The sequence below is a fragment of the Kitasatospora sp. NPDC058063 genome (assembly GCF_042885395.1).
Lineage (GTDB): Bacteria > Actinomycetota > Actinomycetes > Streptomycetales > Streptomycetaceae > Kitasatospora > Kitasatospora lactacystinica.
Map to the genome: position 1 here is coordinate 57,472 of NZ_JBHVSD010000032.1, position 42,538 is coordinate 100,009.

Genomic DNA, 42,538 nt, shown 5'->3' on the forward strand with positions numbered 1-42,538 from the left:
TGTCGGTGGACACGTGGTGGGCGCCGATCTGCCGGGCCCGGCGGTTGACCTGACGGGCCAACTCGCCCTTGGACCAGCCGCTGCGGGCGAACCACGTGGTCAGCTTCTCATTCGGTTGCTTCTCTGCCATGGGTAACGTCCCCATCCCGCCCGGCCCCTACCGGGGCCCCCGATCGTGACCGCCCGACGGTTGCGGGCTCTTGCCAGACGTGCCGTGCCTGAGGTGCTGCCGTGCCGCGGCTGCGCCGTTCCGCAGCGCCCTCGCACTGGTGTGCCATCGTTGCGGACGATCCGTCAGATCCCCAACTCCCGCTCCTCGACGGCCCGGGACAGACTCCTCGACGACATCCGCGTGCTGAACGTAATGCCCCGCGAGGGGCCCGCGGGAGCGGCCCTGGCGAAACGCCACCTTTCGCCACCCCCAGGAGTGAACCGAAGCCCGGGGGCACACGCTTCACTTAGGGAGTCCCGACGGCTCGGCATATGCGGGCCGCCAAGTCCCCCGGCGCATCCCGGAGGACCCGGCGGACCTCGCAACCCGCCGCAGCCACAGGCGAGTTCACCGTCCACTCGGGACGGCGACAGCCCCACGCACCCGACGATCCGGCATCGGCGCCGCCCCCACAAGGCGGCGCCCGAGGCGCACCGGCGGAACAGGCGCACACCATGCGCTGCGCGCCGCCACTGCACTACGCACCACAGAGCTGACAATCGACACACAGTCACCGTCCCGTAACCATCGGCAACGACAACCTGTTGGGGGAGGCATGGACAACCTGTTCGGCGAACTTCGACTGGGGCACCTGCGGCTGGCACCGCTGGGCGCGCGCCGCCGCACCAAGGTCACCGCGTCCCAGGCCGCCGCGGAGTACACCGGCCGCTGGGGCTGGGCGGTCGCCACCGGCGACCCGGTCACCGGCGCCCCGGTCACCGGCGCCACCGCCCCGACCCGCTGTCCCTGCGGCTCCCCCCGCTGCGCCGCGCCCGGCCCGCACCCCGTGGCCGGCCGCGGCGGCCGGGCCCGCGGCGCCCGCGCCGAGGGCTCGGTGCTGTTCCCCACCGGCCGCGCCTTCGACGTCCTGGACGTCCCCGAGCAGGCCGGGCTCCAGGCGCTGGTCCGGCTGGAGCGGATGGGCACCCAGGTGGGCCCGGTGCTCGCCGTCCCCACCGGCCGGCTCCAGTTCCTGGTCGCCGCCGGCACCGCCCGGCGCCTGCCCGACCTGCTGTACCGGATGGGCTGGGACGACGCCGCGCTCGACCTGGTCTGCCACGGCGAGGGCGGCTACGTCGCCGCCCCGCCCACCGTCCTCGGCTCCCTCGGCCCGGTCCGCTGGCTGCGCCGCCCCACCCGCGACAACGCGGGCTGCCCCCCCGAGGCCCGGCTGCTGCTCGGCACCCTCGCCTATGCCTGCCACCGCAGCCGCGAGCGCACCGCCGAGCCGGCCTGGATGGCCTCCTGACCCGACCGGAGCCCGCCGGGCCGCCGCGCCGGGGCCCGCTCCCCGGGCGGCCGTCCGAGCGGCCACCGCCGGGGTCACCGCGCCGGACCCGGCGCGCCACCCGGCTCCGGGCACGCGGAAGGGCACGCGAAAGGGCCCGCCCCCCGAGATGGGGAGCGGGCCCTTCCTGCGCTCTTCGTACGCCCGTCGCGCCTTTCCGGCGCGCGCGGGGCGTCAGTCGCCGATCAGCGCGTCCACGAACGCCCCCGGCTCGAACGGAGCCAGGTCGTCCGCGCCCTCGCCCAGGCCGATCAGCTTGACCGGCACGCCCAGCTCGCGCTGGACGGCGACCACGATGCCGCCCTTGGCCGTGCCGTCCAGCTTGGTCAGCACGATGCCGGTGATGTCGACCACCTCGGCGAACACCCGGGCCTGGATCAGGCCGTTCTGGCCGGTGGTGGCGTCCAGCACCAGCAGCACCTCGTCCACCGGGCCGTGCTTCTCGACGACCCGCTTGACCTTGCCCAGCTCGTCCATCAGGCCGGTCTTGGTGTGCAGCCGGCCGGCGGTGTCGATCAGCACGGTGTCCACGCCCTCGGCGATGCCCTCCTTGACCGCGTCGAAGGCGATCGAGGCCGGGTCCCCGCCCTCCGGGCCGCGCACGGTGCGCGCCCCGACCCGCTCGCCCCAGGTCTGGAGCTGGTCGGCGGCGGCGGCACGGAAGGTGTCGGCGGCGCCGAGCACCACGGTGCGGCCGTCGGCGACCAGGACGCGGGCCAGCTTGCCGGTGGTGGTGGTCTTGCCGACGCCGTTGACGCCGACCACCAGGACCACCGCGGGGCCCTCCTCGTGCCTGGTCGAGCGGACGGTGCGGTCGGCGTCCTTGCCGACCAGCTCGACCAGCTCCTCGCGCAGCAGCGCGCGCAGCTCGTCGGGGGTACGGGTGCCGAGCACCTTCACCCGGGTGCGCAGCCGCTCGACCAGCTCCTGGGTGGGGGCGACGCCGACGTCGGCGGTGAGCAGCGTGTCCTCGATCTCCTCCCAGGTGTCCTCGTCCAGGTGCTCCCGGGAGAGCAGCGAGAGCAGTCCCTTGCCGAGCGAGTTCTGCGAGCGGGACAGCCGCGAGCGCAGCCGGACCAGCCGGCCGGCGGTGGGCTCGGGAACCTCGACGGCGGGCGCCGCCTCGGCCTCGGCGGGCACGACCTCGGGGGCCTCGACGGCCTCGGGGGCCTCCGCCGTACCGGCCTCCGCCGGGAGTTCCACCTCCTCGATGGTGCGGCGGGGCGCCTCGGTCGGCGGCGCGGACTCCTCGCCGACCTGGGGCTCCTGCGGGGTCGGCTTCGGCGCCGTGATGACCGGCGCCTGCGACTTCGGGGGCAGCTGCTGGCGTCGTCTGCCGGAAACGACGAGGCCGGCGATCGCGCCGACGGCGACCACGGCGATGACTACGGCAAGGATCACGTATTCCATAACTGCTCCAGTATCCGCGACCGGAGCCCGGATGGACCGCAGCCGCCCTACACCGACGCGGTTCGTCCGGCTCGCGGCCGGCGCTCGCGGTGCTCCTCCCGCAGCCGCTGGCTGATCACCTGCGAGATGCCGTCGCCCTTCATGGTCACGCCGTAGAGGGCGTCGGCCGACTCCATGGTGAGCTTCTGGTGGGTGATCACGATCAGCTGGGAGCTCTCCCGCAGCTCCTCCATGATCCCGATCAGCCGGCGCAGGTTGGTCTCGTCCAGCGCCGCCTCCACCTCGTCCATCACGTAGAACGGGCTGGGCCGGGCCTTGAAGATCGCCACCAGCAGCGCCACCGCGGTCAGCGAGCGCTCGCCGCCGGACAGCAGCGACAGCCGCTTGACCTTCTTTCCCGGCGGGCGGGCCTCCACCTCGACCCCGGTGGTGAGCATGTTGTCCGGGTCGCTCAGCACCAGCCGGCCCTCCCCGCCGGGGAAGAGCCGGGCGAAGACGCCCTCGAACTGGGCGGCGGTGTCGTGGTAGGCCGAGGTGAACAGCTGCTCGACCCGCTGGTCCACGTCCCGGACGATGTCCAGCAGGTCGCGCCGGCTGCGCTTGAGGTCGTCCAGCTGCTCGCCGAGGAACCGGTGCCGCTCCTCCAGCGCGGTGAACTCCTCCAGCGCCAGCGGGTTGACCTTGCCGAGCTGGAGGTAGGCCTTCTCGGCCGCCCGCAGCCGCTTCTCCTGTTCGGCCCGGACGTACGGGTACGGCTCCCCCGGCTCCTTCCCGTCCTCCGCGGCGACACCGGCGGCGACATCGGCGGCCGGCGCCGCGGGCGAGGGCGGAACGGGCTGGTCGGGCCCGTACGAGGCGAGCAGTTCGCCGCCGTCGATGCCGAACTCCTCCAGCGCGCGGGCCTCCAGCTGCTCGATCCGCAGCCGCTTCTCGGCCCGCAGCACCTCGTCCCGGTGCCCGGCGTCGACCAGCTTGTCCAGCTCCTCCTTGAGTCCGCGGCCGTGCTCGCGGTGCTCGCGCAGTTCCTGCTCGCGCTCGGCGCGCGCCTGTTCGACGGCCACCCGCCCGGCGTCCGCCCGGGCCAGCGACACCTCCAGGCAGGCCAGCAGCTGCCGGGCGCCCGCCGCGACGGCGTTCGCCACCGAGGCGTCGTGCTCGGCGCGCCGGCGGCGCTCGGCGGCCCGGGCGCGCGCCTCGCGTTCGGCGCGGGCGGCGCGGTCCAGCTGGTCGGCCCGGCCGGCCAGGGCGCGGACCCGCTCCTCGTGGGTGCGCACCGAGAGCCGGGCCTCCAGCTCGGCCTGCCGGGCGGCGCTCGCGGCCCCGGCCAGGCGCTGCTGTTCGGCGGTGTCCGGCTCGTCCTGCCCCGCCCGGGCCGACTCCTCGGCGGCGGCCAGGCGCTGCGCCAGTTCCTCGGCGCCGTCGAGCAGCTCGGTCAGCCCCTGCTCGGCCCGCGCGGCGGCGGCCGACAGCCGCTCGGCCTCCCCGGCGGCGGCGCGGGCCTGCCCGCCGAGCCGGCCGAGTGCCCCGGCGACCTGGGCCCGTTCCTTCTCCGCCTGCCGCCGCCGCTCGGCCAGTTGCTCCACCTCGGCGGCCGACTCCCGCCGCTGTTCGGCGAGTTCGGCCAGCCGCTCGGCCGACTCGGCGCAGCGGTCGGTGAGTTCCCCGATCGCCCGGGCCGCCTCGTCCACCGCCGCCGCGGTCTCCAGCAGGCTCGGCGCACCGCCGGACCCGCCCTGGGCGAAGCCGGCGCCGAGTCGGTCCCCGTCCGCGGTGACGGCGCAGACTCCGGGCTGCGCGGCGGTCAGCCGCAGCGCCCGGTCCAGGTCCTCGACCACCGCCACCCCGGCCAGCAGCCGCCGGACCGCGCCGAGCAACTCCTCGGGGCCGTCCACCAGTTCGGCCGCCCAGCGGGCTCCGTCCGGCAACTCCCCCGCCGCCGGCGCCACCTCGGCGGCGCCGGCGATCAGCAGCGCGGCCCGGCCGGCGTCCTCGGTCCGCAGCAGCCGCAGCGCCCCGGCGGCGGCGGACGGCGAGTCGACGGCCACCGCGTCGGCCGCCGCGCCGAGCGCCGCGGCCAGCGGCACTTCGTACCCCGTCTCGATCCGCAGCAGCGCGGCCGCCGGGCCGAGCACCCCGCCCAGCCGCTCCGCCGCGTCCAGCAGCGCGCCGGTGCCGTCCTTGCGGCGCAGCCCGAGGGAGAGCGCCTCGTGCCGCGCGGTCAGGGCGGCCCGCTCGCGCTCGGCGGCACCGGCCGTCTCCCGGGCCGCGGCCAGCCCCTCCTCCACGGCGGCCAGCCGCTCGCGCGCCCGCCGGTACCCGTCCTCGGCCTGCTCGTCGTCCCCGGTCGCGCCGTCCACCTGCTGCCGGAGTTCGTCCAGCTCGGTCCGGGCGGACTCGGCGCGCAGCAGCGCCTCGTCCCTGGCTTCGGCGAGCCGGCCGATCTCGGCCTGCGCCGCGGCGGCCCTGGACCGGGCGGCGGCGGCCTGCCCCTGCAGCCGGGCCAGGCCCTCCCGGCGGTCGGCGATGGCCCGGGCGGCGTCGCGCAGCCGGCGCTCCTCCTCGGCCAGCTCCCGCTCCAGCCCGTCCTTGCGCTCGACCGCCTCGGCCAGCGCGTACCGGGCCTCCTCCAGCGCCCCGGTCAGCGCGGCCTCTTCCTCGCGGACCCGCCCGGCCTCCTGTTCCAGGTCCTCGGGGTCGCGCCCGCGCCGCTCCTCGCCCCGGTCCCCGGCGGCGGCGTGCCGGGCGCGGGCCTCGGCCAGCCCGATGGTGCCGCGGGTGCGCTCGGCGAGCGCGGAGAGCCGGTACCAGGTCTGCCGGGCGGTCTCCAGGCCGGGGCCGAGCCGCTGGACCTGCGCCTCCAGGACGCTTTCGCGCTGCACCGCGCGGGCCAGTTCCTGTTCGACGGTGGTGCGGCGCAGGCGCAGCGCCAGTTCGTCCGCGATCTCGGCCTCGACGGCCCGGCGGAGCGTGCACAGGTCGTCGGCGAGCAGCCGCAGCCGGGCGTCGCGCAGGTCGGCCTGGATGCCGGCGGCCCGGCGGGCGATCCGGGCCTGCCGGCCGAGCGGTCCGAGCTGGCGGCGCAGTTCGGCGACCAGGTCCTGGACCCGGTTGAGGTTGGCCTGCATCGCGTCCAGCTTCCGCAGCGCCTTCTCCTTGCGCTTGCGGTGCTTGAGGACGCCGGCCGCCTCCTCGATGAAGGCGCGCCGCCCCATCGGGTCGGCGTGCAGTACGGAGTCCAGCTGCCCCTGCCCGACGATGACGTGCATCTCGCGGCCGATGCCGGAGTCGGAGAGCAGTTCCTGGATGTCCAGCAGGCGGCAGGTCTCGCCGTTGAGCGCGTACTCGCTGCCGCCGTTGCGGAACATGGTCCGGGTGATGGTCACTTCGGCGTAGTCGATCGGCAGGGCGCCGTCGGCGTTGTCGATGGTGAGGCTGACCTCGGCGCGGCCGAGCGGGGCGCGCCCGCTGGTCCCGGCGAAGATGACGTCCTCCATCTTGCCGCCGCGCAGCGACTTGACCCCCTGCTCGCCCATCACCCAGGACAGCGCGTCCACCACGTTCGACTTGCCGGAGCCGTTCGGGCCGACGACGCAGGTGATGCCGGGCTCGAAGCGCAGGGTGGTGCTGGAGGCGAAGGACTTGAATCCGCGCAGCGTCAGGCTCTTCAGGTGCACGCGGCCGGTCTCCTCGATCGCTCGGGACAGGAACCGACTTTATCCGGCGCCGGACACGACGAAGGGACGCCACATCCGGGCGTCCCTTGCAAGCTGCGTCCCTTTCGGGGCGGCTCAGTGCACAGCGGCGTCGATCTGCGAGGACCGGGCGGGACTCAGGTGAGAGCCGGCTCCCGCTGATCCAGATCGATGCTGTTGAGCAGCGAGTGCTCGTCAGCGACAGCGGTCAGAGCGTCGTTCTCAGCCTGCATCCGAAGGAGCTCGGCTTCAAGGTCCTGGACGCGCTGCTGAAGCCGTCGCATCTCGGAGAGCATTCGCGGGTCGGGGCCGCCGACGTACCCGAGAAGCGCCTTTGCCATGATGAATGGTCCTCCACGCTGAGTGACCGAACCGGAACGGTCCAGGTCTAGGGGGAAGGGGGACGCACGCGCGGCGCGTCACCGGAAGTGCTGGCTGGGCACTACGGCACAACCACCGTGAGCTGGGCTCACGGGGGCATGCGCCTGCCGGGAGAACGCGGTCGTGTGCGCGGGCTTCCAGCGTCTCACCAAAGACGGAAAGGGTCAACACGATCACCGCACGCTACCGCGCCCCTGTCACCTGCCCGGCGGTGTCGTCACGCCTGGGGGTCTCGGGACGGGTCCACCATGTGCTCGTGGATCATCGTTCGATGCGGAGTCAACCACGAGTCTGCCCGGATGGCAACCTCGTGACACCGCCGGTTCCGGATCTTTTCCCGGAACGCCGCACCCCGGTTCGCCGGAGCTCCGGCCCGGGGCGGTTCAGCGGATCTCGAAACCCTCGTAACCGGGGCCGACGGCCGTCCAGATCTCGGTGACCCCGCTGACGTTCCCCGGGGTCCCCGGGCCGCGCAGCCGGGCCAGCAGCTGTTCGCAGTCGGCCGCGAGTCCCTCGGCCACCACCTGCACCCGGCCGTCGCCGAGGTTGCCGGCGTAGCCGGTCAGGCCGATCTCCAGCGCCCGTGCCCTGGTCCACCAGCGGAACCCGACCTGCTGGACCTTCCCCCGGACCCAGGCGGTCACCCGGACCGGTTCCTCACTGTGGGCGTCGCGACCGTGCATGCCCCCGACCTTAGGACACGCCCCGACGGCCCGCGCGCCCGGCCACCGCCCGGCCGGCCCGCCCCGCGCACGCCGGCCGGGACGAGGACGTCAGCGGCCCCGCCGGTGTTCCGGCGGGGCCGCTGACGTGGACGGTCGGTGCCGCGGATTACCAGTCCCCGCCGCCGAAGTCGCCGCCACCGCCGAAGTCGCCACCGCCGCCGAAATCGCCGCCGCCGCTGAAGTCGGCCGGGTTGAAGTCGGCGCCGGTGTAGTCGCCGCCCTCGTACTGGTCCTGGTAGCCGCCGCCCATCATCGGCGCCGCCGCGTAGGCCGGGGAGCTCATCATCGAGCCGAGCATGGTGCCGACCAGCAGGCCGGGCAGCAGGCCGCCGCCGAAGCCGCTGTAGTAGCCGCCCGCGTACGGGGCGTACGCCGGGCCGGCGTTCCAGTACGGCTGCGGGCCCTGGTCGGTGTCGACGGTGCGGATCGCCGGGTCGAGGCCGGCCGCCACGCGGTCCGCGTCGGCCTGGCAGACCGGCACGGAGCGGGGGGAGCCGCCGGCCGGGGCCCAGTCCACGTCCTTGACGGACGGGCCGTGCCGCGGGTCCATGAAGCACGGGGGACGGCGCTCGGGCAGCGGCCGCTTGTCCCGCCGGGCGGCCAGGGTGGCCAGCGAGAAGCGGCCGTCCTCGATCGCCTCGGTGACCTGCTTGACGTCCTCGGGCTTCTTCGCCTCGTCCATCAGCCGCTTGGACTTCTCGTACGAGTCCAGGGCGTGGCTGTAGTCGGTGCGCTGGGCGTCGTCGGCGTCGGCCGCGGCCGGGCTGAAGTCGAGCCGCTCCAGTTCGACGCCGAAGGCGGTGATGTCCTCGTCCACGACCCGGCGCAGCTGCTCCAGCTCGGCCCGGGCCTGCTCCTCCTTGCGCTTCTTGGCGCGGCGGAACAGCAGGAAGACGCCGGTGCCGGCGAGCGCGACCAGCACGAGCGGGATGACCACCCAGGCGATCGAGGTGCTGTGGTTGACCCCGGTGCCCTTGGTCTGCGGGACGGCCTGGTCGACGAAGGAGTTCAGGGTGGCGTCGATGTCGCCGCCGTTCGACCGGAAGGCCGCCCCGGCGATGCGCTGCGGCTGGCCCGCGCCCATCGCGCCGCGGTCGCCGCCGGCGTCGAACTTGTCGCCGTGCCAGACCGCGTAGACGCCGTCGATGCCCACCAGGGTGCGGAAGTCCTGGAGGTTGCTCTTCGCGTAGGCCGGAGAGTCGGGGATCACCGCGATGAAGATCGGCTTGTCGGCCTTGTCGATCTTCTTGGTCAGGGCGTCGGCCCGGTCCTGGCTGAAGCGGCTCGTCATGGCCGGGTCGACGTAGACCCGGCCCTTCTTCAGGGAGGCCGCGGCGTCGCTCAGTCCGCCGGCCGCCGAGGCCGCCGGCGCCAGCAGGAGCAGCAGCCCGAGCAGCGCCGCCACCAGGGCAAGCGGCCCGGCGCCCCGGGAACGTCGTGCAAGGGTTCTCATGCCCCCGACGCTACCGTGACCGGCCCCGGAGCACGCCATACCCTTCGCATACTGGTACTGACAAGGCTCCCCGCCGTCCGCCGGGTCCGCTCCCCTCCTCGGGGATGATGTTTCCCCCAGCCGTCCCCGAGACGGGGCCCGCGCGGGAACCGGCTGCGGCCCCCGGACGTACGTTCCGGCAGGCCCGGCCCGGTTCCGGGGTACTCCGGGGGGCGTGCCGACCGTACCGTGCGAACGGGCATAGTGGTCCCGAACCACCGGCCCCATTGCCCTTTCTTTACTCAGCCAATCCTTGACTCGACTCCCGATCGGAGCACTCGGTGATCATCGGCCTCGTCACCGCCGTGGCGGCATCCGCCTGCTACGGCACCGGCTCGGTCCTCCAGGCCGTCGGATCCCGCCGCTCCGCCCGGGAGGAGGCCGCCAAGGGCGCCACCACCTCGACCACCGAGCACGGCGGCCCGAGCCTGTCCTCGACCGCGAAGGCCGCCGTCACCTGGGAGTTCATCCTCGGCACGGTGCTCGACCTGATCGGTTTCGGGCTCGGTGCGCTGGCCGCCCGGCTGCTGCCGCTGTTCCTCTCCCAGACCATCATCAGCGCCAACCTGGTGATCACCGCGGTGCTCAGCATCAAGCTGCTGGGCATCCGGCTCAAGCAGCTGGAGTGGGCCTCGATCGCCGTTCTCTGCTCGGCGCTGGTGCTGCTGGCCGTCTCGGCCGGACCGGAGGGCGGCCACCACGTGGCGATGTCCTTCCACTGGTGGCTGCTGATCGTCACCACCGTGCTGCTGGTCGGCGGCAGCCTGCTGGTGCGGCGGATGGGCGCCAACGGCGCGATCGTCGCCGGCCTGCTCTCCGGCCTCGGCTTCGGCGCCCTGGGCGTCGGGGTGCGCATTCTCAACGGCATCGAGCCGTTCGACATCGGTTCGCTGCTCTCCGACCCGGCGCTGTACGCGGTCCTGGTCGGCGGCATCGGCGGGATGTACATCCACACCGTGGCGCTCCAGATCGGCTCGGTCAACGGCGCGACCGCCGCGCTGGTGGTCGGCGAGACGGTGCTGCCCGGCGCGGTCGGCGTGCTCTGGCTCGGCGACTCCTCCAAGGCCGGTCTGGGCTGGCTCGGCGTGATCGGCTTCCTGCTCGCGGTGGTCGCCGCGGTCGGGGTGGCCTACTTCGGCCAGGACACCCACGGCACGCCCGGGGAGCCGGCCGCCGAGGAGCCCGAACTCACCCGCAAGTAGCGCGGGGCCTCAGCCCCCGCCGCTGGTGCGCGGCACGCGCTGGCAGCGGGGGCAGAAGTAGCTGGAGCGGTTCATCCAGGCCGCCCGCCGGATCGGGGTGCCGCAGCGGCGGCAGGGCTCCTGCTCGCGGCCATAGGCGTCGAGGTCCCGGGAGAAGTAGCCGCTCTCGCCGTTCACGTTGACGTAGAGGCTGTCGAAGCTGGTGCCGCCGACGGCGAGCGCCGCGGTCATCACGTCCCGGGCGGCGGCCAGCAGCAGCAGGGCCTGCGGGCGGGTGAGCGTCGCGGTCGGGCGGTCGTAGTGCAGCCTGGAGCGCCACAGCGCCTCGTCGGCGTAGATGTTGCCGACGCCGCTGATCAGGGTCTGGTCGAGCAGGGCGCGCTTGACGGTGGTCCGCTTGGCGCGCAGCGCGGCCGCGAAGGCGGCGTCGTCGAAGCGCGGGTCGAGCGGGTCGCGGGCGATGTGCGCGATCGAGACCGGGGTGCCCTCGGGGTCCCCGTCCTCGGCCTCCTCGACCGCCAGGCCGCCGAAGGTCCGCTGGTCGACGAAGCGCAGTTCGCGCCCGCCGTCGGCGAAGCGCAGCCGCACCCGCAGGTGCGTCTCGTCGGGTACGGACGGGTCCTGGACGAGGAGTTGGCCGCTCATCCCGAGGTGGCCGATCAGCGAGAATCCTCCCCCAGCCTCCGGCCGGGGGGACCCCCACCCGGCCTCCGGCCTCCCGGTGCCGGCCAGCGGCACCCACAGGTACTTGCCGCGCCGCTGCGCGGTGCCGAGGGTGGTGCCGGTCAGCCGGGCGGTGAAGTCGGCCGCGCCGGCCGGCTGGCGGCGCACCGCGCGCGGGTGCAGCACCTCGACGTCGGCGACGGTTCGCCCGGCGACCCAGTTGGCCAGACCACGGCGGACGACCTCGACCTCGGGAAGTTCGGGCACGGGAAGACGCCTCCTGCTCGGTACGGTTCGGCAGGAGTGAAGGCTACTCGGAGGTCACGCCCCGGCGGGCAGCCGGTCGGCGTACTTGTCCTTGATCGCGCGCCAGGCGCTCTCGGCGGCCTTCTGCTCGGCTTCCTTCTTCGAGCGGCCGACGCCGCTGCCGAAGTCCTCGCCGGCCACCCGGGCCGCCGCGGTGAAGGTCTTCTCGTGGTCCGGACCGGATTCCATGACCACGTACTCGGGCACTCCGATGCCCACCGAGGCGGTGAGCTCCTGGAGGCTGGTCTTCCAGTCCAGGCCGGCGCCCAGCTGAGAGGACTCCTCGATCAGCGGGTCGAACAGTCGGTGGACGAACTCGGTGGCCGCGTCCAGGCCCTGGTCCAGGTAGACGGCGCCGATCACGGCCTCGACGGTGTCGGCGAGGATCGACGACTTGTCGCGGCCGCCGGTACCCTCCTCGCCCTTGCCGAGGCGGATGAACGTGCCGAGCTCCAGGCCGCGGCCGACGTCCGCGAGCGCGCGGGAGTTGACCACCGCGGCGCGCAGTTTGGCGAGCGTGCCCTCCGGGACGTCCGGGTGGACGCGGTAGAGGGTGTCGGTCACCACGAGGCCCAGCACCGAGTCGCCGAGGAACTCCAGGCGCTCGTTGGTGGGCAGCCCGCCGTTCTCGTACGCGTACGAGCGGTGGGTCAGGGCACGCACCAGAAGGGCGCGCTCGAGCGTGTACCCGAGGCGCCCTTCCAGGACGTCGTATTCGGTCGAAGCCGGCCCGCCGGCCTTGCCGCCGCCCGAAGAGGAACCCTTCGGGGCGATGGACGCCTTGCGGGTGGAGTTACCGTCCGACATCGATCCGTACACCCCGCCGATCAGACCGAGAGGACCTGGCGACGGTTGTACGTGCCGCAGCTCGGGCACGCGATGTGGCCCAGCTTCGGCTCGTGGCAGCGGTCGCACGCCACGAGGGCCGGGACAACGGCCTTCCAGTTGGACCGACGGTGGCGCGTGTTGCTGCGCGACATCTTCCGCTTCGGAACAGCCACGGCTACTTCTCCTGGTTCTCGGCGAGACCCTCACGGGTGTCGCTGTTCTTAGATCCGTCACCCTCGTCGCCGGGGGCGGCGGAGAGTCCCTGCAGAGCCGCCCACCGGGGGTCGACGGCATCGTGGTGGTGCGCCGGGTCGTCGCTCAGGCGCGCTCCGCACTCGGAGCACAGGCCCAGGCAGTCTTCCTGGCACACCGGCTGCAGCGGCAGTGCGAGCACCACCGCGTCACGCAGCACCGGCCGGAGGTCGAAGAAGTCGCCCTCCAGACGGTAAGTCTCTTCTTCCGAGTCCTCGTCGAGGTCCTCGGCCCCGGCGGTCCGGGCGCGATGGCGCTCGTCGGACTCCGGGTAGTAGTACAGCTCCTGGAAGTCCACGTCGATGTCGAACGCGACGGGCTCCAGGCACCGGACGCACTCGCCCTCGACGCGGGTCTCGGCGGTGCCGGTGACCAGCACGCCCTCGACCACGGACTCCAGGCGGAGCTCCAGCTCGATCGGGCTCTTCTCCGGCACGCCGATCACGTCGATGATCCCGAAGCCCTCCGGGGCCTCCAGGGTCCGGCTCACCTTGCGCATCGAGCCCGGACGCCGACCGAGCTCGTGCGTGTCGAACACGAGGGGGTCGCGGTGGTCGAGGCGGTTCACGGTGTCCTGACTTCCATAGGAATTCAACGAAGCGTCCCCATACAAGTCGGCGCTGCGAGGGCAAGCCAACGGCCGGACATGGGGAGGCCGGAGTGGTCAGACTACCGGAGTCTCCCGTCAGGCCCAACTTCGGTCCCGTCGGGAGACTCCCCCGCGGCCATGCCGGGGCCGGTTCAGCGGCCGCCGAGCTCCCGCAGCCTGGTCATGTCGATCATGCTGGTGTCGAAGAAGCTGGTCTCGTCCAGACCCTGCCCCTGCGCCTGGCCCTGGCCCTGCTGCTGGCCCTGCTGCTGGTGCGGCACGGCCGGCGGGGTGGCCGGCGGCTGGGGGTAGGTGTAGCCCTCGTACGACTGCGCGGGGTAGCCCTGCTGCTGGGGATATCCGTAGCCACCCTGCTGCTGGTCCGGGTAGCCCTGCTGCTGGTAGCCGTCCTGCTGCCCGCCCCACTGGGCGTTGTACGGGTCGCCCTGGCCGGCCGGGTCGTAGCCGCCGCCGTACACCTCGGCGTACTGCCCGCCGGGCTGCTGGGCGGCCGCGTACTGGTCGGTGCCGGGGGCCTGCCAGCCGGCCGCGGCCGGGGTCTGCTCCGGCCAGGTCTGCTGCTGCGGGACGTCCTCGCGGTACCAGGCGATGTCCCCGCCGTCGGGGTCGTGGGCGAAGCCCGCCGCCACCGCCTCGGCCCGCTCCTTGGCCTCCTGGGCCTGGTCGGCGGCGGCCAGGTAGGCGCCCAGCTCGTCGATGGGCCGCTTGCCGAGCAGCTTGTCCCGGCCCTTGCCGACCGCCTCCAGGGTGGCGCCGAGCACGTTCTCCAGGGTGGCGAGCTTCACATCGACGTACTCGTCCACCTCGGGGCTCGGGCTGATCCGCTGCGGGCGGAACTCCTCGCCGTCGCCCTCGCCCTCGGACTCGGTCTCGAAGACGCTGGAGTCGCCGCGCAGCTTGGTGCGGCCGCGGCCGACCGCGCCGAGCGTCTTGGTCAGCACGACCTCGAAGTTGGCGAGCTTGCTGTCCACGTAGTCGTCGGCCTCGGCCCGCTTGGCGTCGACCTCGGCGCGCGCCTCGGCGAGGATCCGGTCGGCCTGGGCCTGGGCCTGGCGGACCACCTCGGTGTCCGAGATCAGCGAGCCGCGCTCGGCGTGCGCGCCCTGGATGATCCGCTCGGCCTGGGCCTGGGCACCCGCCACCACCTGCTCGTGGTCGGCCATCACCGACTGGGCCTGGGCGAGTTCGGCGGGCAGGGCCGACCTGAGGTTGTTGAGCAGGCCGATCAGCTCGGCCCGGTTCACCACGCAGGAGGCCGACATCGGCATCGAGCGGGCGTTCTCGACCGCCGCCACGATCTCGTCGACCTTGTTCTGCACGTCCACGGGGCTTCGTCTTTCCGTGTGCCGCCGACGGTCCGGCGGAGGCAGGCCCGACGCGGTGAACCTCACCGCGGGGCAGGAGTACAGACTGTACGGCCCCTGCCGGGCGGGGTCACAACGCCTGCGCCGAACCGGTCTGCCGCCCTCGGGACAATCCATGACGAACCGGCAGAAGCGGACAGGCGGCGCCTACTGCTCGGCCTTGCGCTCCGCGATCCGCTCCACCAGCCGGCGGTGCACCGTCTCCGGCAGCAGGTGCGAGACGTCGCCGCCGTACGAGGCGACCTCCTTGACCAGCGTCGAGGAGAGGAAGCTGTACGTCGGCGAGGTCGGCACGAACAGCGTCTCCACCCCGGTCAGGCCGTGGTTCATCTGGGCCATCTGGAGCTCGTAGTCGAAATCGCTGACCGCGCGCAGGCCCTTGATGATCGCGGGGATGCCGCGGTCCCGGCAGAAGTCCACCAGCAGGCCGTGGTGCGACTCGACCACCAGGTTCCCGAAGCCGGCGGTGACCTCCTCGATCAGGCCGATCCGCTCCTCGACGGTGAACATGCCCTGCTTGTTCCGGTTGATCAGGACCGCGACATGCACCACGTCGTACAGCTTCGAGGCCCGCCCGATGATGTCGAGGTGACCGTTGGTGATCGGGTCGAACGAACCAGGACAGACGGCTCGGCGCATGGCGTGTGTGCTCCCTCGTGGGGTGACGGCTGCTGCGGGCCGCGGCCCGCTACTTCTGCTCACCGGCCGCGGCGGCGGCGCGACCGTACCAGAGCGTGCCCTCGCCGTAGCGGCGGGAGCGCAGTTCCTCGAAACCCCCGGGCCAGTCGAACCCACCGCCGCGGGTGCTGCGCTCCACGGTGACGAGTGCGTCGTCCGCGAGCCAGCCCCCGGCCAGGAGTGTGATCAGCATCTCGCGGACCTCCTCGTCCGTCACCACGTACGGCGGGTCGAGGAAGACCAGGTCGTACGGGCTCTGCGGGGGCGGGCCGGCGATCACCTTCTCCGCCCTGGCGGCCCGCACCTCGGCCCCGGGCAGGCCGATCGTCCGGACGTTCTCCCGGATCACCCGGGCCGCCTGGCCGTCCGCCTCGACCAGCAGGACGTGCTCGGCGCCGCGCGACAGCGCCTCCAGTCCGACCGCGCCCGATCCGCCGAACAGGTCCAGCATCCGGATCCCCTGCAGGGTGCCGCGCAGCGCCTCCAGGGTGGAGAACATCGCCTCGCGGGCCTTGTCGGAGGTCGGGCGGGTGCCCCGGCCGGGCGGTACGGCCAGTCGGCGGCCGCCGGCCGCCCCGGCGATCACGCGGGTCATGGTGGTGGGAGGTCCTTTCGTCGCTGCCCGACCACGCTATACGGCGCAGGCCCCGCCGGGCTTACCGGCAGGGCCTGCGGGGAGTACGGGTCAGCTCGCCTCGGAGCCCGCCGCCTGGGGCGGCAGGGCCGCGCCGAGCAGGGCCGGCGAGGCGTAGCGGGACCAGGACAGGCAGCCGTCGGGCGGGCAGAACTCGGGGCGGCGCGGGTCGTGCCCGAGCTCGCGCAGCTTGGTCCGGACGGAGTCGGGCGTGCGGCCGAACCGGGCGGCGACCCGGGCGATGGTCTCGCCGTCGTGGAAGCGCCGGACCAGTTCCTCCTCGTGCTGCGGCACCCAGGGGGCGCCGTGGCCGGGGTACAGCTCGCGCAGCACGTCGCGGTCGGGGATGGGCTCGGAGACGTCGGCGACGATCGCCAGCGCCCGCAGCGCGCGGTTGAGCGCGATCCGCAGCGAGGCGACGTCCTCGACCGGCAGGCGGAGCTTGCCCGAGGCGAGCGGTGCGGCGGCCGCCCCCTCGCGCCAGCCGGTCAGGGTGAGGGTGACCTCGCGGTCGTCGTCGCTGGCGAGTTCGATCCGGAAGACCTTGTCGCCCAGCGGGAGCTCGTTGAGATGACGGAATGCCATGGCATGACCCCCAAGTGTCGTGCCAGGTACGCACCTTGGAGGTGCGTCCTGAACAACTCCATTCTCTCCCGGGGGTCTGACAATCCGACCCCCGAAGGGCCGGTCAGCCCTTCTCCATGTAGGCCGCGCGGTCCTCGTCGAGCAGGCTCTCCAGCGCGGTGCGCAGCTCCGGGTGGGCGGCCAGGTTCGGGTCCTCGGCGACCAGCCGGGTGGCCTCGGTGCGGGCGGTGAGGATGACCTCCTCGTCCTCCAGCACCGAGAGCACCTTGAGCGAGGACTTCACCCCGGACTGGGCCTGGCCCAGCACGTCGCCCTCGCGGCGCTGTTCGAGGTCGATCCGGGACAGCTCGAAGCCGTCCAGGGTGCCCGCCACCGCGTCCAGCCGGGCCCGCGCGGCGCTGCCCCCGGGCATGTCGCTGACCAGCAGGCACAGGCCCGCCGCGCTGCCGCGGCCGACCCGGCCGCGCAGCTGGTGGAGCTGGGAGACGCCGAAGCGGTCGGCGTCCATGATGACCATCGCGGTGGAGTTGGGGACGTTGACGCCGACCTCGATCACCGTGGTGGCGACCAGCACGTCCACCTCGCCGGCCGTGAACCGGCGCATCACCTCGTCCTTGGCCTCGGGCGCGAGCCGGCCGTGCAGGATCTCCACCCGCAGGCCGCTCAGCGGGCCCTTCGCCAGCTTCTCGGCCGTCTCCACCACCGAGAGCGGGGGCCGCCGTTCGTCGCTCGCCGCGCCCTCGTCACCGCTCTCGTCGCCGACCTCCTCGAAGTCCTCCACGGCGGCCTTGCGGCGCTTCTTCCCCGGGCCCGCCGCCGGCTCCTCGTCCCCGATCCGGGGACAGACCACGTACGCCTGGTGGCCCTTGGCGACCTCCTCGCGGACCCGCTCCCAGGCCCGGGTGAGGAAGTTGGGCTTCTCCAGCGCCGGGACGACATGGGTGGAGATCGGCGAGCGGCCGGCCGGCAGCTGGTCCAGGACGGAGGTCTCCAGGTCCCCGAAGACCGTCATCGCGACGGTGCGAGGGATCGGGGTGGCCGTCATCACCAGCAGGTGCGGCGGCTGCTCGCCCTTGGCGCGCAGCGCGTCCCGCTGCTCGACGCCGAAGCGGTGCTGCTCGTCCACCACGACCAGGCCGAGGTCCTGGAACTGCACCTTGTCCTCGATCAGCGCGTGGGTGCCGATGGCGATCCCGGCGTCCCCGCAGGCCATGTCGAGCAGCGCCTGCCGGCGGGCGGGGACACCCATCGAGCCGGTCAGCAGCACCACCCGGGTGCCGAGGTCGGAGCCGCCGAGCATGCCGCCCTCGGCGAGGTCCCCCATCATCTCGACGATCGAGCGGTGGTGCTGCTGGGCGAGCACCTCGGTGGGCGCCAGCAGCACCGCCTGGCCGCCCGCGTCCACCACGGCCAGCATGGCGCGCAGCGCGACCAGGGTCTTCCCGGAGCCGACCTCGCCCTGGAGCAGCCGGTGCATCGGGTGGTCGGTGGCGAGGTCGGCGGCGATCTCGGCGCAGACGGACCGCTGGCCCTCGGTGAGGGTGAACGGCAGCCGGGCGTCGAAGGCGTCCAGCAGGCCGCCCTCGCGGGCCCGGCGCGGCTTGGCGGGCAGGGCGGAGTCGGCGGCCCGGCGCTGCGCGAGGGCGACCTGGAGCACGAAGGCCTCGTCCCAGCGCAGCCGGCTCTGGGCCCGCTCGCGGTCGGCGTGGCCGCGCGGGCGGTGGATCAGTTCCAGCGCCTCGGGCAGCGGGATCAGGTCGTGCCGCTCGCGCAGTTCGGCGGGCAGCGGCTCGCCGACGTCGCCGAGGTGCTTGGTGAGCGCGGTCTCGATGCAGATCGACAGCTTCCAGCTGGGCATCTGCGCGCTGGCGCCGTACACCGGGATGAGCCGGCCGGCGAACTGCCGCGCGGCGTCCGACCCGGTGTCCTCGTCGAGCAGCTGGTAGTCCGGCGAGACCAGCTGGCGGGTCCGGTTGAAGACCCCGACCTTTCCGGCGAACAGGCCCTGGGCGCCGGCCTTGAGCTCCTTCTGCCGCCAGCCCTGGTTGAAGAAGACCAGCGAGAGCCGGCTGCGGCCGTCGGTGACCACGACCTCCAGCCGGTCGCCCTTGCGGCCGCGGAACGGGATCAGGGTGACCTTCTCGATCCGGGCCAGCACGGTGACGTGCTCGTCGACCTCCAGCTCGTCCAGGCTGGTGAGCTGGCCGCGTTCGACGTAGCGGCGCGGGTAGTGGTGCAGCAGGTCCCCGACCGTGCGCAGCTTGAGACTGTCGGCGAGCACCTTCGCGGTGCGGTCGCCGACGAGCTTGGTCAGTGGTTCATCGAGAGCGCCCATCAGGCCCCTGTTTACACCAAGGGGCGGACAGAACGGCGGCTACTCCACCCCGATGAGCAGCGGCGCCGGTTCCTGCCCCCCGTGGAAGACCACCGCGTCCACCTCGGGCCGGCGGTGCCGCACGTGGGCGACCAGCCGCTCGGCGAGCGCCTCCTCGGTGCCCTCGCCGAGGATCAGGGTGACGAGTTCGCCGCCCGCCCCGAGCATCCGGTCCAGCACGCTCTCGCCGACCTCGGCCAGCCCGGCACCGATCACCGCGACGTCGCCGTCGATCAGCCCGAGCACGTCCCCGGCCTGGCAGACGCCGGCCATCGTCCAGGACTCCCCCTCGGCGACGGCCAGTTCCGCGTACCGGGTGGCCCCGGCGGCGGAGGTCATGGCGACCACGTCCTCGTCGAAGCGGCGGCCGCCCTCGTGCACCGCGAGCGCCGCCAGTCCCTGCACCGGCGAACGGGTGGGCAGGACGGCGATCCGCACCCCCTCCTCGCGCAGCTGGTCGGCGGCGGCCCCGGCGGCGGCGCGCAGCTCCGGGTCGTTCAGCAGCAGGACGACCTCGCGGGCGGCCGAGCGGCGCACCGCGGCGGCGAGTTCGGCGCTGGCCGGCGGGCGGTCCGGGTCGGCGTGCAGGACGACGGCGCCGGCCTGTTCGCAGAGCTCGGCCAGGCCCTCGCCGGAGACCACCGAGAGCACCGCCCGGGCCCGCTCCTCGCGCTCGCCGGGCTCCGCGGCGGTGCCGGAGCGGGCGGCGGCCTCGGCGAAGTGGGTGATCCGGATCTGGTGCGGGCGCCCGGCCCCGACGCCGGCCTCCACGGCGGCGCCCGCGTCGTCCACGTGGACGTGCACGTTCCACAGGCCGTCGCCGCCGCCGACCACCAGCGAGTCGCCGAGCTCGCCGAGCCGCTCGCGCAGCGCGGGCAGCGCCTCGTCGGGGGCGTCCAGCAGGTAGATGACCTCGAAGGCGGGGTGGCCGGGGCCGGGCGGCCGCAGGTGCGTCTCGCAGCTCTCGACGGCCCGGACGTCCCCGCGCAGCGCGACCGGCCCCATCGGCTGCTGCCCGGCGACGGCGTCGGCGAGCGCGCCGAGGACGGCCACCAGGCCGCGCCCGCCGGCGTCCACGACCCCGTTCTCGGCCAGCACGGCGAGCTGCTCGGGGGTGTGCCGCAGTGCGTCCCGGGCGGCCCGGTGGGCGGTGTCGGCGACCTGCGCGAGCCCGTCCCCGGCCCGGGTCGCCTCCCGGGCGGCGACCCGGGCGACGGTCAGCAGGGTCCCCTCGACGGGCTCCGCGACGGCCTGGTACGCGGAGTCGGCGGCCCGTTGCAGGGCGGCCCGCAGCTGGTCGGCGCCGCCGCCCTCGGCGAGCGTCTCGGCGGTCCCGCGCAGCCACTGGGCGAGGATCACCCCGGAGTTCCCGCGGGCGCCGACCAGCGCGCCGCGGGCCATCGCCCGGACCGTGTCGGCCAGCCCGGGGGCCGTCCCGACGGCGGGGTCGGCGAAGCGGCTCTCCACCTCGGCGGCGGCGGACTCGACGGTCAGATAGAGGTTGGTGCCGGTGTCGCCGTCCGGGACGGGGTAGACGTTGAGCGCGTCGATCTCCTCGCGGGCCTGACCGAGCGCCCGCAGGGCGAGCTGGCACCAGGTGCGCACGGCCGGGGCGTCGAGCGTGTGCAGCACCAGGTCTCCTCCGGATGGGACGCCGCGGTGGCCCGAGGGGCGGCGGCGAGGGGTGATACCGGCAGGTTATCGGGGGGCGGGCGGGGCCGTCCGGGCCGACGACCGGAGCGATCACTCGGCCGGTCATGGTAGTTTCGTGGGACGGAAGCAAGCGTTGTATGCTCTTCCGGTTGCCTGGAACCGTCCAGGCTCACCCCCTCGTCCGGTCTGGTCCACGCGAGTGTTCTGGTGGTCGAGCGGGGTTTTCGAAAGTATCTGATCTGAAGTCTTGGAGTGACTCCTGTGGCTGCCAACTGCGACGTCTGCGGCAAGGGGCCGGGCTTCGGCAACAGCATCTCCCACTCTCACCGCCGTACCCCCCGTCGTTGGAACCCCAACATCCAGACGGTGCGCGCTGTGATTGGGCGGACGCCGAAGCGGCTCAACGTCTGCACCTCGTGCATCAAGGCCGGTAAGGTCTCGCGCTGACGCGCAGACCGGCAAGCCGGTCCTCCAGTGAGCCGGTTCATCCTCGGATGAGCCGGCTTCACTGTTTCCGTGGCCGGCTCTGCCGTTTTCCGGACCCACCGACAGTGGGCGGACTCCCCCCAGGAGCCCGCCCACTGTCGTCTTCCGGGGTCCTCAGCGCCAGCGCCAGGCGTGGTCGACCGGGCCGATGCCGGCGCCCAGGGCGAAGCCCCCGGCGATCGCGCCGGTGATGTACTCCTTGGCCGAGGCCACCGCCCGCGGCAGCGGCTCGCCCTTGGCCAGTCCGGCCGCGATCGCGCTGGCCAGGGTGCAGCCGGTGCCGTGGGTGTGCCGGTTGTCGTAGCGGGGTGCCCGGAACCAGTGCACCTCGTCCGGTCCGCCGTACAGCAGGTCGGCGGCCTCGCCCGGCAGGTGGCCGCCCTTGACCAGCGCCCAGCGCGGCCCGAGGTCGACCAGCGCCCTGGCGGCGTCCAGCATCTGCGACTCGTCCTCGACGGTCAGCCCGGTGAGCTGGGTCACCTCGTGCAGGTTGGGGGTGGCCAGGGTGGCGACCGGCAGCAGCTTCTCGCGGACGGTGGCGACGGCCTCGGCGACCAGCAGCGCGTCCCCGTGCTTGGAGACCCCGACCGGGTCGACCACCACCGGGGCGTCCACCCCGGCCAGCAGCTCGGCGACGGTCTCGACGAGTTCGACCGAGGCGAGCATGCCGGTCTTCACGGCCTGCACCCCGATGTCGTCCACCACGCTGCGGAACTGCGCCCGGACGGCTTCCGCGGGCAGCTCCCAGTAGCCCTGGACGCCGAGCGAGTTCTGCGCGGTGACGGCGGTGATCACGCTCATGCCGTGGACGCCGAGGGCGAGCATCGCCTTGAGGTCGGCCTGGATTCCGGCGCCGCCGCCGGAGTCGGAGCCGGCGACGGTGAGCACCCGGGGAGGCGCGGGGCGGGCGGTGGCGTCGGAGGGGCCGTGCGAAGCGCTTCGGCCGGGGGCGGGGGTGGGAGACGGGAGGGCCATGGGCCCCAACCTACCGGCGCGCTCTCAGAGCACCGCCTCGGACTCCGCCCAGCGGTCCTTCGGCACCGTCTTCAGCCTGGTCACCGCGTCGCCGATCGGCAGCAGCTCGATGCCGGTCCGGCGCAGCGCGGTGAAGTGTCCGAACGCCCCCTGCTGGACGGCCTCCACCGCGTGCCAGCCGAACCGGGTGGCGAGCACCCGGTCCCGGGCGGTCGGGGTGCCGCCGCGCTGGACGTGGCCGAGGATGACCGGGCGGGCCTCCTTGCCGAGCAGGTTCTCCAGCTCGTGGGCGAGCCGGTTGCCGATCCCGCCGAAGGTCCGGTGGCCGTACTGGTCGACCTCGCCGTGGTCGAAGCGCATGGTGCCGGGCAGCGGGGAGGCGCCCTCGGCGACGGCGATGATGGCGAACTTCTTGCCGCGCGCGAAGCGGTCCTCGATTATCCGGGCCACCGCCTCGATGTCGAAGGGCTTCTCCGGGATCAGGATGCCGTGCGCACCGCCCGCCATGCCCGCGGTGAGGGTGATCCAGCCGGTGTGCCGGCCCATCAACTCGACGACCATGACGCGCTGGTGGGACTCGGCGGTGGTCTTCAGCCGGTCGATCGCCTCGGTCGCGACGTGCACGGCGGTGTCGAAGCCGAAGGTCACGTCGGTGGCGTCGATGTCGTTGTCGATGGTCTTCGGCACCCCGACCACGGGCAGTCCGGCGTCGCTGAACAGCTTGGCGGCGGTCAGCGTGCCCTCCCCGCCGATCGCGATCAGCGCGTCGATGCCGATCTCCCGGGCCAGCGTCTTGGCGTTCTCGACCGCCCAGGCGATCCGGTCCCGCCGCACCCGGGCCGAGCCCAGGATGGTGCCGCCGAGGGTGAGCAGGCCGGTGACGTCGTCGTGCGAGACCGTCCTGGTGCGGCCCTCGATCAGTCCGAGGAAGCCGTCCAGGATGCCGACGATCTCGTGCCCGTGGACGTCGGTGCCCCGGTGCACCACCGAGCGGATCACCGCGTTGAGGCCGGGGCAGTCGCCGCCGCTGGTCAGTACACCGATGCGCATGTCTGGTGTGCTCCCGCTCGCAGTGGGTCGGGCCACCCGCGCCGGGCGGGTGGGCTGGGGTGTCGCAAGCCTACGCACAACGCACCCTCGACACCCGTTCCCAGCGCACCGGAGCGTCACGCGCCGCCCGCCGTACGGGGATCGGCGCGGACCGCCCGCCGGGGCCCCGCCTCCCGGGTCCCCGGCGGGGCCGACGCGATCCGGGGGCGGGCCCTACTCGGCGAAGTGGTCCCAGCCGCCCACCCGGTCCCAGGGGGCGCCGTCCACCGTGACCCGGCCGCTGCGGCTGCCCGTCGGGCGGCCGGTCACCTCGCCCACCACCCGCCAGCGGGCCGGGAGTTGGACCCCGCGCGGGAAGGTGGCCACGATCGCGTGGTCCTCGCCGCCGGAGAGCACCCAGACCAACGGGTCCACGCCGACCGCCTGGCCGATGTCGGCCATCTGCGCCGGGACGTCGAAGTCGGCGGCCTTCAGGTCGATGTCCACTTCGCTGGCCCGGGCCACGTGGCCGAGGTCGGCGACCAGCCCGTCGCTCACGTCGATCATCGAGGTCGCGCCCAGCTCGGCCGCCGCCGGGCCCGCGTGGTACGGCGGTTCGGGCCGGCGGTGCGCCTCGACGAAGGCCCGCGGGGAGCGGAAGCCGCGCTGGAGCACGGTCAGGCCGGCGGCCGACCAGCCGAGCCAGCCGGTCACCGCGACCACGTCGCCGACCTGCGCACCGGAGCGGGTCACCGCCGCACGCCCTTGGAGGTCCCCGAGCGCCGTGATGGCCAGCATGACGGTGTCGCCGCGCACCACGTCACCGCCGACCACCGTCGCCCCGGCCACCTGGCACTCGTCGCGCAGCCCGTCCATCAACTCGGTGGCCCAGGTGGTCGGCAGGTCCGCTGGAGTGACCAGGCCGAGCAGTATGGCGGTCGGCACCGCCCCCATCGCGGCCACGTCGGCGAGGTTCTGGGCGGCGGCCTTGCGGCCCACGTCGTAGGCGGTGGACCAGTCCCGGCGGAAGTGCCGGTTCTCGATCAGGACGTCCGTGGTCGCCACCACCCGGCCGTCCGGAGCCCGTACCACCGCGGCGTCGTCACCCGGGCCGAGGTCGACCGCGTCGGTGAGCGGTACCCGGGCGGTCAGCTCCCTGATGAGGCCGAACTCGCCGAGCTCGCCCACGGTCCCCTGCATCTGCCGTCCTCTCGCGTTTCCATCCGTCTTCGGCCCCCGTCGCGCTCCCCCGCGCGCAGCGTACGCCCTTCCGGGGCCTCGGGGTCTCCCCTCCCCGGCCCGCTGCGAGGTAGCGTGGTGATCAGACTGCCGGTGAGCCCACCCACCCATGCGCCTGACCGGGCGATCACGGCGGCGATCCCCCCTCAACCGGCCGCCGGGAGGTCCCCGTGGTACAGGCATACATCCTGATCCAGACCGAGGTTGGCAAGGCCACCGCCGTGGCCCGGACCATCGCCGAGGTCCCCGGCGTACTCACCGCCGAGGACGTCACCGGCCCCTACGACGTGATCGTCAAGGCCGAGGCCGAGACGGTGGACGAACTGGGCCGGCTGGTGGTGGCCCGGGTCCAGAAGGTCGAGGGCATCACCCGCACCCTCACCTGCCCGGTGGTGCACCTGTAGGCCCGTGCACCGGTGCGCCCGGGCCCCGGTGGCCCGGCGCACCGGCACGTCCGGCCACCCGGGCCCCGGTTACCATCGGCGGGTGGCCAGAGAACTCCGCGTCCCCGAGGCGCTGACCGCCCTGCCGGCCCCGGTCCGCTGGCTGGCCCTGCCCGTCGCCCTGACCTGCACCGTCGTGGCGCTGGTCGGCAGCTGGGGGCCGGCCGACCCGAAGGTCGAGGTCCCGCAACCGGGCGGCCGGGCGGCCGGGTACTGCCGGTCGCTGGCCGCCGCGCTGCCGGCCGACCTGCTCGGGCACGCCCGCAACGACCCGTCGCCCGCCTCCCCGTACGTGGCCGCCTGGGGCGATTCCCCCCGGACGGTGCTGCGCTGCGGCATCGACCGGCCGGAGGAGCTGGACGGCGACCACGCCGCGGACTGGTCCCCGAGCGTCGACGGCGTCACCTGGTGGTCGCAGAAGCTCGCCGACGGCGGCTACCGCTTCGTGACGACCATGCGCGCCGCCTACGTCGAGGTGACCGTCCCGGCCGGGGCCGCGCAGAACCCCTTCGACCCGGCGGCCGCCCTGACCGGCGCGGTCAAGGCCAACGTCCCGGGCTGAGCCCGGCGGCGGGAGCCGCGCCCCGGGGGGACGCACCGAGGGCGGGCCGGGAGCTCCCCGGCCCGCCCTCCGCGGCAGGACCCGCTAGCGCAGCCCGGTCGAGCGGCGCAGCGCTGTCCCGAGCAGCCGGTCGATCAGCTCCGGGTACGCGACCCCGCTGGCCTCCCACATCTTCGGGTAGGCCGAGATCGGGGTGAAGCCGGGCATGGTGTTGATCTCGTTGATCATCCAGGTGCCGTCCTCCAGCAGGAAGAAGTCCACCCGGGCCAGGCCCTCGCAGCCGAGCGCCTCGAAGGCCTCGACCGCCTGGCGCCGGATCTCGGCGAGCTCCTCGGCGGTCAGGTCCGCCGGGATCTTCACGTCCGAGGAGTCGATGTACTTGGCCTCGAAGTCGTAGAAGTCGAAGCCCTCGCCGACCAGGATCTCGCCGGCCACGCTGGCCCGCGGGCCGTCCTCGAACTCCAGCACGCCGCACTCGATCTCGCGGCCGGTCACGCCGGCCTCGATGATGAGCTTGGGGTCGTGCCGGCGGGCCTCCTCGATCGCGGCGTCGAGGTCGGCCAGGTCCTTCACCTTGGTGATGCCGATGCTGGAGCCGGCCCGGCAGGGCTTCACGAACAGCGGCAGACCCAGCTCGGCGGCCCGCTCGCGCACCGCCGCGCGGCCCGCCTCGGACTCCCAGTCGCGCGGCCGCACGATGGTGTAGCGGCCGACGTTCAGACCGTGCGAGGCCAGGATCCGCTTGGCGAACTCCTTGTCCATGCCGGCCGCGCTCGCCAGCACGCCGTTGCCGACGTACGGGACGCCGGAGAGCTCCAGCAGGCCCTGGAGCGTGCCGTCCTCGCCCCACGGACCGTGCAGCAGCGGGAACACCACGTCGACCTCGCCGAGGGCCTTGGGGGCGCTGCCCGGCTCGGTCAGGACCACCTCGCGGCTGCCCGGGGCGACCGGCAGCGCGACCTGGCCGTCGACGCCCTCGGCGACGTGCGCCACGTCCGGCAGCCGCCCGTCGGTGATGGCCATCCGGGCCGGCTCGTCGCTGGTCAGCGCCCAGCGGCCCTCGTGCGTGATGCCGATCGGCAGCACGTCGTACTTGTCGCGGTCGATCGCCCTGAGCACACTGCCCGCGGTGGAGACCGAGATCGCGTGCTCGGAGCTGCGCCCGCCGAAGACCAGCGCGACGCGCGGCTTCCGGTCGGGCCGGTTCGGGGAGGACTGTTCGATGCTCATATCGGGTTTGAGACTACCGTGCGAGCCCCTGCCGGAAGGCAGGCGCCACCGCGGAGTCGGCGGTCCCGCGGGGACCGGGCGGGCGCCGCGGCCCCGGGGCCGCGGCCCGCCGGACTCAGCGCCGCTCGGCCTTCGCCGAACGCGACATCAGGGTCTGCAGCGCCTCCTGGGTCGGCCGCCCGTTGTGCACCACGTCCACCACGGCCTCGACGATCGGCATGTCGACCCCGTTGCGCCGGGCCAGATCCAGGACCGACTCGCAGGACTTGACGCCCTCGGCGGTCTGCCGGGTGGCCGCGATGGTCTCCGCGAGCGACATGCCCCGGCCCAGGTTCATGCCGAAGGTGTTGTTGCGCGACAGCGGCGAGGAGCAGGTGGCCACCAGGTCGCCCATCCCGGCGAGTCCGGCGAAGGTGTGCGGGTCCGCGCCCAGCACCTCGCCGAGCCGGGTGGTCTCGGCCAGCCCGCGGGTGATCAGGGTCGCCTTGGTGTTGTCCCCGAGCCCCATGCCGGCCGCCATGCCGACCGCCAGGCCGATCACGTTCTTGACCGCGCCGCCGAGTTCGCAGCCCACCACGTCGGTGTTGGTGTACGGCCGGAAGTACGGCGTGTGGCAGGCCGCCTGGAGCCGCTTGGCGACCGCCTCGTCGGAGCAGGCGACCACGCTGGCCGCGGGCTGCCGGTTGGCGATCTCCTTGGCCAGGTTGGGCCCGCTGACCACCGCGACGCGCTCCGGGCCGACCCCGGTGACCTCGTCGATCACCTCGCTCATCCGCTTGGCGGTGCCGAGTTCGATGCCCTTCATCAGGCTCACCAGCACGGTCTGCGGCTCGATCAGCGGCGTCCAGGCGGCCAGGTTGTCGCGCAGCGTCTGCGAGGGCACCACGAGCACCGCGAAGTCGGCGCCGGCCAGCGCCTCGGCAGCGTCGGTGGTCGCCCGCACGGTGTCGGGCAGCCGGACGCCCGGGAGGTAGTCCGGGTTCTCGTGGGTGGAGTTGACGGCGTCCACCAGCTCCTGGCGGCGGGCCCACAGCACGACCTCGCAGCCCGCGTCGGCGAGCACCAGCGCGAACGCGGTGCCCCAGGAGCCGGTCCCCATCACGGCGCAACGGATCACTTGCCGGCCTCCTCGGTGCCCTTGCCCCGCTCGCCCTTGGCGCGCCGGCGCTCGGCCAGCGCCGCCGCGGCCCGATCCCGGGCGGCCCTGCGCATGTCGTAGCGCTCGGCGGGCGGTTCCTCGCCGCGGACCTCCGCCAGCACGGCGGTGATCGCGGTCATGATGTCCTCGGTCGCGTCGGCGAGCACCTGGGCGGTGAGCTCCTGCCCCCGGTACTTGCTCAGGTCCACCGCGGGCCCGGCCGCGACGGTGACCCGGTGCCGCGGGAACAGGTTGAACCTGCCCTTCCCGAGACCGGGCCGGCCGTACGGCGGGATGATCTCGTGGGCGCCCCAGTGCGCGACCGGGATGACCGGCGCACCGGTCATCAGCGCGACCCGGGCGACACCGCTCTTGCCGGTCATCGGCCACAGGTCCGGGTCCCGGGTGAGCGTGCCCTCCGGGTAGAACTGCACGCACTGGCCGCTGTTGACCGCGTCGATCGCGGCCCGGAACGCCTGCGCGGCGTCGGTGGACTCGCGGAACACCGGAATCTGACCGGTCTTGCGCAGCATGAATCCGATGAAGGGGATCGAGAACAGCGAGGACTTGCCGAGAATGCGCGGCGGACGTCCGCTGTTGTACTGCCAGTGCGCGTAGATCACCGGATCGATGATCGAATTGTGGTTCACCGCGGCGATGAAGCCGCCGTTCTTCGGAATGTGCTCCCAGCCCCGCCAGTCGGGCTTCACCAGGGCGGTCGTCACCGGCTTCACCAGCACGGCCGCGAAGCGGTACCAGATGCCGTAGTCGGCGTTGCCGAACTTGGCGTACGAGCGGCGGGCCACCCCAGCTCCTTCTCATCCGATGCGGCACGGATTACCGCGGTCATGGTGTCCCGGTGCCGCGCACCGATTCCACCGGTGCCCGGGCCACGGGCGCGGAACAGTGTCGCCCGCCCGATCACCGGCTGTCGAGCAACCGCGCCAACCCGCCCGGCGGGCGTGATCAAACGCACGTCCGCACAGCTCGGACGGCCTGGCGAGGGCTCCGGGACCGGCGCCAGAATGACGCCGATGACCCAGGACACCGTACGCCCCAGCGGGGCCGTCGCGCCCCCCGCACCCACCGCCGGCTGGTCGCTGGTGCTTCCGCTCAAGCCGCTCACCATGGCGAAGAGCAGACTGGCCCCGTACGCCGGACCGCACCGGGCCGACCTGGCCCTGTCCTTCGCCCTGGACACCGTCACCGCCGCCCTGGCCACCCCCGGGGTCGGCCGGGTCCTGGTGGTCACCCGCGACGCCGCGGCCGGCGCCCGGCTGACCGCGCTCGGCGCCCTGGTGGTCGCCGACGAGCCCGACGGAGGCCTCAACCGGGCGCTGGCGCACGGCGCCGAGAGCGCCCGGGCGCTGGCCCCGCGGGCCCCGCTGGCGGTGCTCTCGGCGGACCTCCCGGCGCTGCGTCCGGCCGAACTGGCCCGGGTGCTGGGCGCGGTGCCGGCCAACGGCCGGGCCTTCCTGCCGGACACCCCCGGCCTCGGCACCACGCTGCTCGCCTGCGCCCCCGGCCGTCCGCTCTCCCCCGCCTTCGGGGACGGCTCACGGGCCCGGCACGCGGCCGGCGGGGCGCTCGAACTGCGCCTCGCGGACGTGGAGTCGGTGCGCCGGGACGTGGACACCGGGACGGACCTCGGCGAGGCCGCGGCGCTCGGCCTCGGCCCGCACACCAGCGCGTTGTTCGCCCGGCTGAGCCTTTCCTGAGCCCTCCCGGCCGCCGCCCGGGCACCGCCCGGAGCCGCCCCGGCGCGTCCCGGCCCGGGCGTCGACCTGCTCCCGGGCCGGGGCCGGCCCGCTCGCTATGCTGCTCGCATGCAGGCCACCTCGTTCACCTTCGACCCCGCCACCCGGGCCGGCTCCGTGCTGCTCGACGACGGGACCCCGGTGCCGTTCGACGCGGCCGCCTTCGACGCCGGCGGCCTGCGGCTGCTGCGCCCCGGCCAGCGGGTGCGGATCCGCACCGAGGGCACCGGCGAGGCCCGCCGGGTGGTCTTCGTGACGCTCCAGACCTTCCCGGACCCCGCCGAGGGCTGACGGCCCCGTCCGGCGCCGCCGGGCCCGGCCGGACCGGCCCGCGGACCGTCCCGCCGCACCGCCCGGAACTCCCCGTGCCGCCGCACGCCGTCGATTCCTGACTAAGCGCCCGGAAATCGAAAGAGCCGCGGCGACCCGTCTCCGTGAATTCACGGAAGGGGGTGCCGCGGCTCTGAGCCGAAGGCCGTCCTGGGACGGTCGCGCGGGACTTACTTGGCAGAGGTCTTGCGCGCGGTGGTCTTGCGGGTGGCGGTCTTCTTCGCCGGCGCCGTCTTCTTGGCCGTGGCGGTCGCCTTCTTGGCGGTGGCCGTGGTCTTCTTGGCGGCGGCCGTGGTGGTCGCCTTCTTCGCCGCGGCCGTCTTCTTGGTCGCGGCGGCCTTGGTCGCGGTCGCCGTGGTCTTCTTGGCGGCGGTGGTCTTCGCGGCCGTGGTCTTGGCGGCGGTGGCCTTGACGGCCGTGGTCTTCGCGGCGGTCTTCTTGGCGGTCGCCGTGGTCTTCTTGGCGGCGGCCGTGGTGGTCGCCTTCTTGGCGGCGGCCGTGGTGGCCGTCTTCTTGGCGGCGGCCTTCTTGGCGGCCGGGGCGGCGGCGGCAGCAGCGGCGGCACGCTTGGTGGCGGCACGCTTGGCGGCCGGGGTGGCGGCCACGCCGCTCTTGCCCGGGGTGAGGGAGCCCTTGGGGGCCTTCTTCACCGAGGGGCCTTCCTTCGGCAGCTTCTTGCTGCCGCTGACCAGGTCCTTGAAGCCCTGACCCGGACGGAAGCGCGGGACCGAGGTCTTCTTGACCTTGACCCGCTCGCCGGTCTGCGGGTTGCGGGCGAAGCGCGCGGAGCGCTCCACCTTCTCGAAGGTGCCGAACCCGGTGACCGAGACCCGGTCACCGGCCACAACGGCACGGACCATGGTGTCGAGCACTGCGTCGACGGCCTCTGCGGCAGCCTTGCGACCGCCCAGCTGCTCGGCCACCGCTTCGACAAGCTGAGCCTTGTTCACGTCTTCCCCTTCGGAAACGGGCGCCGGATGATTCCATCCGTTCTTTTCGCACGTTAGGTATGTATCTGCGGACTTTCAATTACCAAACGCGCGAATCACCCTAGTGTCGCAATGGATTTGCGCGTCGGCGACCTCAGTCGAGCGGCGGGGGCCGCTCGTCGAGGTCATGTACAAAGCGACTCAACCGCCTTGCCGCCTCCGGAAGATCGCGCTTGGCGGCCTCGGTGACGATGAGGAGTTGACGGGTGAGAGCGGTCTTTGCATCGGCAGACACGTTCAGCGCATGCACGCGGGCGTGAGCTTGCTTCAACCGCTCGGCCACAAGCGCGTAGAGCGCTGCGACTTCCTGGTCGTCCGGCCCCTCAGCTGGTGCGGAGGTGACGTCCGGCCGATCGTCAATTCGGCGTTCGGATGGCCGGCCCATGGAGTCCTCAGCCGCGGGTTCGCCGCCCGCGTACGGAGGTTCATGGTGCCGGTGCATGTACTGATTGTGCCATCTACCCGCAGTTGTACTTGCGCGGGCCCCTCTTCCGCAAAGCCAAATGGGCAATCCGGGGCGGGCCGCGGCGCTAACTCGTGCTCCGGAACGACGGATGGCCCGGCCCCCCCGAGGGGGGCACGGGCCATCCGGTGGATCGTCAGAATGCTTGTTCTGAGGGGAACTCAGGCGACCGGCAGAGTACGGGGCTTGAAGGCCGGACGGGTCTCCTCGAAGGCCGCGATGTCGGCCTCGTTCCGCAGGGTGATGCTGATGTCGTCCAGGCCGTTGAGCAGCCGCCACCGGACGTTGTCGTCCAGTTCGAAGGCCGCGACGACGCCCTCGGCACGCACTTCGCGCGCCTCCAGGTCAACGGTGATCTCGGCCGAAGGGTCACTCTCCGTGAGCGCCCAGAGCCGTTCCACGGTCTCCTGCGGCAGGACGACCGTCAGCAGGCCGTTCTTCAGGGAGTTGCCCCGGAAGATGTCGGCGAAGCGCGACGAGACGACCGCGTGGAAGCCGTAGTTCTGGAGCGCCCAGACGGCGTGCTCCCGGGAGGAGCCGGTGCCGAACTCGGGGCCGGCCACCAGGACCGTGGCGCCCTGCCGCTCGGGCCGGTTGAGGATGAACGACTCGTCCTTGCGCCAGGCCTCGAACAGGCCGCCCTCGAAACCGGATCGGGTGACCTTCTTGAGCCAGTGGGCCGGGATGATCTGGTCGGTGTCCACGTTGCTGCGGCGCAGCGGCACGGCCCGGCCGGTGTGGGTGGTGAACTTCTCCATGGCTCAGGCCTCCACGGCAGCGACGTCGGCGGACAGGTCGGAGGGGGCGGCGAGACGGCCCAGGACGGCGGTCGCGGCGGCGACCTGCGGGGAGACCAGGTGGGTACGGCCGCCCTTGCCCTGCCGGCCCTCGAAGTTGCGGTTCGAGGTGGAGGCGCAGCGCTCCCCCGGGGCGAGCTGGTCGGGGTTCATGCCCAGGCACATCGAGCAGCCCGCGTGGCGCCACTCGGCACCGGCAGCGGTGAACACCTTGTCCAGGCCCTCCTCGACGGCCTGGAGGGCGACCCGGACGGAGCCGGGAACCACCAGCATCCGGACGCCGTCGGCGACCCGGCGGCCCTCCACGACGGCCGCGGCGGCCCGCAGGTCCTCGATCCGGCCGTTGGTGCAGGAGCCGACGAAGACGGCGTCGACCTTCACCTCGCGCAGCGGGGTGCCGGCCTCCAGGCCCATGTACGCCAGGGCGTTCTCGGCGGCCAGGCGCTCCTGCGGGTCGGCGAAGGACGCCGGGTCCGGCACCTCGGCGCCCAGCGGGGCGCCCTGGCCCGGGTTGGTCCCCCAGGTGACGAACGGGGTCAGCTCGCTCGCGTCGATGAAGATCTCGTGGTCGAAGACCGCGTCCTCGTCGGTGCCCAGGGTCCTCCAGTACGCGACGGCGGCGTCCCAGTCCTCGCCCTGCGGGGCGTGCGGGCGGCCCTGGAGGTAGGCGAAGGTGGTCTCGTCCGGGGCGATCATGCCCGCCCGGGCGCCGGCCTCGATCGACATGTTGCAGACGGTCATCCGGGCCTCCATGGACAGGCTCCGGATCGCCGAACCGCGGTACTCCAGGACGTAGCCCTGGCCGCCGCCGGTGCCGATCTTCGTGATGACGGCCAGGATCAGGTCCTTGGCGGTGACGCCCTCGGGCAGTTCGCCCTCGACGGTGATCGCCATCGTCCGGAACGGCGCCAGCGGCAGGGTCTGGGTGGCCAGCACATGCTCGACCTGGCTGGTGCCGATGCCGAACGCCAGTGCGCCGAAAGCGCCGTGGGTCGAGGTGTGGGAGTCACCGCAGACCACGGTCATGCCGGGCTGGGTCAGGCCGAGCTGCGGGCCGACGACGTGCACGACGCCCTGCTCGACGTCGCCGAGCGAGTGGATCCGGACGCCGAACTCGGCGGCGTTCCGGCGCAGGGTCTCCAGCTGCACCCTGGAGACCGGGTCGGCGATCGGCTTGTCGATGTCCAGGGTGGGGGTGTTGTGGTCCTCGGTGGCGATCGTCAGATCGGTGCGGCGGACCGTGCGGCCGGCCAGTCGCAGCCCGTCGAAGGCCTGCGGGCTGGTGACCTCGTGGAGCAGGTGCAGGTCGATGAAGAGGAGGTCGGGTTCGCCCTCCGCGCGCCGCACGACGTGGTCGTCCCAGACCTTCTCTGCGAGTGTCCGTCCCATCGGATTCCCTCCAGCCGGCCGCGTTGCCGGCCTTCTCGGTGTCGTCGAGGTCAAAGCGTGTGCGCCGCCCTGAGACTCCCGGGCCGCTCCCGTCCAGAGTGGCGCTTTTCGCCGGAGATTGAACTTGTGTCTCGCGGAGTGAGACCGCAGTCTTAGCGCATGGACAGCGCTCCGCCCCCGTCCGCCGCCGGGCGACAGGGCCCGCGGAAAGCCGGAAGGGCCCCGCGGAAAGCCGGAAGGGCCCCGCTCGGAACGGAGCGGGGCCCTTCGGGGCATTTCCGGGGAAAGCAAAAAGACCCCGGGGACCGGGGTCTTTCCAATTTCTGGCTGGGGTACCAGGACTCGAACCTAGACTAAATGAACCAGAATCACTCGTGCTGCCAATTACACCATACCCCAACACAAAGCAAGGGCCGATGGGCTGGCCCACCGGCTTCCTGCTCTGAAGTACCCCCGACCGGATTCGAACCGGCGCTACTGCCGTGAGAGGGCAGCGTGCTAGGCCGCTACACAACGGGGGCTTCCTGGCGATCCCTTGCGGGATCAGTACCCCCGACCGGATTCGAACCGGCGCTACTGCCGTGAGAGGGCAGCGTGCTAGGCCGCTACACAACGGGGGCTTTCCAGGTGATCCCTTGCGGGATCAGTACCCCCGACCGGATTCGAACCGGCGCTACTGCCGTGAGAGGGCAGCGTGCTAGGCCGCTACACAACGGGGGCTTGATCTTCTTTTGTGGTGCTGTACTCACGTACTGCGCTGGGGTACCAGGACTCGAACCTAGACTAAATGAACCAGAATCACTCGTGCTGCCAATTACACCATACCCCACCAGAGTTGAACCCTCGCGGGCCCTTCTCAGGCGTTGCGCCTCTCGGTCGGTCCCTTCCGAGGGGCTTTCGTTCCCTCGTCCGTTCCCTCCCGGGCGGCGCAGAAAGAACATTACCCGACGTCGGCCCCGGGTCCAAAATCGATAACCCCAGGCAGCGGCCGGGAGGCCTGCGGACGGCCTCCGGGTACGCCGCGGGCCCGGCACGAAGCCGGGCCCGCGGCCTGCTCGGAACCCCGCTCAGGCGGCCGGCAGGGCGTCCAGGGCGGCCCGCAGCCGACGCAGCGTCTCCGGGCGTCCCAGCAGCTCCATGGACTCGAACAGCGGCGGGGAGACCCGGCGGCCGGTGACGGCCACCCGCAGCGGCGTGAAGGCGAACTTGGGCTTGATGCCCAGCCCCTCCACCAGCGCCTCGCGCAGCGCGGCCTGGATCGGCTCCGGGGTGAAGTCCGCGAGCTCCTCCAGCGCCTTGATGCTGGCCTCCAGCACCGGGCGGGAGTCCGCGGTGAGCACCTTGGCGGCGTCGTCCGGGTCGAGGGCGAACTTCTCCGGCGCCACGAACAGGAAGCCGGCCATGTTCACGATCTCGCTCAGCACGACCATCCGCTCCTGGGTGAGCGGCGCCACCTTGGCGAGCAGGTCCAGCTGCTCGGCGGTGGGCTCGGCCGGCAGCAGCTCGGCGCCCTGGAGGAAGGGAACCAGGCGGCTGACGAAGTCCTCCGGGGCCAGCCGGCGGACGTGCTCGGCGTTGATCGCCTCGCACTTCTTCAGGTCGAAGCGGGCCGGGTTGGCGTTCACCTTGGTGACGTCGAAGGCGGCGACCATCTCGTCCATGTCGAACAGGTCGCGGTCCTCGGCCAGCGACCAGCCCAGCAGGGACAGGTAGTTGAGCAGGCCCTCGCGGATGAAGCCGCGCTCGCGGTACATGTTGAGCGAGGACTGCGGGTCGCGCTTGGAGAGCTTCTTGTTGCCCTCGCCCATCACGTACGGCAGGTGGCCGAAGCGCGGGGTGGTGCCGTTGCCGACGCCGATCTCGGCGAGCGCGGCGTACAGCGCGATCTGCCGCGGGGTGGAGGACAGCAGGTCCTCGCCGCGCAGCACGTGGGTGATGCCCATCAGGGCGTCGTCCACCGGGTTGACCAGGGTGTACAGCGGGGCGCCGTTGGCCCGGACGATGCCGTAGTCCGGCACGTTCTCCGGCTCGAAGGTGAGCGTGCCGCGGACCAGGTCGTCGAAGCTGAGGGTCTTGTCCGGCATCCGGAAGCGCAGGATCGGCTCGCGCTTCTCCAGCTTGTAGACCGCCACCTGCTCGTCCGTCAGGTCGCGGCAGTGCCCGTCGTAGCCGGAGGGCTTGCCGGCCGCGCGGGCGGCCTCGCGGCGGGCGTCCAGCTCCTCGGTGGAGCAGTAGCAGTAGTAGGCGTGGCCGGCCTCGTGCAGGCGGCGGGCGACATCGGCGTAGATGTCCATCCGCTGCGACTGGCGGTACGGCGCGTCCGGGCCGCCGACCTCCGGGCCCTCGTCCCAGTCGAGGCCGAGCCAGCGCATCGCGTCGAGCAGCTGGTTGTACGACTCCTCGGAGTCGCGGGCGGAGTCGGTGTCCTCGATCCGGAAGACCAGCGTGCCGCCGTTGTGGCGGGCGTAGGCCCAGTTGAAGAGGGCCGTGCGGACCATCCCCACGTGGGGGTTGCCGGTCGGGGAGGGACAGAAGCGAACCCGGACGGCCGGGTCAGTGTTAGCCACGCTTGATCACCTTGTTGGTGAGAGTGCCGATGCCTTCGATGGAGACGGCGACCTCGTCGCCGACGTTGAGCGGGCCCACCCCTGCGGGCGTGCCGGTGAGGATGACGTCGCCGGGCAGCAGCGTCATGGCCTCGGAGATGTGGACGATCAGCTCGGCGACCGAGCGGACCATCAGGGAGGTGCGGCCGGTCTGGCGGAGCTCGCCGTTGACCGTGCAGGTGATCGCGAGGTCGCTCGGGTCGAGGTCGGTCTCGATCCACGGGCCCAGCGGGCAGGCCGTGTCGAAGCCCTTGGCCCGGGCCCACTGGCCCTCGCGCTGCTGGACGTCCCGGGCGGTGACGTCGTTGGCGCAGGTGTAGCCGAGGATCACCTCGGGCACCCGGTCCAACGGCACCTCACGGCACATCCGGCCGATCACCACGGCCAGTTCGGCCTCGTGGTGGACGTCCGAGGAGAACGGCGGGTACGCGATGCTCTCGGTCGGACCGATCACCGAGGTGGACGGCTTGAAGAAGGTGAGCGGGGCGTCCGGGACCTCGTTGCCCAGCTCCGCCGCGTGCGCCGCGTAGTTGCGGCCGACCGCCACGATCTTGTTCGGGAGCATCGGGCTGAGCAGCCGGACGTCCTGGAAGCGGTAGCTCTCACCGGTGGGCTGGGGCTGGCCGAACGGGTGGCCGGCCAGCGCGTGGACGACCAGCGAGTCGGGCCGGGAAGGGTCGCCCTCCACCACGCCGAAGGAGACGCTGCCGGCGGCAGGGCTCCCTTCCCGGACGGAAAACCTGGCAATGCGCACGGCTGGGATACCCCTCGCTTCGTCGGCCGCCCGGGGCGCGCCCGGGCGCTGGTGGGCGCCCCGCCCGCAGTGGGCGCGGCCCCGTCAATCGGCCTCCAGGCTATCGCGTGGGGGCCCGGCCGACCGCTTTGCCCCTGTTCAGGAGGGTCGGGGCCGAATGCCCCGCGAGGCCCGCGGGCGGGCCGCCGCCGCGGGCCGCAGCGGCGCCGCACAACGGCGAGGGCGCCGCCGCCACCGGGGTGACGACGGCGCCCTCGACGCGGCGCTGCGGCGGTCAGTCCTGCGGGACGACGACCGGGGCGACCATCAGCCGGGTGCGGCGCGGGTTGGCGGTGGCGGCCGGCAGTTCGGAGCCGTAGGTCACGACGTCCTCGGGCTTGCGGGCGCCCGGGATCTTGCTGAAGTCCTCGACCGAGGCCAGCGTCGTCCGGCGGGGGTTCGCCGTGGGGCGGCAGGACAGCGTGGACTTGGTGGCGTTCTTCGCCTGGGACATCGAGAGCACCTCGTGGTCATGGCCGGGTCGATCGCGGCGATCGGCACCGGCCTGATGGATTCCGATTGATTCGGAGGGGTTCTGGGCAGGCTGATCGGGGCCGTGCTCCGGAGACAGCCAGGTTACGAGATCTCATTCCACAGAGGCCGTGACCAAAGCTACACATTAGACTGTGATTTTGCTCACAAAATGCCGAGCAAAGTGCAGATATCCGACATATCGCCGCACCGGGATTTTCCGGCATTTCGCCGATAAGGGGCATTCCGGAAGGTCTGTGACTCTTCCCGACCCCGGGTCCGCTTGGCATGTATCCGGCGAGTGTCCGAAAAAGGCGGTATTCCGGTCCTGTTACCGCACAGTCCGTAAGAAGACGCAAGCGGTCGGTAGCGCCGGACGCCCGGTACGTGCGGCCCTTGTTGGGATTCCCCGGCTGTGCTGGAATGCGACGGACCGTGGGTAGGGAGTGGTCCACCCCGGTGCCCGCTCTCCCGGACCGGCCGGGGTGCGGATGGAAACTCGACACCGTCCAGGCCGTGGCGACGCGGCGGGACGCCCGGTCCAGAGGTTGCGACGCCAGTGCAGGGACGTTTCAAAAGGGGTAGCGGCGCCGCGGGTAACCCGGAGTCGCGTGAGCCTGTGGCAGCCCCTCAACAGGCGGCGGCCCCCGGCGGCCCGGCAGAGCCGGTGACACCCGAGGCCATCGGCCACCCGGAGGAGGAGGGCCAGGAGCGGAAGTCCGCCCGGGACAAACTCCGCACCTCCCTGACCCGGCGCCGCGCCACCGGTCTGAACCGGCTCGCGATGCGCAACTGGCGCATCCGCACCCGTCTGATCGCGCTGCTCGCCCTCCCCGTGCTGGTCTCGCTGGTCCTCGGTGGCCTGCGCATCCAGAGCTCGATGGAGAACTCGCAGCAACTCGCCCAGATGGCCAACCTCTCCGACCTGGCCAAGAAGGCGACCAACCTCGCGGACGCACTCCAGACCGAGCGCGACATCAGCGCCGGCCCGATCACCCACGACCCGGCCGCGCCGCTGGACGACGACATCGTCGCGGCCCGCAAGTCCACCGACGACCTGAGCCGCACCTTCACCGCCTCCTCCGACAAGTTCGAGAACCTCGAACTGTCCGGTGGAAAGGCGCTGTTGCTCCAGATCCGCAAGGACCTGAACTCGATCGCGGACACCCGCAGCCTGCCGTACCAGAACAACCAGAACATCCAGTCGACGATCACCGCCTACGACGTGATCATCCGCGACCTGCTGTCCATCACCCAGGACATCGCGCTCGCGTCGAACAACAAGGACCTGGTCGTCTCCACCCGCGCGCTCCAGCAGTTCTCGCTGGCGAAGAACGCAACCTCGCAGCAGCGGGCCCTGATCAGCGCCGCGCTCGCCAACCCGAAGACCCCCGACCTCAGCCCCAGTGACGAGTCCTTCGGTATCCGCCTGCGCAGCTCGTACGACAACGCGATCGCGAGCTTCAACAACATCTACACCGCGCACGACCTGGACAACCTGCGCAGCCAGCTGAGCTACAACTCGGTGGTCGCCGACGCCGACCGCTACGCCTCCACGATCCTCACCCAGAGCGGCATCCGCCAGACCGAGGCGGTCAGCTACAAGGACTGGTTCGAGAAGGCCAGCTCCAAGATCACCGCCGAGCGCCGGATCGAGTCCAAGCTCATCGAGAACCTGGACGGCAAGGCCCAGGACCTCCAGTCCCAGGCCGACGCCGACGCCCTGATCATCGGTGTCGCGGTCGCCCTGGTGCTGCTCGTCGCCCTCGGTGGCGCCGGTCTGATCGCCCGCTCGATGGTGCGCTCGCTGACCCGCCTCCAGGCGGCGGCCGAGGACGTCGCCGAGCGCCGTCTGCCCGAGCTGGTCAAGACCCTCTCCGAGGCCGACCCGCACGACGTCGACACCACGGTCGAGCCGGTCGCCGTCGACTCCACCGACGAGATCGGCCACGTGGCCCACGCGTTCGACATGGTGCACAGCGAGGCCGTCCGCCTCGCCGCCGAGCAGGCCCTCCTGCGAGGCAACATCAACGCGATGTTCACCAACCTCTCGCGTCGCAGCCAGGGCCTCATCCAGCGCCAGCTGTCGCTCATCTCCGAGCTGGAGAGCCGCGAGGCCGACCCGGACCAGCTGGCCAACCTCTTCAAGCTGGACCACCTCGCGACCCGCATGCGCCGCAACGGCGAGAACCTCCTCGTCCTCGCCGGCGAGGACCCGGGCCGCCGCTGGACCCGTCCCGTCCCGCTGGTCGACGTGCTCCGCGCCGCCGCCTCCGAGGTGGAGCAGTACGAGCGCATCGAACTCGCCGCCGTGCCGTCGGCCGAGGTCGCCGGCCGCGTCGTCAACGACCTCGTCCACCTGCTCGCCGAGCTGCTGGAGAACGCCACCTCGTTCTCCAGCCCGCAGACCCGCGTCCGGGTCACCGGCCACGCGCTGCCGGACGGCCGCGTGCTGGTCGAGATCCACGACACCGGCATCGGCCTGAGCCCCGACGACCTCGCCGAGATCAACGAGCGCCTCGCCAACCCGCCGACGGTGGACGTCTCGGTCTCCCGCCGCATGGGCCTCTTCGTGGTCGGCCGCCTGTCCCTGCGACACGGCATCCGCATCCAGCTGCGCCCCAGCGACTCCGGCGGCACCACCGCGCTGGTCATGCTCCCCGTGGACGTCACCAATTCGGGTGACCGCCGCGGCGCCGGCCGGGCCGGTTCCGGCCAGGGCAAGCAGCAGCGCGGGGTCACCCCGACGCCGCGCCAGCAGCGCCAGGTGCCGCCCGCCCGCCAGGGCGGTCCCGCCGCGCTCGGCCAGGGCCCGGCCGCGGGTGCCCCGCAGGGCGGTCGCCCGCAGCTCGGCCAGGGCGGTCCTGCCGCTCCGGCCGCTCCCGCTCCGCAGGGCGGCCCGCAGGCCGGCCCGGGTGCGCCCGCCGGCGGTCTGCCGACCCGCCAGGTCGGCAAGTCGCTGCGGGAGAACCCGGCCCCGCAGGGCGGCGCTCAGCAGGGCCAGGGTCAGGGCCAGGGCCGACGGCCCGCCCAGCCGCAGCAGCCGCAGCAGCCGCAGGCGCCGCAGCAGCAGACTCCGCAGCAGGCCCAGCAGGGCGGTCTGCCGCAGCGCGCCCCGGGCCGCCAGGGCCCGCCGCAGAGCGGCCCGAACGGCCTGCCGCGCCGCGGCGGCCGTCCGCAGCAGCCCGGCCAGCCCCAGCCCGGTCAGCAGCAGGCCGGTCAGCCCCAGCCCGGTCAGCAGCAGGCCGGTCAGCAGCAGCCCGGCCGGCCCGGCCAGGAACGGCAGCGTCCCGGCGGCGAGTTCGACGGCGGTCCGGGTGCCCGGACCGGCGAGCAGCCCCAGCACGGCCGCCCCGGCGGTCCCGGCACGCCGCAGCAGGGTGCCCGTCCGGGCAACCGTCCGCAGGACGGCCTGCCGCAGCGCCGTCCGGCCCCGCAGGGCCCCGGTGCCCCCGGCCGGCCCGCCGGCCAGGGCCCGCGCGGTCCGCAGCGCCCCGGCCCGGACGCGCCGCAGCGCGACCGTCAGCCGCAGCTGCCGCCGCAGGCCCAGCAGCAGCCCCAGCAGCTGCCGTCGGCCGAGCCGGCGCCGGTGGAGAGCACCCAGCAGTTCGCCCGCCCGCGCTTCGAGGCCAGCCAGATCGACCCGCGCGACCCGCTGGGCCTCGGCCTGGTCGAGCCGGTGCTGCCGAACGTGCCGAACCCGCCGCGTCCGGAGCCGGTGCGCCAGGAGCAGGCGCCGCAGCAGCCGCAGCCGCTGCCGTACCAGGAGCCGATGGCACTGCCGACCGGTCCGTCCGAGGCCGGTCAGCGGCCCGGCGGCGAGCAGCCGTGGGCCCCGCAGGCCGACGGGCAGCAGGCGCGGCAGCGGTCGTACCAGCCGCGCCGCCCCGGTACCTCCTCGCCGGAGTTCCAGCCGCAGGCCCAGGAGCAGCAGGCCCCGCAGCAGGCACCCCGGCAGCAGGCGCCCCAGCCGGCTCCGCAGCAGCAGGCCCCGCAGCAGCCGCAGGCCCCGCAGCAGCAGAACCAGCAGCAGCCTCCGCAGCCGCAGGGCCAGCAGCCCGGCACCGGCGACGCGCCGTGGCGTCCGTCCGCGAACGACGAGCGCTGGCGCCGCGCCGAGCAGGTCCGCGAGCCCTCGACCAGCGGTGTCACCATGTCGGGCCTGCCCCGGCGGACCCCGCAGGCCAACCTGGTCTCCGGCACCGCCGAGGCCTCGCCGCTGACCGGTCCGCAGGTCTCCCGGGCCCCCGAGGAGGTCCGCGGCCGGCTGACCAACCTGCGCCGCGGCATCCAGCAGGGCCGCCGCGTCGGGGCCGAGCAGGCCGCCAACCAGTCGGGCTTCCAGCATGGTGCCCAGCAGCCCGGATTCGATAGTTTCGGTGGCCGGAGCGACGGCAACGGCGCAGATCACCAGGAGCGTTGAGTTGAACCAGATGAGCCAGGCCGCACAGAACCTGAACTGGCTGATCACCAATTTCGTGGACAACACCCCCGGGGTGTCCCACACCGTGGTGGTCTCCGCGGACGGCCTCCTGCTGTGCATGTCCGAGGGCTTCCCCAGGGACCGGGCCGACCAGTTGGCGGCGGTCGCCTCCGGTCTCACCTCGCTGACCAACGGTGCGAGCCGGATCTTCGAGGGCGGCGAGGTCAACCAGACCGTGGTCGAGATGGAGCGGGGGTTCCTGTTCCTGATGGCCGTCAGCGACGGCTCGGCGCTGGCCGTCCTGGCCGCCCCGGACTCCGACATCGGCCTCGTCGGCTACGAGATGGCCCTGCTCGTCGACCGGGCCGGCGCCGTCCTCACCCCCGCACTCCGCGCGGAACTCCAGGGCAGTCTCCTGCACTGACCCGGGGCTCCCGCGCGGATCCGACCACCCCGTCCCACCTGCCCTCGCCGGGTCCGACCCGACCGGACCCGGCGAACCACCCTCAGCTACCCTCAGGCAGCTGATCTCGCCTCAGCTGGCACCGCCCCAGCTGGAACCGGCTGCTCAAGGCTGCAGCACTAGGAGGACCCATGACCCCGCCTTCGACACCCGCCGGCTCGTACGGCAACGGGTACGGCAGCGGCTACGGCGGGCAGCAGTCCGACGGCTACGAGCAGCAGCCGCTGGTCCGCCCGTACGCGATGACCGGCGGCCGGACCCGCCCGCGGTACCAGCTCGCCATCGAGGCCCTGATCTCCACCACCGGCTCGGCCGACCGGGCCAGCGGACTGCTGCCCGAGCACGCCCGGATCGTCAGCCTCTGCCGCGAGGTCAAGTCCATCGCGGAGATCTCCGCACTGGCCGGCGTGCCGCTCGGTGTCGCCCGCATCCTCGTGGCCGACCTTGCCGAGGCCGGTCTCGTCGCCATCCACCAGCCCGCCGCCGCGGGCGAGTCGGGCGGAACGCCCGATGTCACGCTGCTCGAAAGGGTCCTCAGTGGACTTCGCAAGCTCTAACGCGGCCGCCCCCACCCGCGCCACCACCTCCGCGAAGATCGTCGTCGCGG

General features: G+C 73.1%; 39 protein-coding genes and 5 tRNA genes (1 of these 44 cut by a window edge). 10 read left to right on the plus strand and 34 right to left on the minus strand.

The window, feature by feature from the left end:
• Positions 1-130, minus strand: the beginning of a protein-coding gene (locus tag ACFVUY_RS37650) for a hypothetical protein (protein WP_380354225.1). Its footprint begins 1,325 nt before the window's first position; the window shows 130 of its 1,455 coding nt (coding positions 1-130); the start codon lies at positions 128-130; its stop codon lies beyond the left edge, outside the window.
• Positions 131-767: 637 nt separating this feature from the next.
• Here ACFVUY_RS37650 and ACFVUY_RS37655 point away from each other — a divergent pair.
• On the plus strand, positions 768-1,460 hold the full coding sequence (locus tag ACFVUY_RS37655; RefSeq protein ID WP_387693664.1) for a bifunctional DNA primase/polymerase: 693 nt from the start codon (positions 768-770) through the stop codon (positions 1,458-1,460).
• Between the two features lie 213 nt (positions 1,461-1,673).
• On the opposite strand, the gene ftsY is transcribed toward ACFVUY_RS37655, so the two are convergent.
• From ftsY to ACFVUY_RS37680, 5 genes are all read right to left on the minus strand, one after another.
• Positions 1,674-2,909, minus strand: a complete 1,236-nt coding sequence (ftsY, locus tag ACFVUY_RS37660) for a signal recognition particle-docking protein FtsY (protein WP_387736628.1) — start codon at positions 2,907-2,909, stop codon at positions 1,674-1,676.
• Positions 2,910-2,956: 47 nt separating this feature from the next.
• Positions 2,957-6,583, minus strand: coding sequence for a chromosome segregation protein SMC (gene smc / locus ACFVUY_RS37665; protein ID WP_387736629.1), 3,627 nt, complete (start codon positions 6,581-6,583; stop codon positions 2,957-2,959).
• 155 nt (positions 6,584-6,738) lie between these two features.
• On the minus strand, positions 6,739-6,942 hold the full coding sequence (locus tag ACFVUY_RS37670) for a hypothetical protein (protein ID WP_045702518.1): 204 nt from the start codon (positions 6,940-6,942) through the stop codon (positions 6,739-6,741).
• A 423-nt stretch (positions 6,943-7,365) separates the two neighbouring features.
• Positions 7,366-7,665, minus strand: coding sequence for an acylphosphatase (locus ACFVUY_RS37675; RefSeq protein ID WP_359900575.1), 300 nt, complete (start codon positions 7,663-7,665; stop codon positions 7,366-7,368).
• Positions 7,666-7,813: 148 nt separating this feature from the next.
• On the minus strand, positions 7,814-9,160 hold the full coding sequence (locus ACFVUY_RS37680) for a hypothetical protein (protein ID WP_387736630.1): 1,347 nt from the start codon (positions 9,158-9,160) through the stop codon (positions 7,814-7,816).
• A gap of 320 nt (positions 9,161-9,480) precedes the next feature.
• Between ACFVUY_RS37680 and ACFVUY_RS37685 the strand changes: the two genes are divergently transcribed.
• Complete coding sequence (locus tag ACFVUY_RS37685; RefSeq protein ID WP_359900571.1) at positions 9,481-10,401, plus strand: hypothetical protein; 921 nt, start codon at positions 9,481-9,483, stop codon at positions 10,399-10,401.
• A 9-nt stretch (positions 10,402-10,410) separates the two neighbouring features.
• On the opposite strand, the gene mutM is transcribed toward ACFVUY_RS37685, so the two are convergent.
• The 10 genes from mutM to ACFVUY_RS37735 all read right to left on the minus strand — a co-directional run bounded on the left by mutM (position 10,411) and on the right by ACFVUY_RS37735 (position 20,327).
• Positions 10,411-11,331, minus strand: coding sequence for a bifunctional DNA-formamidopyrimidine glycosylase/DNA-(apurinic or apyrimidinic site) lyase (gene mutM, locus ACFVUY_RS37690; protein ID WP_387693660.1), 921 nt, complete (start codon positions 11,329-11,331; stop codon positions 10,411-10,413).
• A gap of 54 nt (positions 11,332-11,385) precedes the next feature.
• Entirely contained in the window at positions 11,386-12,177 is a 792-nt protein-coding gene (gene rnc, locus ACFVUY_RS37695) for a ribonuclease III (protein ID WP_387693659.1), read from the minus strand.
• A gap of 20 nt (positions 12,178-12,197) precedes the next feature.
• Positions 12,198-12,371, minus strand: a complete 174-nt coding sequence (rpmF, locus tag ACFVUY_RS37700; protein ID WP_030056747.1) for a 50S ribosomal protein L32 — start codon at positions 12,369-12,371, stop codon at positions 12,198-12,200.
• Between the two features lie 2 nt (positions 12,372-12,373).
• A complete protein-coding gene (locus ACFVUY_RS37705) occupies positions 12,374-13,018 on the minus strand; it encodes a YceD family protein (protein WP_387693658.1) in 645 nt (214 codons plus the stop codon).
• 173 nt (positions 13,019-13,191) lie between these two features.
• Positions 13,192-14,385 (minus strand): ATP synthase F0 subunit B, encoded by a 1,194-nt coding sequence (locus tag ACFVUY_RS37710; RefSeq protein WP_387736631.1) that lies wholly within the window; start codon positions 14,383-14,385, stop codon positions 13,192-13,194.
• A gap of 186 nt (positions 14,386-14,571) precedes the next feature.
• The gene (gene coaD, locus ACFVUY_RS37715) at positions 14,572-15,063 is read right to left on the minus strand and encodes a pantetheine-phosphate adenylyltransferase (RefSeq protein WP_387693656.1); all 492 of its coding nucleotides are present in this window, start codon (positions 15,061-15,063) and stop codon (positions 14,572-14,574) included.
• Between the two features lie 49 nt (positions 15,064-15,112).
• Entirely contained in the window at positions 15,113-15,697 is a 585-nt protein-coding gene (gene rsmD, locus ACFVUY_RS37720) for a 16S rRNA (guanine(966)-N(2))-methyltransferase RsmD (RefSeq protein WP_387693655.1), read from the minus strand.
• A gap of 90 nt (positions 15,698-15,787) precedes the next feature.
• A complete protein-coding gene (locus tag ACFVUY_RS37725; RefSeq protein WP_387693654.1) occupies positions 15,788-16,321 on the minus strand; it encodes a hypothetical protein in 534 nt (177 codons plus the stop codon).
• Between the two features lie 103 nt (positions 16,322-16,424).
• Positions 16,425-18,656: an ATP-dependent DNA helicase RecG gene (gene recG, locus ACFVUY_RS37730; RefSeq protein WP_387736632.1), complete on the minus strand. Its 2,232-nt coding sequence runs from the start codon at positions 18,654-18,656 to the stop codon at positions 16,425-16,427.
• Positions 18,657-18,695: 39 nt separating this feature from the next.
• Positions 18,696-20,327, minus strand: a complete 1,632-nt coding sequence (locus ACFVUY_RS37735; protein WP_387736633.1) for a DAK2 domain-containing protein — start codon at positions 20,325-20,327, stop codon at positions 18,696-18,698.
• A gap of 282 nt (positions 20,328-20,609) precedes the next feature.
• Between ACFVUY_RS37735 and rpmB the strand changes: the two genes are divergently transcribed.
• Positions 20,610-20,795, plus strand: a complete 186-nt coding sequence (gene rpmB / locus ACFVUY_RS37740) for a 50S ribosomal protein L28 (RefSeq protein WP_014138233.1) — start codon at positions 20,610-20,612, stop codon at positions 20,793-20,795.
• A gap of 153 nt (positions 20,796-20,948) precedes the next feature.
• Here rpmB and thiD read toward each other — a convergent pair whose 3' ends face one another.
• The 3 genes from thiD to ACFVUY_RS37755 form a co-directional block, all read right to left on the minus strand.
• Positions 20,949-21,809 (minus strand): bifunctional hydroxymethylpyrimidine kinase/phosphomethylpyrimidine kinase, encoded by an 861-nt coding sequence (gene thiD / locus ACFVUY_RS37745; protein WP_387693651.1) that lies wholly within the window; start codon positions 21,807-21,809, stop codon positions 20,949-20,951.
• Between the two features lie 24 nt (positions 21,810-21,833).
• Positions 21,834-22,859, minus strand: coding sequence for an ATP-dependent 6-phosphofructokinase (locus tag ACFVUY_RS37750; RefSeq protein WP_359900549.1), 1,026 nt, complete (start codon positions 22,857-22,859; stop codon positions 21,834-21,836).
• A 213-nt stretch (positions 22,860-23,072) separates the two neighbouring features.
• On the minus strand, positions 23,073-24,038 hold the full coding sequence (locus ACFVUY_RS37755) for a thiamine-phosphate kinase (protein WP_359900547.1): 966 nt from the start codon (positions 24,036-24,038) through the stop codon (positions 23,073-23,075).
• A gap of 209 nt (positions 24,039-24,247) precedes the next feature.
• Here ACFVUY_RS37755 and ACFVUY_RS37760 point away from each other — a divergent pair, with 209 nt between their 5' ends.
• Both ACFVUY_RS37760 and ACFVUY_RS37765 read left to right on the plus strand, forming a co-directional pair.
• Positions 24,248-24,481 carry an Lrp/AsnC ligand binding domain-containing protein gene (locus tag ACFVUY_RS37760; RefSeq protein WP_359900545.1) on the plus strand — a complete coding sequence of 78 codons (234 nt, stop codon included), beginning with the start codon at positions 24,248-24,250 and terminating at the stop codon, positions 24,479-24,481.
• Positions 24,482-24,563: 82 nt separating this feature from the next.
• On the plus strand, positions 24,564-25,082 hold the full coding sequence (locus tag ACFVUY_RS37765; protein ID WP_359900543.1) for a DUF3515 family protein: 519 nt from the start codon (positions 24,564-24,566) through the stop codon (positions 25,080-25,082).
• A gap of 84 nt (positions 25,083-25,166) precedes the next feature.
• On the opposite strand, the gene ACFVUY_RS37770 is transcribed toward ACFVUY_RS37765, so the two are convergent.
• The 3 genes from ACFVUY_RS37770 to ACFVUY_RS37780 all read right to left on the minus strand — a co-directional run bounded on the left by ACFVUY_RS37770 (position 25,167) and on the right by ACFVUY_RS37780 (position 28,256).
• On the minus strand, positions 25,167-26,312 hold the full coding sequence (locus ACFVUY_RS37770) for a D-alanine--D-alanine ligase family protein (RefSeq protein WP_387693650.1): 1,146 nt from the start codon (positions 26,310-26,312) through the stop codon (positions 25,167-25,169).
• A 115-nt stretch (positions 26,313-26,427) separates the two neighbouring features.
• Entirely contained in the window at positions 26,428-27,411 is a 984-nt protein-coding gene (locus ACFVUY_RS37775; RefSeq protein ID WP_359900678.1) for an NAD(P)H-dependent glycerol-3-phosphate dehydrogenase, read from the minus strand.
• A gap of 14 nt (positions 27,412-27,425) precedes the next feature.
• Positions 27,426-28,256, minus strand: a complete 831-nt coding sequence (locus tag ACFVUY_RS37780; RefSeq protein WP_380543456.1) for a lysophospholipid acyltransferase family protein — start codon at positions 28,254-28,256, stop codon at positions 27,426-27,428.
• Between the two features lie 228 nt (positions 28,257-28,484).
• Between ACFVUY_RS37780 and cofC the strand changes: the two genes are divergently transcribed.
• On the plus strand, positions 28,485-29,168 hold the full coding sequence (cofC, locus tag ACFVUY_RS37785) for a 2-phospho-L-lactate guanylyltransferase (RefSeq protein WP_387736634.1): 684 nt from the start codon (positions 28,485-28,487) through the stop codon (positions 29,166-29,168).
• Positions 29,169-29,276: 108 nt separating this feature from the next.
• Complete coding sequence (locus tag ACFVUY_RS37790; RefSeq protein WP_359900536.1) at positions 29,277-29,498, plus strand: hypothetical protein; 222 nt, start codon at positions 29,277-29,279, stop codon at positions 29,496-29,498.
• A gap of 209 nt (positions 29,499-29,707) precedes the next feature.
• Here the strand turns inward: ACFVUY_RS37790 and ACFVUY_RS37795 are convergent, their stop codons facing one another.
• The 12 genes from ACFVUY_RS37795 to ACFVUY_RS37850 all read right to left on the minus strand — a co-directional run bounded on the left by ACFVUY_RS37795 (position 29,708) and on the right by ACFVUY_RS37850 (position 37,028).
• On the minus strand, positions 29,708-30,487 hold the full coding sequence (locus ACFVUY_RS37795) for an HU family DNA-binding protein (protein ID WP_387693648.1): 780 nt from the start codon (positions 30,485-30,487) through the stop codon (positions 29,708-29,710).
• A 133-nt stretch (positions 30,488-30,620) separates the two neighbouring features.
• Entirely contained in the window at positions 30,621-30,968 is a 348-nt protein-coding gene (locus ACFVUY_RS37800; RefSeq protein ID WP_380354200.1) for a hypothetical protein, read from the minus strand.
• A 182-nt stretch (positions 30,969-31,150) separates the two neighbouring features.
• Entirely contained in the window at positions 31,151-31,747 is a 597-nt protein-coding gene (gene leuD / locus ACFVUY_RS37805) for a 3-isopropylmalate dehydratase small subunit (RefSeq protein WP_359900532.1), read from the minus strand.
• 3 nt (positions 31,748-31,750) lie between these two features.
• Complete coding sequence (gene leuC, locus ACFVUY_RS37810) at positions 31,751-33,175, minus strand: 3-isopropylmalate dehydratase large subunit (RefSeq protein ID WP_359900530.1); 1,425 nt, start codon at positions 33,173-33,175, stop codon at positions 31,751-31,753.
• Positions 33,176-33,499: 324 nt separating this feature from the next.
• Positions 33,500-33,574: transfer RNA gene (locus ACFVUY_RS37815), tRNA-Gln, on the minus strand.
• Positions 33,575-33,623: 49 nt separating this feature from the next.
• Positions 33,624-33,696 (minus strand) — tRNA-Glu (locus ACFVUY_RS37820).
• A gap of 26 nt (positions 33,697-33,722) precedes the next feature.
• Positions 33,723-33,795 (minus strand) — tRNA-Glu (locus ACFVUY_RS37825).
• A 27-nt stretch (positions 33,796-33,822) separates the two neighbouring features.
• Positions 33,823-33,895: transfer RNA gene (locus ACFVUY_RS37830), tRNA-Glu, on the minus strand.
• Between the two features lie 37 nt (positions 33,896-33,932).
• A tRNA-Gln gene (locus ACFVUY_RS37835) sits at positions 33,933-34,004 on the minus strand.
• 238 nt (positions 34,005-34,242) lie between these two features.
• Positions 34,243-35,742, minus strand: coding sequence for a glutamate--tRNA ligase (gltX, locus tag ACFVUY_RS37840; protein ID WP_387736635.1), 1,500 nt, complete (start codon positions 35,740-35,742; stop codon positions 34,243-34,245).
• Entirely contained in the window at positions 35,735-36,535 is an 801-nt protein-coding gene (locus ACFVUY_RS37845; RefSeq protein ID WP_359915358.1) for a fumarylacetoacetate hydrolase family protein, read from the minus strand. The genes gltX and ACFVUY_RS37845 overlap by 8 nt, the downstream gene beginning before the upstream one ends.
• Positions 36,536-36,809: 274 nt before the next feature.
• Complete coding sequence (locus ACFVUY_RS37850) at positions 36,810-37,028, minus strand: hypothetical protein (RefSeq protein ID WP_387693646.1); 219 nt, start codon at positions 37,026-37,028, stop codon at positions 36,810-36,812.
• A gap of 576 nt (positions 37,029-37,604) precedes the next feature.
• Here ACFVUY_RS37850 and ACFVUY_RS37855 point away from each other — a divergent pair.
• The 3 genes from ACFVUY_RS37855 (at position 37,605) to ACFVUY_RS37865 (ending at position 42,488) form a co-directional block, all read left to right on the plus strand.
• Positions 37,605-41,468, plus strand: coding sequence for a nitrate- and nitrite sensing domain-containing protein (locus tag ACFVUY_RS37855; protein WP_387736636.1), 3,864 nt, complete (start codon positions 37,605-37,607; stop codon positions 41,466-41,468).
• A 10-nt stretch (positions 41,469-41,478) separates the two neighbouring features.
• Positions 41,479-41,892: a roadblock/LC7 domain-containing protein gene (locus ACFVUY_RS37860; protein ID WP_359915368.1), complete on the plus strand. Its 414-nt coding sequence runs from the start codon at positions 41,479-41,481 to the stop codon at positions 41,890-41,892.
• 170 nt (positions 41,893-42,062) lie between these two features.
• Positions 42,063-42,488 (plus strand): DUF742 domain-containing protein, encoded by a 426-nt coding sequence (locus ACFVUY_RS37865; RefSeq protein ID WP_380456468.1) that lies wholly within the window; start codon positions 42,063-42,065, stop codon positions 42,486-42,488.
• Positions 42,489-42,538: the final 50 nt, after the last annotated feature.

Coding starts and splice junctions, on each gene's coding strand:
- ACFVUY_RS37675 (WP_359900575.1), bottom strand. CDS start 7,665: ATGCACGGTCGCGACGCCCACAGTGAGGAACCGGTCCGGGTGACCGCC.
- ACFVUY_RS37850 (WP_387693646.1), bottom strand. CDS start 37,028: ATGTCCCAGGCGAAGAACGCCACCAAGTCCACGCTGTCCTGCCGCCCC.
- ACFVUY_RS37750 (WP_359900549.1), bottom strand. CDS start 22,859: ATGCGCATCGGTGTACTGACCAGCGGCGGCGACTGCCCCGGCCTCAAC.
- cofC (WP_387736634.1), top strand. CDS start 28,485: ATGACCCAGGACACCGTACGCCCCAGCGGGGCCGTCGCGCCCCCCGCA.
- ACFVUY_RS37865 (WP_380456468.1), top strand. CDS start 42,063: ATGACCCCGCCTTCGACACCCGCCGGCTCGTACGGCAACGGGTACGGC.
- ftsY (WP_387736628.1), bottom strand. CDS start 2,909: ATGGAATACGTGATCCTTGCCGTAGTCATCGCCGTGGTCGCCGTCGGC.
- recG (WP_387736632.1), bottom strand. CDS start 18,656: ATGGGCGCTCTCGATGAACCACTGACCAAGCTCGTCGGCGACCGCACC.
- ACFVUY_RS37770 (WP_387693650.1), bottom strand. CDS start 26,312: ATGAGCATCGAACAGTCCTCCCCGAACCGGCCCGACCGGAAGCCGCGC.
- ACFVUY_RS37860 (WP_359915368.1), top strand. CDS start 41,479: ATGAGCCAGGCCGCACAGAACCTGAACTGGCTGATCACCAATTTCGTG.
- ACFVUY_RS37725 (WP_387693654.1), bottom strand. CDS start 16,321: ATGGCATTCCGTCATCTCAACGAGCTCCCGCTGGGCGACAAGGTCTTC.
- ACFVUY_RS37790 (WP_359900536.1), top strand. CDS start 29,277: ATGCAGGCCACCTCGTTCACCTTCGACCCCGCCACCCGGGCCGGCTCC.
- ACFVUY_RS37680 (WP_387736630.1), bottom strand. CDS start 9,160: ATGAGAACCCTTGCACGACGTTCCCGGGGCGCCGGGCCGCTTGCCCTG.
- coaD (WP_387693656.1), bottom strand. CDS start 15,063: ATGCGCCGAGCCGTCTGTCCTGGTTCGTTCGACCCGATCACCAACGGT.
- ACFVUY_RS37800 (WP_380354200.1), bottom strand. CDS start 30,968: ATGCACCGGCACCATGAACCTCCGTACGCGGGCGGCGAACCCGCGGCT.
- rsmD (WP_387693655.1), bottom strand. CDS start 15,697: ATGACCCGCGTGATCGCCGGGGCGGCCGGCGGCCGCCGACTGGCCGTA.
- leuC (WP_359900530.1), bottom strand. CDS start 33,175: ATGGGACGGACACTCGCAGAGAAGGTCTGGGACGACCACGTCGTGCGG.
- ACFVUY_RS37670 (WP_045702518.1), bottom strand. CDS start 6,942: ATGGCAAAGGCGCTTCTCGGGTACGTCGGCGGCCCCGACCCGCGAATG.
- leuD (WP_359900532.1), bottom strand. CDS start 31,747: ATGGAGAAGTTCACCACCCACACCGGCCGGGCCGTGCCGCTGCGCCGC.
- ACFVUY_RS37755 (WP_359900547.1), bottom strand. CDS start 24,038: ATGCAGGGGACCGTGGGCGAGCTCGGCGAGTTCGGCCTCATCAGGGAG.
- ACFVUY_RS37775 (WP_359900678.1), bottom strand. CDS start 27,411: ATGGGGACCGGCTCCTGGGGCACCGCGTTCGCGCTGGTGCTCGCCGAC.
- ACFVUY_RS37655 (WP_387693664.1), top strand. CDS start 768: ATGGACAACCTGTTCGGCGAACTTCGACTGGGGCACCTGCGGCTGGCA.
- rnc (WP_387693659.1), bottom strand. CDS start 12,177: ATGTCGGACGGTAACTCCACCCGCAAGGCGTCCATCGCCCCGAAGGGT.
- thiD (WP_387693651.1), bottom strand. CDS start 21,809: ATGGCCCTCCCGTCTCCCACCCCCGCCCCCGGCCGAAGCGCTTCGCAC.